We start from the raw sequence: 57671 nt of genomic DNA, 5'->3' as shown, positions 1-57671 counted from the left end.
CGAGGTCGTCGGCGAGGCCGCCGACGGGAACGAGGCGCTCGACCTCGTCCGCGAACTCCGGCCCGACGTCGTGCTCATGGACATCCGGATGCCGGGGCTCGACGGCATCGAGGCGACGCGGCGGATCGGCGCGGACCCGGAGCTCGCCGACGTGCGGGTGCTGATCCTGACCACGTTCGAGGAGGACGAGAACGTCGTGCGCGCGCTGCACGCCGGCGCTTCGGGCTTCATCGGCAAGGGCACCGACCCCGACGCGCTCGTCGAGGCGGTGCACACGGTGCACGCGGGGGAGTAGCTGCTGTCGCCATCCGCCACCCGCGTGCTCATCGAGCGCTACGTGCGACCCGGCCCGGTGCCCGCGCCGACCGCGACCTCAGCGCTCGGCACGGCGCTCGCGTCGCTCACCGAACGCGAACGCGAGGTGCTCGTGCTGGTCGCCGGCGGCCTGTCGAACGACGACCTCGCCGAGCGGCTGGTCATCTCGCGCCACACCGCGAAGACGCACGTGAATCGCGTGATGGCCAAGCTCGGAGCGCACGATCGCGCGCAGCTCGTGATCGCGGCCTACGAAGCGGGGCTCGTCCGGCCCGGCGGCGGATCGGACGGGGGCGCGAGTGGCGCCTGACGAGCGGGCGGCTCAGTCGCTCGCGGCCGCGCGCTGCGCGACGATCGCCGCGGCGATGCGGCCGATGAGGTCGATCGGGAGTTCGGCGCGGTGCGGGAGGTTCACCGTGTCCGTGGCGCTCCGGAGCGGCGCGACCTCGGACTCGAGCGGCCCGGGCAGCGTCGGCACGGGGTAGAGGCCGATGTGGTGCTTCCATCCGGCGAAGTGGATGGCGTAGCGGCCGCCGAGCATGACGGCGGCGATGCCGTAGCGGATCCTCTCCTCCACCGGCGGCGGGACCTCGGCGACGATCGCAGCCCGCACCTGCCGGAGGCGATCCGCGACGTCGTCGGGGAACGACGCGATGTACTCGTCCACCGTCTGGGCTGTCATGCGGTCATGCTCGCACCGCTCGGCGTGATGCGCCAGAGCGACGAATCCACGGTGCCGAGGTGGCGCTCGCCGACCCGGACGAGCGGGCCGTGCGGCACCGGACCGGGGTGCGCCAACCTGCGAATTCGCGCCCACCCCTGCCGTTTCCGGCCGACGTGGCGTAGATTGCGATATATCGCGTCGAGTCACGCTATATCGCGTGTTCCTCGGCACGGGTCCGCAGCGACGACGCGACGGGGAGGGGCGGCGCATGAACTCGGATGGGCGCGGAGGAGTCCGCGCGAGCCGACGGGGGAGTCGGACATGAGCGGCCTCGAGGTCGTGCTCGCGGCGCTCGGCATCATCGTGCTGCTCGGGATCGCGAGCTTCGTCGCGCTCGTGCTCATCGTGCGGCACGTCTACCGGCGCATCCGCTACAGCCGTCGGGTCGACGGCGCACTCATGCGCGGTCGGGCCAAGGTGAGTCGCGGCCCGCAGCGCACCATCCTCGACCTCAGGGTGCGGCTCGACGACGCGCTCGCGAGCGGTCAGGCGGCCGTCGACCTCGCGGCGAAGGGGCCCGGGCCACGCGGCGAGTTCCCCGGCATCTTCCGGCGCATCTGCGAGGAGGGCGCCTCGCTCGACGCGCAGCTGCGCCTGATGGAGAGCGAGATCGACCGCGGCGTCCTGACCGCCGAGCTCCCCGCCGCCGAGGAGCGGGTCGGCCAGGTCGAGGCGCTCGTCCGACGCATCCGGTCGGCCGTGGCATCCGCCCTCGCCGGAGCGAGCGACGACGGCCTCACGGGCCTCCGCGCCGACGTCGACCGCGAGGTCGCCGCGCTGCGCGCGGGCGTCGAGGAACTCCATGCGCTCAGCCTGCGCGACACTGCCGCCGACCCGATCCGGCAGCCCACGACCTCCACGGTCCGCGACCCCGCGGCCGTGCACGACAGCTCACCCGTTCGAGACAAGGGGAACCGACCATGAGCGACAACACCTCCCGGATGCGCACGATCTTCCGGAGCAAGACCACCAAGGCCCTCGACCGGATCGAGGACCCGCGCGACACGCTCGACGACAGCTACGACCAGCAGGTCAAGCTGCTGCACGAGGTGCGGCGCGCCGTCGCCGAGGTGGCGACCGCGAAGAAGCGCATCGAGCTGCAGGGGCAGGAGATGGGCGGGCGCTACCAGCGCCTCGGCGTGCAGGCGCGGGACGCGCTGACGCAGGGCCACGAGGACCTCGCGCGTGCCGCGCTCGAGCGACGGGCGCTCCTTGAAGGTGAGGTGGCGAAGCTGCAGGCGCAGTACACGTCGCTCGACAAGCAGGCGTCGCAGCTCCAGGAGCGCGAGCGGCGGCTGACCGACCAGATCGCCGCGTTCCGCGTCGAGAAGGAGACCATCAAGGCCACCTACACCGCGTCGGCCGCGCAGGTGCGCGCGAACGAGGCGGTCGCCGGGCTCAGCGCGAACATCGACGACATCGGCACGAGCCTCGACCGGGCGCGCGACCGCGTGGCGCAGATGCAGGCGCGTGCGGCGGCCACCGACGAGCTGCTCTCGAGCGGCGTGCTGAAGGACCTCACCGCGGCGCCCGACGCCGACATCGAGCGGCAGCTGGCCGCGATCACGGCGCAGGCCGAGGTCGAGCGGCGCCTGCAGTCGATGCGGGATGCCACGGGCTCGGAGCCGGCCGGCGCGGGCGACCGCGTGGACCAGGGCCCCGACGGGTGGTTGAGCATCGGGCAGGGGCCGACGACCTGAGCGGACCCCGCTCACGGCCCCGATCTCAGGATGACCCGGCCGCGCGGCCGTTCGCTTCGGCCGCCGCTCGAGCCGCCTCCGCGGCCCGCTCAACCCACTTCGGCGTCGCCCCGTACTGCTGGAACGGCACGAGCTGCCCGGCCGCACTGTGCTCGACGAGCTGCGACATCCGTCGCTCGCGCGTGGCCTCCTGCTTCGCCGACATGATCCAGTACGCGACCAGCTTGCGGTAGCTCGGCGTCGCGACCTCCCAGAACGCGGATGCCGCGGCATCCGCCTCGAGCATGCGCGTGAACTCCGGCGGGAGCGCCTCCTCGGGGTTCTCGAACGAGTAGATCGCCGAGCGGTCGTCGCTGCGGCGCTCGTACGCGGCGATGCCCGCGGGGCGCATGCGGCCCTCGGCGGTGAGGCGCTCGACGTGCGCGATGTTCACGGCGGACCAGTTGCTCTTCGGCTTGCGCGGGGTCCAGCGCTGGCGTCGCGCGACGTCGTCGATGCGCTGCGACACGGAGTCGATCCAGCCGAAGCAGAGTGCCTCGGGCACGGCCTCCTCCCACGTCAGCCCGCGCTCGGGCGCGCCCTTCTTGTAGAGGCCCATCCACAGCTCGGTCTCGGTCTCGTGGTTGGCCTCGAGCCACGCGCGGAACTCCTCGGGGCCGGAGAAGAACAGGGCCGGCCGCTCGGGCGTGCCGCCCGGTGTGCCGATGGAGCCGCTCATGCGTCGAGTCTGGCAGGGGCCACCGACGTCGCGGAGTACGAGGGCGACCTGGCCGACCGAACGCGCTGGGACGTCGTGGCGCGCGCCGATCGTCCGCCGAGGCATCCGCTCAACGGGCAATTCGTCCCGACTACTTTTGACATCGTTGACGCGAAAGTTGCCCGGCCGGTAGACAGAGCGCACGCTCGACCCGGTCCGCGCCCGCAGGCCGGGTCGGGCGGTCGGAGTGGGGGCGACGGCGATCCGTGCACCCCTGCCGGCGACGGCTCCATCTCAGGGTCACCGCAACGAGGGGGAAGACATCGATGTCCACGATCAGACGCAGGGTGCTCGGGGGGTCGGCGGCGTTCGCCGCGCTCGCCGGGCTCGTCCTCACCAGCATGACGCCCATCAGTCCGGCGAGCGGCACCGAGCCGCTGCCGGAGCTCGTCCGAGACGCCGGTGACGAGGTCGCCGTCGTCGAGGTGATCGTCGCCGACTCCGCCGAGCTCGACCGCCTGGTCGGCACCGGCGTCGACCTCGACCACGCCGCGCACGCCAACCCCGACGGCACGATCACGGCGCACGCCGTGATCAGCGACGGTGAAGCGGACGCACTGCGCGCCCGCGGATTCGCGGTCGGGAAGTCCGTGCACGACGAGGACGACACCGAGGCCGTGCTCGCCGAGCGCGACGCGACCATCGCCGAGGCCGTCGCCGCGAACGAGGAGTTCGCCGAGGCGGCCGAGGCGGCGGAGGTCTCCGACGTGAGGATCATCCGCGCCGACTACTACACGTCGTTCGGCGTCGGCTACCTCTCCGTCGAGGCCAAGTGGGCCGACGGCCAGACGAACTCGTCGCAGCTCACGGTCGCCCGTGACAGCGGCCCCGGCACCGAGATCGGCTCGGGCGGCACGCAGAACATCAGCCGCTTCGTCGACGCGGGCGTCTACCTGTACCACCGCGGTGCCGCGGTCGTCGAGACGCGACCCGACACCATCCGCATCACGAGCCCGAGCGGCGACACCGCGACGGCGAAGGTCGAGGACTGGCTCCCGCTCGACGGCGACGACGCGTACGGGCCGAACTACCAGAGCGACTTCATCACGTCGTACCTCACGCCGACCGAGCTCTACGACCGGGTCAAGGCGCTCGCGGCGGAGTTCCCGCAGCTCGCCGAGATCGTCCAGCTGCCGTACGAGACGAACGGCTACCGCCGTCTCGCGCAGGCGCTGCTCGGAACCTCGACGGCGAACCGGGTCGGCATCGACTCCGTCGCGTGGGGCCACGAGGGCGGCAACGACCTGAGCGTCGCGTTCGTCGACCCCGGGGCCGCGGACTCCCCGCTCTCGGTGTCCGTCACGGGTGACGACATCACGGTGTCGCTCGCGACCGATGCGTCCGGCGCGATCACGAGCACCGCGGCGCAGGTCGTCGCGGCGATCAACGCCGCGCCCGCGGCATCCGCCCTGGTCACCGCCTACACCTACCGCGGCAACAGCGGTTCGGGCGTCGTCTCGGCGGCCTCGGCCGACCTCACCGACGGGCTCTCGGCGCCCGAGACCGTCTCGCGCGACCCGCACCCGGTGTACGCGATCCGCGTCGGCAAGACCCGCGACGGGTCGAAGCCGGGCGTGCTCGCCTACGCGCAGGAGCACGCGCGCGAGTGGGTGCCGCCGCTCGTCACGATCGAGACGGCGGAGCGACTGCTGCGCAACTACGCGCAGGACGCCGAGACGAAGAAGCTCGTGAACGCGCTCGACATCTGGATCGTCCCGTCGGTCAACCCCGACGGCGGCCACTACTCGTTCTACGACTTCAACTCGCAGCGCAAGAACATGACGAACCACTGCCCGCTGACCGGCAGCGCCGACTTCAACGCGCGGAACAGCTGGGGCGTCGACAACAACCGCAACTACGACACCTACAGCCTCTTCGACGGGTACGACGGCGCGTCGACCTCGTGCACGAGCGGCACCTACGCCGGTCCGAGCGAGCTCAGCGAGCCCGAGAGCTCGAACATCGACTGGATCGCGGGGGAGAACCCGAACATCAGGTTCGCGATGAACCTGCACAGCTCGGGCAACTACTTCATGTGGTCGCCCGGCGCGTACGCGCTGCCCGGTCGGGTGTCGGCCCCGCGGCCGACCCTCGAGGAGGAGTCGTACTTCTGGGGCGCCTCGGCGCGGATCCTCTCCGAGATCAAGCGGTACCGCGGGCTGTCCGTGACGCCGGCCCGCACGGGCCCGATCGCCGACGTGCTGTACTCCGCGGCCGGCAACTCGGGTGACCTGCTCTGGTACAAGCACGGGATCTACGCGTGGAACTTCGAGGTCGGCACGCAGTTCCAGCCGCCGTTCGAGAACGAGAACCCGACGGGCGCCTCGGCGCACGCCGAGTCGCAGGAGTTCGCGAACGGACTCGTCGAACTCATGCGGGTCGCCCGCGACTTCGAGACCGACGACAAGCGTCCGTCGAGCAAGGTCGTCGTCTCGGCGAGCGCCGAGCCCGGCATGGTCGACGTGATGTTCGACACCTCGGAGCCGGCGGCCGTGTTCTACACGATCGACGGGTCGAAGCCCACCTACGCGTCGACGCTGTACGCCTCGGCCGGCGTGCGCGAGGGCGCCGAGACGATCACAGTGCCCGCGGGCACCAGGATCAACTGGTTCTCGGTCGACTCGGCGGGCAACGTCGAGCGGAACTACAAGCCGGACGGCAGCGGGACGAACTTCAGCTCGACGACCGTCAGGGCGTCGAGCTGACCCCAGCCGACCCGAACCGGCCGCGGCCGCGGTGTCCCGAGCGGATGCCGCGGCCGCGGTCGTCCTGCGGCCGATGCCTCGTCAGCCCGACTTCGCGGCCGCCTTGATGCGGCGCTTCGCGCCCTTCTCGACGAGCACCGGCACGAAGTCGCGGACGGGCCGGCCGTCGAACGCGCGATGCTCCTCGTCGACGATGCGTCGGATCTCGTCGCGGTCGAGGTCGGGGAACTTCTTCGACAGCCGGTCGACGACCTCGTCGACGCTGCGCTGCTCGTTGTCGTCGCGCGACCCGTCCTGCGTGGAACCCATGCGCCGAGTCTGGTTCGACGGGCAGGGAAACGCAATCCGGCGACGCCGGTGGCACGGATGTGCGGCGCCCGTGTTCACCGGTGCGTCACCCGCGCCGCCTAGCGTGACATCCTGACGTGGAGTGCACCGGCGGCGGCCGGGGAGGGCGAGGCACGGTGACGGACACCCCCGGTCGGATCAGCAGGTCGGCGCTCGCGCCGGAGCCGCGGACGCTGCTCGACGTGCTGCGCGAGACCACGGCGCGCTCGCCCGAGGCATCCGCCATCGAGGACGACCGCGGGGCGCTCAGTTACCGCGAGCTCGTGGCCCGGGTCGACGTCATCGCCGCCCGGCTGCACGAGGTCGGCGTGCGCGGGGGCGACCGCGTGGGCGTGCGCATGTCCTCGGGCTCCCGCGAGCTCTACCTCGCGATCCTCGGCGTGCTCGCCGCGGGGGCCGCCTACGTCCCCGTCGACGCCGACGATCCGGACGAACGTGCAGCCCTGGTGTTCTCCGAGGCGCTGGTCAGCGGCATCCTCACCGATTCGGGCTACGTCACGTCGACCGGTGTCGAGGCGCCGCGCGAGGTCGTGACGGATGCCGCGACCCACCCGAGCACGGCCGCGACGCCGGTGATCCCGCCGCCCGCGCCCGCCGACGACGCGTGGATCATCTTCACGTCGGGCTCGACCGGCACGCCCAAGGGCGTCGCCGTGTCGCACCGCTCGGCCGCCGCGTTCGTCGACGCCGAGGCGCGGCTCTTCCTGCAGGACGAGCCGATCACCGTCGACGACCGCGTGCTCGCGGGCCTCTCGGTCGCGTTCGACGCGTCGTGCGAGGAGATGTGGCTCGCCTGGCGGCACGGCGCGTGCCTCGTTCCCGCCCCGCGGTCGCTCGTGCGCAGCGGCATGGACCTCGGGCCGTGGCTCGCGGCCCGACGCATCACCGTCGTCTCGACCGTGCCGACGCTCGCGGCGCTGTGGCCGGCGGACGCGCTCGACAGCGTGCGGATGCTCATCTTCGGCGGCGAGGCGTGCCCGCCCGAGCTCATCGCACGGCTCGCGGTCGAGGGCCGCGAGGTCTGGAACACGTACGGGCCCACCGAGGCGACGGTCGTGGCCACCGCGGCGATGCTGGGGCCCGGCGACCCGGTGCGCATCGGCGTGCCGCTCGACGGCTGGGACGTCGCGGTCGTCGACGCCGAGGGGGCGCCCGTGGCCGACGGCGAGGTCGGCGAGCTGGTCATCGGCGGCGTCGGGCTGGCCCGCTACCTCGATCCCGCGAAGGACGCCGAGAAGTACGCCCCGATGCCCTCGCTCGGCTGGGACCGCGCGTACCGCAGCGGCGACCTCGTCCGCTTCGACCGGGCGGGGCTCTTCTACCAGGGACGCGCAGACGACCAGGTCAAGGTGGGCGGACGCCGCATCGAGCTCGGCGAGATCGAGGCCGCGCTGCAGGATCTCCCGGGCGTCTCGGGCGCTGCCGCGGCCGTGCGTCGCAGCGCCGCCGGGAACGACGTGCTGGTCGGGTACCTCGCCGTCGCCGAGGGCGCCGGGTTCGACCGGCGCGCCGCCGTGGCGCGCCTCCGCGAGGAGCTGCCCGCGGCGCTCGTGCCGCTTCTCGCCGTCGTCGACGAGCTGCCCGTCCGCACGTCGGGCAAGGTCGACCGCGCCGCGCTGCCGTGGCCGGTCGAGGAGGCGTCGGCCGATGACGCCGACGCGCGCACCGAGGCCGAGCTCGACCCGGTGGCGCACCAGCTCGCCGGCGACTGGCGGTCGGTGCTGGGCCTGACCGTCGAGGAGGCCGACGACGACTTCTTCGACCTCGGCGGCGGGTCGCTCGCGGCCGCGCAGCTCGTGTCGCTCGTTCGCGCCCGGCACCCCGACTTCACGGTCGCCGACGTCTACGCGCACCCGCGGTTCGGGTCGATGGCGGCCGCGCTCGCCGAACGCGCGGACACCGCCTCCGCGGCATCCACGCACACCGTCCCGCGCACGCCGCGTCGGATGCAGCTCCTGCAGACCCTGCTCGGCGTGCCGCTGTTCGTGCTGGGCGGCATCCGCTGGCTGCTCTACGCGCTGACGGCGAGCGCGATCCTGCGGCCGCTCGGCGGGTACGACGTGCTGCCCGAGGTCTCGGTGCCCTGGCTCGTCGTCGGGCTCGTGCTGTTCGTGACCCCGTGGGGGCGGATGGCGATCGCCGTCGTCGTCGCGCGGATCACGCTCGCCGGACTGCGGCCCGGGGACTACCCGCGCGGCGGCTCGGTGCACCTGAGGCTCTGGCTCGCGGAGCAGGTCGCCCACCAGGTCGGCGCCGCGAGCCTCGCGGGAGCGCCGTGGATCAGCTACTACGCCCGCGCGCTCGGCGCGCGCATCGGTCCCGGCGTCGACCTGCACGCGCTGCCGCCGGTGACCGGCATGCTGCGCATCGGCACCGGCGCGTCGGTGGAGCCCGAGGTCGACCTCGCCGGCTACTGGATCGACGGCGACCTCGTGCGGATCGGCGAGATCCGGGTCGGCGCGGGCAGCTCGATCGGAGCGCGCAGCTCGCTCATGCCGGGCGCGCGGATCGGCAAGCGCGCCACCGTCGCACCGGGCTCCGCGGTGTTCGGGCGAGTGCCGGCCGGTCAGGACTGGGCGGGATCGCCCGCCGTGCGGGTCGGCAAGTCCGACGCGTGGTGGCCGGAGGAGCGCCCGCCGCAGCGCACGCGATGGGTGTTCGCGTACGCCCTCTCGTCGCTCCTCGTCTCGTTGCTGCCCATCGCGGCGTTCGTCGCGGCGGGATGGGTCGTGGCCGTCGCGATCCGCGGCGCCGAGACGTTCGCCGACCTCGCGCTCCGGAGCGCCGCGGCGCTCGTTCCCGCGACGCTCGTCGCCGGCGTGGTGCTCGTGCTCCTCGTCGTCGTGTCGGTGCGGCTGCTCGGCGTCGGCCTCGCCGAGGGCGTCTTCCCCGTGCGCAGCCGCGTCGGGTGGCAGGCGTGGTCGATCGAGCGGCTGCTCGACCTCGCGCGCGTGATCCTCTTCCCGATCTACTCGAGCCTGTTCACGCCGATCTGGCTGCGCATGCTCGGCGCCGACGTCGGGCGCGACGTCGAGGCATCCACGGTGCTCTTGCTGCCCGGCATGACGCGCATCGCCGACGGTGCGTTCCTCGCCGACGACACGCTCGTCGCGCCCTACGAGCTCGGCGGCGGCTACGTGCGCATCGCGCACGTCGAGATCGGCGCGCGCGCGTTCCTCGGCAACTCGGGCATGGCGGGCGGCGGCAAGCGCGTGCCGAAGGACGGGCTCGTCGCCGTGCTCTCGGTCGCGCCGCGCAAGGCGAAGGCGGGCACCTCGTGGCTCGGCTCGCCTCCGGTGAAGCTCCGACGGCACGCACAGGAGGTCGAGGCCCGGCGCACGTTCTCTCCGCCGTACGCGCTGCGCTGGGCACGTGCGCTCTGGGAGTTCCTGCGCATCGTGCCCGTGATCGCGACGTGCGGCATCGGGCTCGGCGTGCTCGTGGGCCTCGCCTGGCTCGTCGACGCGCTCGGCGTCGGCTGGGCCATCCTGCTCAGCGGGCCGCTCATGCTCGTCGCGGGCGCCGTCGCCGCCGCGCTCAGCACCGCCGCGAAGTGGGTGCTGCTCGGTCGCATCCGCTCGGGGGAGCATCCGCTCTGGTCGTCGTTCATCTGGCGGAGCGAGGTGTCGGACACGTTCACCGAGATGGTCGCCGCGCCCTGGTTCGCCTCCGCGGCGGCGGGCACGCCCGCGCTCGTGGTCTGGCTGCGAAGCATCGGCGCCCGGATCGGCTCGGGCGTGTGGATCGACAGCTACTGGCTCCCGGAGGCCGACCTCGTGACGCTGGGCGACGCGTCCACCGTGAATCGCGGATGCGTCGTGCAGACGCACCTCTTCCATGATCGAATCATGAGCATGGACGAGGTCGAGATCGAACGGGGCGGCACGCTCGGGCCGCACAGCGTCATCCTGCCCGCGGCGGGGATCGGCGAGGACGCGACCGTCGGCCCGGCCTCACTCGTCATGCGCGGCGAGACGGTCCCCGCGGGCAGCCGCTGGAGCGGCAACCCGATCGGGCCGTGGCGCGCCGTGGTCGTCGGCGACTACCGGCGCGAGAACGCCTGATGGGCTCCGACCGCGCTCCCGGCGCCGCGGCGCCGCACGTCTACCTGCCCCGCTCGGGCTCGACCGACTTCTCGGTCCTGCACTACGACCTCGACCTGCGCTACCGGGTCGCCACGAACCGCCTCGACGCCCGCGCGACGCTGCGGGTGAGGGCGGATGTCGCGCTCCGCTCGATCCACCTCGACCTCGTGCACCTCAGGGCCAAGCGGGTCAAGGTCGACGGTGCCCGGCCGAACCGGTGGACGCAGTCGCAGACCCACCTCACGGTGACACCGTCCGGGCCGGTCGCCGCGGGCGACGAGTTCGAGGTCGAGGTCCAGTACGACGGCATGCCGCGGCCGCGCCGCTCGCGCTGGGGCGCCATCGGCTGGGAGGAACTCGACGACGGGGTGCTCGTCGCCGCCCAGCCGTCCGGCGCGCCGACGTGGTTCCCGTGCAACGACCGGCCCGCCGACAAGGCGACCTACCGGATCCGGATCACGACCGAGGAGGCGTACACGGTGCTCGCCACGGGCGAGCTCGTCGACCACGTCGTCGGCCGCGGCACGGGCACCTGGACGTACGAGGAGCAGGCGCCGACCTCGACGTACCTCGCGACCGTCCAGATCGGGCGCTACACGATGGAACCGCGCCGATCCGCGGGAATCGACTGGACACTCGCGTACCCCGTGGCGATCGCGCGCCGCGTGCTGCACGACTTCGCCCCGGTCGGCCGCATGCTCGAGGTCTTCCAGGAGCTGTTCGGACCGTACCCGTTCCCGACGTACACCGTCGTCGTCACCGAGGACCCGCTCGAGATCCCGCTCGAGTCGCAGGGCATGGCGACGTTCGGCTCGAGCCACGCCGACGGGCGGAGCGGATCGGAGCGGCTGATCGCGCACGAGCTCGCGCACCAGTGGTTCGGCAACAGCGTCGGCGTCGCGCACTGGGGCGACATCTGGCTCAACGAGGGCTTCGCGTGCTACGCGGAGTGGCTGTGGTCGGAGGCGGCGGGGCACGCGAAGGCCGACACGCTCGCGCACCGCGCGCACGCGATGCTCTCACGGCTGCCGCGCGACCTCGTGCTCGGCGATCCCGGGCCCGACCTGATGTTCGACGACCGCGTCTACAAGCGCGGCGCATGCCTGCTGCACGCGCTCCGGCTCGCGATGGGCGACGAGGCGTTCTTCGCGCTGCTGCGCGGCTGGACCTCGGCGCGACGCCACGGCGTGGCGTCCACCGCCGACTTCCGCGAGTTCGCCGCCGGGTTCACGGATGCCGCGCTGGACGACCTGTTCGACGCGTGGCTCCTCGCACCGAGCCTGCCTCGCCTGCCGGCGCGCTGAGTCCCGCGGGCGCGGGACCCTCGGCGGCGGCGGCCCCCTCCGCCCACGCGACGGCGACGACGCAGCCCGAGCGATCGCGCCGCACCCGGAGCCGGTAGCGCGCGTCGCGATCGGCGACCCGGCCCCGACGACGGCCGACGCCGAGCACGACCTCGCTCGGGTCGACCCGCAGCCCCCGGCCGTCCGCCTTGAGGATCGCCTCGACGGCGGTCCAGTCGGCGAGCGGTGCGAGGCTCCGACGGCCGAGCACGTCGCGGACGGCGGCCAGTCTGGCCGGGGCGGTGGAGCGCGGCTCGGCGTCGACGCCGACGGGCACCGCGGCGGCGACCGCGAACGCCACGCCCGCGGCGTGCGCGATCGACACGTGCACGGGTGCGGATGCCCCGACGACGACGGGACGGCCGTGCGGCCCGCCGCAGGCCGGGCACACGGCGTCGACGATGAGGTCGTCGGACGTCGACCCGGTCCAGCGCGCGGCCGCGAGGAGGGCGGCGGCGCGCCCGGCGAGCAACCGTCCGGCGTCGTCCGGCCGCGCGGCGACGAGCCGGGCCCGGTCGCTCGGCCCGAGCCGCTCGCGCGTCGCCACCGGCGCCGCTCCGTGGGCGACGGTCGCGAGCGAATACGCGGTGCCGCTCGCGATGACCCGGCCGATCCCCATGGGCCGAGTCTGAACCGGGCCGCGAGGCCCGTCAAACGCGGCGGGGCGAAGGGCTGCGGCACGCGGCATCCGGTCGTATCGTGGCCCCATGTCCGACACCGCCATGCCCGACGCCATCCGGGCGTTCGTCGACACCACGAACGCCGGCGACTCCGAGGGGTTCGTCGCCGCGTTCACCGACGACGCGTACCTCAACGACTGGGGCCGCGAGTTCCACGGCCGCGACGGCGTCGCGAGCTGGAACGAGACAGACAACATCGGCAAGCGATCGCACTTCGACGTGCACGGCATCAGGGCGGGGCGGATGCCGGAGCAGTACCTGCTCACCCTGACCGTGTCCGGCGACGGCTACAACGGGCCGGGCACCTTCACGTTCGACCTGCGCGACGGGCTGATCGCGCGGTTCCTCATCGCGTAGCGCGTCCGTTAGGCTGCGGCGCGTGCGTCGAGGCACCGCGCAGGGGAGGGCCATGTCGGAGGAAGCGAACGGGTCCGCTCGTCGTCCGGTGCAGGAGCGCGCGGTGCGCACGCAGGCCGCGATCCTGGATGCCGCGGTGCAGGTGCTCGCCGAGGAGGGCTACGCCGCGGCGACGACGGTGCGCGTCCAGGAGCGGGCCGGCGTCTCGCGCGGCCGGCTGCTGCACCACTTCCGTTCGCGCAACGAACTGCTCGTCGCCGCGGTGCACCACCTCGCGGCGGCGCGGCTCGACGAGCTGCTGGTCGAGGTCGATCTGCCAGAGGAGCCCGGCGCGCGCATCGACGCCGCGATCGGGGCGATGTGGTCGTCGAACGGGCAGCCGGTCTACCTCGCCTCGCTCGAGCTCTGGCTCGCGGCCCGCCACGACGAGGGCCTCCGCGAGGCGCTGCTGCCGACCGAGCGGCGGATGGGCGGCATCCTGCTCGAGATCCAGCAGCGGCTCTTCGGGCCGGAGCTGTCGGCCCGGCCGGCGTTCGCCCCGCTGATGGAGCTGCTCGTCACGAGCATGCGCGGCACCGCGATGACGTACGCGATCACGGGCGCCGACCCGGCGAGCGAGCCGAACCTCGCGCTGTGGCGCGCGCTCGCGCGCGAGCAGCTGCTCGGCGGCTGAGCCGGGGCCGGGTGGGCCGGCGCGCGGGCGCGGCGGGCCGGTGGGGCGGGCCGGGCCGGTGGGCACTCCGGCCACCTCGCGCGCGAAAGCAGGATGAGACGCGGCATCCGGCCGGTATCGCGCCTTTCGGGCCGCTCATCCTGCGAACTCGACCCGGTGCTCCGGCCACCTCGCGCGCGAAAACAGGATGAGACGCGGCATCCGGTCGGTGGGGCACCTCTCGGGCCGCTCATCCTGCGAACTCGACCGAACCAAAAAAGTCAGACTTGACTGTTCTGCGATCACTGATCAGAATGTCGTCGTACCGACCCGGCCGCCGCCGGGCTGATCCGCGAAGGAGCGATCGACGATGAGGATCCTCGTCCTGGTGAAGGACGTTCCCGACACCTACGGCGACCGGCGGCTCGACCTCGAGACCGGACTCGCCGACCGCGAGGCGGGCGAGCGCGTCGTCGACGAGATCGGCGAGCGCGCCCTCGAGGTCGCTCTGCGCCACGCCGACGAGCACCCGGACACCGAGGTCGTCGCCGTGACGATGGGCGCCGGGCCCGCGGCATCCGGCCTGCGCAAGGCGCTCGCGATGGGTGCTGCACGCGCCGTGCACGTGGTCGACGAGGCGCTGCTCGGCGCCGACCTCGTGCTCACGGCCGAGGTCCTCGCGGCGGCCGCGCGCCGCACGGGATTCGACCTCGTGATCGCGGGCGACCAGTCGACCGACGGCTCGGGCGGGGTCGTCCCCGCGATGATCGCCGAGTTCCTCGACGTGGCGCAGGCCACGCGCCTCGAGTCCGTCGAGATCGCCGACGGCACGGTCGCCGGCGTTCGCGCGACCGACGGCGGCACTGCGCGCGTGACGGCCGAACTGCCCGCCGTGATCTCGATCACCGAGCGCCTGCCCGACCCGCGCTTCGCGAACTTCAAGGGCATCATGGCGGCGAAGAAGAAGCCGCTCGAGACGCTCTCGCTCGCCGACCTCGACCTCGACCTCGACCGAGCGGATGCCACGACCGCGCGCTCGATCATGATCGCGATCTCGGAGCGCCCGCCCCGGTCGGGCGGCACGAAGATCACCGACGAGGGCGACGCCGGCGAGCAGCTCGCCGCATTCCTCGTCGAGCACCGTCTCGTCGAGGACCGGCTCGCCTGATGGAGACCCCGATGCCCGAACAGCCCGACACCACGATCCTCGTCCTCCTCGACACGACGCTCGACGGCGGCCTCGCGCCGACCGCGACCGGCCTCCTCGGCGCTGCGGCCGGCGTCGGCACGCCGATCGCGCTCGTGATCGCACCGGCCTCCGGCGACGGCGATGCGCTGGCGGTTGCCGCGGCCCGCCTCGGCGCGATGCGCGTACTCGTCGCACGTCCCGACGACCCGTCGCAGCTCGCCGTTCCCGCGGTCGACGCGCTCGCCGCGGCGACGGAGCTGGTCCGCCCCGACGCGGTGCTCGTGTCGCACTCGATCGAGGGTCGTGAGGTCGCCGCCCGCTTCGCGGCGCGCACCCGCTCGGGTCTCGCGGTCGACGCGGTCGCGGTCTCGCGCGACGACGAGGGCGTGGTCGCGCACCACTCGGTCTACGGCGGCGCGTACGACGTGGCGTCGGCCGTCACCTTCGGCGCGCCCGTCATCACGGTCCGCATCGGCGCGATCGACACCCGGGCGGAAGCGCAGCCGCCGCGGTCCGAGCCGCTCGCGGTCGCGGCATCCGGCCGCCGTGCGGCCACCGTCGAGTCGGTCGAGGCGCGCATCGTCGAGACCGGACGCCCCGAGCTGCGCGGCGCCGCGAAGGTCGTCTCGGGCGGGCGCGGCCTCGGCTCCGAGGAGCGGTTCGCGCTCGTCGAGCAGCTCGCCGATGCGCTGGGCGCCGCCGTCGGCGCCTCCCGCGCGGCCGTCGACGCGGGCTTCGTGCCGCAGAGCCAGCAGGTCGGGCAGACCGGCGTCTCGGTCTCGCCGCAGCTCTACGTCGCGCTCGGCATCTCGGGCGCCATCCAGCATCGCGCCGGCATGCAGACGGCGAAGACGATCGTCGCGATCAACACCGACGCCGACGCCCCGATCTTCGAGATCGCGGACTTCGGCATCGTGGGCGACGTCTTCGAGGTCGTGCCGCAGCTCATCACCGCCCTCGAGACGAGGAAGGTGCTCGCGTGACCACGACCCGGACGCCCGTCCGGCGGGGACTGCCCCGTCGCGCAGGCGGAGAGCCGTGGCCGCCGTCGAGCTTCGAGCCCGAGAGCGCGGCGGTGGCAATGGCGGTCGCGGCGGCGAGCGAGGCGATGACGGATGCTGTGGCGGCGGTGATCACGTCCGCCGCACCCGCACTGCCGGTCGGCCCGATCGCCGACGTCGGAGTCGTCCCGGGCGTCCGCGACGCGCAGGACCCGGTCCCCGCTGCGGTCGACGCGGTACCGACGAGCGCACGGGCGCTCCGCCGCGGCCTCCCGCGCCGCGCGGGCGCCGAGCCGTGGCCGCCGGCGGGCTTCGCGCCCGCTGACGCGGTGCCCGAGGCGGTGGCCTCCGCCGAGCCGGATCAGCCGCTGGTCGGTGCCGCGTCCGTCGCGCCCACGGCAGCCGAGCCCGCCGCACCGGCGCCCGCCCCCGCCGCACCGCCCGTCGCCGCGGCATCCGCCACCGCCACGACGACCCCGGCCCCCGCGCCGCCCGCGGCCCCCGACGCATCCGCCCCCGCCCGCCCCTGGGCTCGCTGGGCGCTCGCCGCCGTCGGCCTCGTCCTTCTCGCCGTCGCCGTCGTGCTCGTCGCCCGCTGGATGCGCACGCTCGACGGCGTGCGGGCGTTCCTCGCCGCCTATCCGGGCGAGGCGCCCATGCCCGCGGACGCGCCCGTCGGCTTCCCGGCGTGGCTGGCGTGGCAGCACTTCTTCAACGTGTTCCTCATGCTGCTGATCGTGCGGTCGGGCTGGCAGGTGCGCCGCGAACGGCGGCCCGCCGCGTACTGGACCCCGCGCTGGAACCCGGCGCGCAAGATCAGCCTGAACCTCTGGTTCCACCAGTCGCTCGACCTGCTCTGGCTCGTCAACGGCGTCGCGTTCGTGATCCTGCTCTTCGCGACCGGGCAGTGGATGCGGATCGTGCCGACGAGCTGGGAGGTCATCCCGAACGCGATCTCGGCCGCACTGCAGTACGCCTCGCTCGACTGGCCGACCGAGAACGGCTGGGCGCACTACAACGGCCTGCAGCAGCTCGCCTACTTCGCGACGGTGTTCGTCGCGGCGCCGCTCGCGGCGATCACGGGCGTGCGGATGTCGGGACTCTGGCCCGCACGCGCGACGACGCTGAGCCGCATCTACCCGGTCGAGGTCGCGCGCGCGATCCACTTCCCCGTGATGCTGTACTTCGTCGCGTTCGTCGTCGTGCACGTCGCGCTCGTGCTCGCGACCGGCGCGCTCCGCAACCTCAACCACATGTACGGCGGCCAGGACGCCGTGAACTGGGTCGGCTTCGCCGTGTTCGCGGGGTCGCTCCTCGTCATCGCCGCCGCGTGGGTCGCCGCACGGCCGCTCGTGCTCGCGCCCATCGCGGGCCTGTTCGGACGGGTGAGCAACCGATGAGCGTGCACGAGACCGAGCAGGCGCCCGAGACCGAGCCCGAGGTCGACGCCGGCCCGCACCTGTCGTCGGAGCCCGACGGCCGCGACGTCGTCGCGACGGCGGCCGAGGCATCCGCCCTCGCCTCGCCGCCGCTGCTCGTGCTCGACACCGTCGCCCGCCACCTCGACGAGCACGGCATCGGCGCGGGCCCGATCGAGTGGGCTCGCATCGGCGACGGGCAGTCGAACGTGACGTTCCTGCTCCGCCGAGGCGACGCCGAGGTCGTGCTGCGACGCGGGCCGCGCCCGCCGCTGCCGCCGTCGGCGCACGACATGCTGCGCGAGGCGCGCATCCAGCGACTGCTGCACGCCGAGGGCTACCCGGTCGCCGAGATCCTCTCGACGTGCGAGGACACGGAGCCGCTCGGCGTGCCGTTCTACGTCATGGGCTACCTGCGCGGCGACGTCGTCACCGACTCGCTGCCCGGACGGTTCGACGATCCGGCGCAGCGCGCGCGGTTGGCGGATGCCGCGGTCGAGGCGCTCGCCCGACTGCACGCGATCGACGTCACGACCGGCCCGCTCAGCGGGTTCGGCCGTCCCGACGGCTACCTCGGGCGCCAGGTGTCGCGGTTCCGGGGGTTGTGGGGCACGGTCTCGCGGCGGGAGCTGCCGCTCGTCGACGCGGTCGCCGACCGGCTCGCCGCCGCGCTGCCGGCGACGGCGCGCCCGGCGCTCGTGCACGGAGACTTCCGCCTCGGCAACCTCATGTTCACGGCCGACGCGACGCCGACGGTCGGCGCCGTGCTCGACTGGGAGATGTCGACGCTCGGCGACCCGCTCGCCGACCTCGGCTACCTCGCGGCCACGTGGAGCGAGCCCGGCTCGCCTGCGACCACCATGGAGCTCTCGCCCGTGACCCGGCTCGACGGCTTCCCCGACCGGGCCGGCCTCGTCGAGCGCTACGCGCGGCTCACGGGCGCCGACGCCGGCGCGCTGCCCTGGTACCAGGCACTCGCGCTCTGGAAGTCCGCGATCTTCAGCGAGGCGATCTACACGCGCTGGCGCGCGGGCGAGCGGCCGGACGACACGACGTTCGCGCCGCAGCTCGAGGCGGGCGTGCCGCAGTTGCTCGAGGTGGCATCCGGCTATCTCGATCTTGTGCCGAGGGTCACCTCGGCGTAGTGTGAACCAAGATTCACTTCTTGGTTCGGTTCATTCAACGACGAAGGGACGGCCGTGACACTCATCGCCGACGGGCCCACCGCCACACAACTCACCACCACCGACCCGCGCGACGGCTCGGCCATCGCGACCTACCCGGTCGCCGGGCCCGCCGACGTCGACCGTGCCGTCGCCTCCGCGGCGAACGTCGCCACCTGGTGGCGCGAGCAGGGCTTCGCCGGGCGCAGGAAGCTCCTCCAGGCATGGAAGGCCGAGATCGCCTCGGACGCCCGCGAACTCGCGTCGGTCATTTCGCGCGAGACGGGCAAGACGCCGGATGACGCGCTGCTCGAGGTCGTGCTCACCCTCACGCACCTCGACTGGGCGTCCAAGAACGCCGGAAAGGTGCTCCGCCGCCGCAAGGTCGCCGCGGGCCTCGCCAACTACAACCAGGCCGCGAGCGTCGGCTACGAGCCGTTCGGCGTCGTCGGCGTCATCGGCCCGTGGAACTACCCGTTCTACACGCCCATGGGGTCGATCGGGTACGCGCTCTCGGCCGGCAACGTGGTGGTGTTCAAGCCCAGCGAGCTCACGCCCGCCACCGCCAAGTGGATCGAGGAGGCCTGGAACCGCGTCGCCCCCGACCGGCCCGTGCTCCAGGTCGTGGTCGGCGACGGTGCGACGGGCGAGGCGCTCGCGTCATCCGCCGTCGACAAGGTCGCCTTCACGGGCTCGCCCGGCACGGCCCGCAAGGTCATGGCCGCGGCCGCGCGAAACCTCACCCCGATCGTGGTCGAGGCCGGCGGCAAGGACGCCATGATCGTCACGCGGCAGGCCGACCTCGACGCGGCCGTCGGCTTCGCCGTGTTCGGCGGCATGGGCAACGCCGGCCAGACCTGCGCGGGCGTCGAGCGCGTCTACGTCGAGGCGCCCGTCTACGACGCGTTCATGCAGAAGCTGGTCGCTTCCGCGGCCCGCCTGCAGCCCGGCCCCGAGGCATCCGCCAGCTACGGACCGATGACGCTCGCCCGCCAGTCCGAGGTCATCTCGTCGCAGATCGCCGGCGCGCTCGAGCGAGGCGCGACCGCCGTGCTCGGCGGCGCCGACTCGGTGAAGGACGGCTACGTGGGCCCGGTGATCCTCACCGGCGTGCCGGACGACTGCGCCGTCGTGCAGGAGGAGACGTTCGGTCCTGTGCTCGTGGTCGACCTCGTGAAGGACGTCGACGAGGCGATCGCCAAGTCGAACGCCACCGAGTACGGCCTCTCCGCGTCGGTCTTCACCAAGGATCACCACGCCGGCCTCGAGATCGCCGAGCGCCTGCGGTGCGGCGCCGTGAGCATCAACTCGGTGCTCGGGTTCGGCGGCATCCCCGGGCTGCCGTTCGGCGGCCGCGGCGAGTCGGGCTTCGGCCGCATCCACGGCGCCGACGGGCTGCGCGAATTCAGCGTGGCGAAGTCGATCGCCGTGCAGAAGAGCAAGGCGTTCATCGACCTGCTCACCATGGACCGTTCGGAGCGCGACATGCACCTCGCGGAGCGGATGCTGCACATGCTGCACGCCAAGGGGAAGAAGGGCTGACGAGGTCGCACCCCGCCGACGCGGTCGCCCGACGGGCGGCCGCGTCGGCGTGTTGGCGGGGCCTCAGCCGTGGGTCCAGGGGTACCGGCGGGTCGTGCGGTGGCGATCCGGCGACTACGCCGGCGCGTCGCGCACGCCGAGCGCGGCCCGCACGATCGCCGCGACCCGGGCGCGCGTCGACGGCGCGTTGTCGAAGTGCACGATCCGGCCGATGTCGACCACGACGTTGAGGCCCGCGTGCACGCGCACGCGTGCCGCGCTCGTCGACAGGTCGGGTCGGGCCGTGCGCAGCAGCGACACCCACTCGTCGACGTGCCGGCGCTGGATGCCGCGGAGGCGCTCCTGCTCGGCGTCGGGCAGCGCGCCCACGTCGGAGAAGTAGACGCTCATCAGCTCGCGGTGCGTGAAGCTGTGCGCCACGTAGGCGTCGACCAGGCGGTGCAGGGCCTCGTCGGGGGATGCCGCGCCCTCGAGCGCGTCGGCGGTCGTGGCGTTCAGGCGCTCCGACGCGCGGACGCAGGCCTCGAGCAGCAGTTCGGACTTGCTCTCGAAGTACCGGTAGAACCCTGACGGCGTGAGCCCGACCGCGGCGCTGATGTCCTCGATGCCGGTGTCGTGGTAGCCGTCGCGATGGAACAGCGCGAGCGCCTCGCGCACGATGAGCTCGCGCTTGGACGAGCTCGGGATGCCCGCGGCATCCGTCTCGGCACCGCGGTCGGGTCGGGGGAGGTGACTCGCGGCCACATCGTCGGCGCACTCGAGGAGGAGGTCGGCGAGCGTGCGGCGGGCCAGGCTCACGTGGTGCGAGGTGATGCTCGCGACCACGCTGAGCGCCGCCGCGGCGAGCAGGCGCGCGTCGTCGTCGGGCAGGCCCGGCCGCATGCGCTCGAGCGGTCGCCGCACGCGGCCCGCGAGCTCGGCGAACTCGTCCTGCAACTGCCGGCGGTCGTCGGGCTCGAGGTATCGGCCCTCCCAGCGGTAGAGCCCGCCGGTCAGCCGGTTGTCTATGGTCGTCTCGACGATGGCCGAGACGATCGCGTCGTACTCGGCCCTCGCGGTCCCGGCGTCGCCGGCGTCGTCGGCGTGCTCGGCGACGAGCTCGTCGGTCGCCTCGATCAGGCCGTGCGCGAGCCGGTTCGCCGCGTCGAGGAAGAGCGCGTACTTGTTCGGGAAGTGCCGGTAGAGCGCCGGGGCGGAGATGCCGACGGCCGCGGCGACCTCGCCCAGGCTGACCTGGTGGAACCCGCGCTCGGAGAACAGGGTCGCGGCGGCCATGGCGATCTGCTGGCGCCGGTCCTTCGGCCTGAGCCGGCGAACCCCTGCGTCCGCGGTCGGCGCCCCCATCGTGCCCATCACCACAGGCTATCGCAGGCCCGGCCTCCGGGCGCCGTGAACGAGCGTTCACAAGTCGTGTGAATTGAAATTAACAAAATCCGTGACATCCGGCTCGCGGCGAGGCATACTGGCATCACCTGAGCCATCGGGCCCGAACCCGGCGGCGGTACAGCGAAGTACGGAAGGGATCCCCGAATGAGCACCGAAGCCCCCGTCATCCCGCGGTCGGCACGTCGCAACCACTGGATGAACCAGGTCGCGATCCACGCGTCGAACCAGCCCGACGGCCTCGCCTTCCGCTACCTGGGTCGCGACTGGACCTGGTCGCAGGTCCACGACCGCGTCACGCACCTCGCGGCCGCGCTGCGTCGCCGCGGGGTCGCAGAAGGCGACCGGGTGCTGCTGCTGACGCTGAACAGCCCCGAGGTCGTCGAGACGGTCTTCGCGGTCAACACGCTCGGCGCGATCGCGGTGCCGATCAACATCCGGCTCACGCCGCCCGAGATCGCGTACATCGTCGACGACGCCGACGCCTCGGTGATCGTCGTCGACGCGCCGCTCGCGCCGGTCGTGGGCGTCGTCGGGCAGTTCACCTCGCGCATCGAACGCGTCATCGTGCTCGGCACCCAGGCCGGCGAGGGGCAGGAAGCCCTGGAGGACCTGATCGCGGAGGACCTCGACGGGTTCCAGGCGCCCGACATCCCCGAGGATGCCACGGCGCTCATCATGTACACCTCGGGCACGACCGGTCGCCCGAAGGGCGCGATGCTCGACCACATCAACCTCTACGCCCAGGCGATCACCTGCATCCGGGCGAACGGCGTCGTCGACGAGTCCGACATCGCGTTCATGACCGCGCCGCTGTTCCACATCGCCGGCCTCGGCTCGATCGCGCCGAACTTCATCATCGGCATCCCGACGATCATCCACCCGCTCGGGGCGTTCGATCCCGCCGCGATCGTCGACGCGTGGGAGAAGGAGCGCGCGACCATCGTCTTCAACGTGCCGCAGCAGTGGCAGGCGATCTGCGCCCTGCCGGGCATCAAGGACCGCGACCTCGCGCTCCGCATCATCAGCTGGGGCGCCGCGCCCGCAAGCGACACGCTGCTCCGGCAGATGGAGGAGACGTTCCCGGACGCCCTGAACACCGCAGTCTTCGGCCAGACCGAGATGTCGCCGATCACGTGCGTGCTCCGCGGGCCCGACTCGCTGCGGAAGCTCGGCTCCGTCGGCAAGCCGATCCCGACCATCCAGACGCGCGTCGTCGACGACGACATGAACGACGTCGCTCCGGGCCAGGTCGGCGAGATCATCTACCGCGGCCCGACCATGATGAAGGGCTACTGGCGCAAGCCGGCCGAGACGGCCGAGGCCTTCGAGGGCGGCTGGTTCCACTCGGGCGACCTCGTCCGCCAGGACGAGGAGGGCTTCGTCTGGGTCGTCGACCGCAAGAAGGACATGATCATCTCGGGCGGCGAGAACGTCTACTGCGCCGAGGTCGAGAACGTGCTCGCGTCGCACCCGCACGTGGCCGACGTCGCCGTCTACGGACGCGCGGACGAGCGCTGGGGCGAGGTGCCCGTCGCGGCGGTCGTGCTCGTGCCCGGGACCGAGCTCACCGTCGAGGGGCTCGGCGTGTTCCTCGCCGACAAGCTCGCGCGGTTCAAGCAGCCCAAGCACGTCGTGGTCATGGAGGTCCTGCCGCGGAACGCGGGCGGCAAGGTGAACAAGGTCGCGTTGCGCGCCGCGGACCGAGAGCCCGCGCAGGTCTAGGGCCATGACCGCGGCAGTGGCCGCGCTCGTCCGCGAGCGCGGCGGATCCGTCACGCTCTCGGACGTGACCCTCCGAGCGCCCGGCGACGAGGAGATCACCGTACGGGTGATGGCCTCGGGCGTGTGCCCGACCGACATGTTCGGCATCGACGGCGGCGCCGGCGACCGGTTCCCCGCGGTGTTCGGGCACGAGGGCGCCGGGGTCGTGGAGGCGGTCGGCGCGGGCGTGGAGACACTCCGGCCCGGCGACCGCGTCGCGCTCGGCTTCGCGTCGTGCCGCGAGTGCGCCGCCTGCCTCGACGGGCACCCCGCGTACTGCGCGCTCTTCGCGGCCCTGAACCAGGCTGCGCCCGTCGACGTCGTCGAGGCGGGGGAGCCGGTGACGACGGGCTGGATGGGCCAGTCGGCCTGGTCGACCCACGTCGTCGTCCTCGCGTCGAGCGCGGTCGCGATCGGCGAGGACGTGCCGTGGGCCGTGGCCGCGACGCTCGGCTGCGGCGTGCTGACGGGCGCCGGCGCCATCCTGAACGTGCTGCGCCCCGGGCCCGCGGACTCGCTCCTCGTCATCGGAGCCGGAACCACCGGCCTCGCGGCGGTCATGGCGGCGCGGCACCGCGGGCTCGCCCGGATCGTCGTGAGCGACCCGATCCCGGCGCGTCGAGAGCTCGCGCTCGAGCTCGGGGCGACCGAGGCCCACTCGCCCGACGCGCTCGACGCGGCGCTCCGGGGTCGCCCGCAGTTCGAGGCGGTGCTCGACACCGTCGGCTCGCAGGACGCCGTCGACGTCGCGCTCGGCGCGCTCGCGGCACGCGGCACGTGCGCGACGGTGGCCCTCAAGCCCGGATCGAACCGGGTCACGGTCGCGCAGTCGAAGCTGCTCCGGGGTCGCACGATCACTGGCGTCATCGAGGGCGACGCCGACATCGCGCGCGACCTGACGATGCTCGAGGCGATGTGGCGGGCCGGGCGCCTGCCCGTCGAGCAGCTGATCTCGCCCTACGAGTTCGCCGACGTCGACGCCGCGGTCGGCGCCGCGCGCAGCGGGCGTTCGATCAAGCCGGTGCTGCGGATGTCGCGTGCCGACGCCGACGGCGAGGTGGATCGGCGGACGACCCCGCCGCGCTCACCGTGCGACCTGCTCGTCCGGCTGCTGTCGGGTCGGGTCCCGGAGGGCGACCTCCCCGCCCTGTGGCGGTCGCTCCCCGCCGTCGAGCCGGCAGACCTGCGCGGGCTCTGGCGCGGCACTGGCCTCAGCACGGGTCACGCCGCCCACCGCCTGCTCACGCGCAGCCGGTGGTACGGCAAGCTGTTCCGCTCCGACGACGACGTCGCCCCCATCGTCTGCGAGACGGATGCCGGCAGCCTGGCGGCCGACCCCGCCATGGCGAAGGGCGGAGCGAGCCTTCGCCGGATGTCCCACGACGGCCTCGTCACGGCCGCGATGGCCTACGACGGGCAGCCGATCATCGACTGCTTCGTGCGGCTCTCACCCGACGCCGTGCTCGGCGTCATGACCGGTCGCGGCACCGCCGACGCGGGCCGCAGCTACTACTTCGTGCTCGAACGGGACGATGACCGCGACGTCGCGATCGCCGAACCCGCCTGAGCCGATCCGGGCCGGGTGGACGCACCGACCACCCGACCCGTACCACCCGCGCACCCTGCACCGCGCACCCGCGCGGCCATCGTGCAGATCGGAGGAGATTCGGTGCGACACGCCTGCGCCAGGCCCGAGTGGGCGGCGTGTCGGGGCGAAACTCCTCCGCAGTGAACGCCCTGCGCGCGGCTCAGGCGCCGCGGAGCCCGCCGCCCGCGCGATGCACGGCCAGGACCGGCACGGCGGCGTTGCGCGACAGGCGCGTGAGCGAGACGGCGAGCTCGGCGACATCCGCGGCCCGGATCATCTCGGACGCCGGGATCTCGTCGTGCTTCCACGCGGCCATGTCGGTGTCGACGTAGCCGGGGCAGATCGCGGTGGCGCTGACGCCGTTCGCGCCCTCCTCGGCGCACAGCGCCTCGCACAGCGAGACGACCGCGGCCTTGGTGGCGCTGTACGCGGCGAGCCCGGGCTCGGCCATGAGGCCCGCGAGCGAGGCAATGGCGATGACGCGTGCGCCGCGCGGGTCGGATGCCGCGGTCTCGCGCAGCAGCGGCAGCGCCGACGAGAGCAGCGCGAACGTGCCGCGGACGTTCAGCGTGTAGTGCTTGTCGACGCGGCGGAGCGGCGTCTCGGCGATGCGGCTGCCGTGCCCCATTCCGGCGTTCATGACGAGCGCGTCGAGGCGCCCCCACCGCTGCTCGTGCGCGGCGAGCAGCCGGTCGAGGTCGTCGGGCTCCGAGGCGTCGGCGGCGACCGCGATCACGTGCGCGCCCGAGGCGGCGAGCTCGGCGGCCGCGGCCTCGAGCGGTTCGGGCGAGCGCGCGGAGAGCGTGAGGGCGAAGCCGTCGGCCGCGAGCGCGCGGGCGATCTCGAGGCCGATGCCGCGCGAGCCGCCCGTGATGAGGGCCGCGCGGGGTGCGGCGGTGCCGGCGTCGGCGCGAGCCGGGGCGTCATCGTGCGAGGTCATGGCGAAGTCCCTTCCCGTGCGCGCTCACGGCGCGCTTGGCGATCGACCAGCGATGCGTCTCGCTCGATCCGTCGTAGATGCGGAACGGGCGCACCTCGCGCCAGTACCGCGAGAGCAGCAGTTCGTCGGAGACGCCCTGGCCGCCCGCGAGCTGCACCGCGCGGTCGACGATGCGCCCGACGGCCTCGGCCACGAAGGTCTTCGCGATCGACGAGGCCGTGCCGGCGTCGGCTCCGGCGGCATCGCCGGCGTCGAGCACGCGCGCGGTCTCGCGCACGACCGCGCGTGACGCCGCGAGGTCGATCTCGTTGTCGGCGAGATGCTGCTGCGTGAGGCCGAGATCGGCCAGGCGCGCACCGAATCCCCGCCGGTCCGACACGTGGGCGAGTGCGAGGTCCTGTGCGCGGCCGGCGAGTCCGAGCCAGCGCATGCAGTGCGTCAAGCGGGCGGGCGCGAGGCGAACCTGCGCCGCCGCGAACCCGCCGTCGACCTCGCCCAGGACGGCGTCGTCGGGGACGAGGCATCCGTCGAACCGCAGCAGGCTGTGCCCGCCGTAGAGGCCGGCGTCGATCGTGTGCACGTCGCGCACGAGCTCCATGCCCGCGGCGCCGCCCTCGACGAGGAACATCGTCGCGCCGCCCGCCTCACCGGGTTCGCCCGAGGTGCGCGCGAGCACGATCACGACGCCCGCATCGCGCGCGCCGGTGATGAACCACTTCTCGCCCGAGATGCGCCACCCGCCCGGCACCTTCTCGGCCGTCGTCGCGAGCGCGCGGGGGTCGCTGCCCGCCCCGGGGGGCGGCTCGGTCATCGCGAACGCGGAGTGGATCTCGCCGGCGGCGAGCGGGCGGAGCCAGCGTTCCTGCTGATCGGGCGATGCGGCGTGGAGCAGCAGGTGCATGTTGCCCTCGTCGGGCGCCTGGATGTTCAGGGCGAGCGGGCCGAACAGCGAGTACCCGGCGGCCTCGAACACGGCGGCCTGGTCGAGCGCGGTGAGCCCGTGCCCGCCCCACTCGGCGGGGAGGTGGGGGACCAGGAGGCCCGCCGCGCGGGCGGCGGCGCGCAGCCCGTCGCGGAGTTCGCGGTCACGGGCGTCGACGCCCCCGCCGTGGCCGGAGCCCTCGACGTGGTGGTGGGCGACGCCGCGTGCGGCCTCCTCGACGGGGATCACCTCGTCGCGGACGAAGTCGCGCACGCGGTGCACGAGTCGGTCGATGCTGGGCGGCTCGTGGTCCATTCGCTTCCTCGCGACTCCGGGGTGCCGGCGGCGCGGCATCCGTCTTCTCATCGGGATTAGAAAATCCGTCGCCCCGATTCTGCGGCAGATTCGAGCGCCGGGCAAGCGTCTCCGACCACATTTTCTAATCCAGTGTAGAAAATGAGGGCGGATGGACGTACACTCGACCTGCACGGGGAACACCCACGAGATCGAGGGAGATCGAGACATGCCCCAGACGTCTCTCCAGGCGGCGGACCGCGTCCGCACCGTCTACGAGGAGGAGCACGAGCAGTTCCGCGAGATGGTGCGCGACTTCGTCGAGCGCTACGCCCGCCCGAACGCCGAGCGGTGGGAGGCGGAGGGCAAGGTCGACCGCTGGCTGTTCGAGAAGGCCGCCGAGACCGGCATCCTGGGCTTCACCGTCCCCGAGGAGTTCGGCGGCGGCGGCACCGACGACTTCCGCTTCAACGCGGTCATGGGGGAGGAACTCGCCCGCAATCCGGTCTCCGACGGCATGGCCGGCATCGCGCTCTCGAACGACATCGTGATCCCGTACTTCCTCGAGCTCACCGACGACGAGCAGAAGCGCCGCTGGCTGCCCGGCATCGCCGCCGGCACCCTCATCACGGCCGTCGCGATGACCGAGCCCGGCACGGGCAGCGACCTCGCCGGCATCCGCACCAGCGCGGTGCGCGACGGCGACCACTACGTCGTCAACGGCAGCAAGATCTTCATCTCGAACGGGCAGAACGCCGACCTCGTGGTCACCGCGGTCCGCACCGGGTCCGACCCGCACAAGGGCCTCAGCCTCCTCGTCATCGAGGCCGACACCCCGGGCTTCTCGCGCGGCCGCAACCTCGACAAGGTCGGCCTGCACGCGCAGGACACCAGCGAGCTCGTCTTCGAGAACGTCCGGGTGCCCGCCGCGAACCTCCTCGGCGCCGAGGGCCAGGGCTTCCTGGGCCTCATGCGCAACCTCCCGCAGGAGCGCCTCTCGATCGCGGCCGCCGCGGCCGCCTCGAGCGAGGGCGTCATCGAGCGCGCGATGACCTACGTGAAGGAGCGGCAGGCGTTCGGCCGTCCGGTCGCCACGTTCCAGAACACCCGGTTCGAGCTCGCCGACATGTTCACGGCGACGCAGGTGAGCCGGGCCTACATCGACCAGTGCATCGCGCGCCACTCGCGCGGCGAGCTCTCGGCAGAGGATGCCGCGGCCGCGAAGTACTGGACGACCGAGCAGTACGTGCAGATCGTCAATCGCTGCCTGCAGCTGTACGGCGGCTACGGCTACATGCGCGAGTACCGGATCGCGCGCGACTACGAGGACGCGCGGATCACGACCATCTACGGCGGCACGACCGAGATCATGAAGGAGATCGTCGGTCGGAGCCTGGGCCTGTGAACGGAAGGAACGACGTGGGCGAGGCATACATCTACGACGCCGTGCGCACCCCCCGCGGGAAGAACCGCGGCGGGGCGCTGCACGGGACCAAGCCGGTCGACCTCGTGGTCGGCCTGATCGACGCGCTCCTCGAGCGCAACCCCGGGCTCGACCCGGCGGCGGTCGACGACATCGTGCTCGGCGTCGTCTCGCCGATCGGCGAGCAGGGCGGCGACATCGCGCGCACCGCGGCGCTCGTCGCAGGGCTGCCCGAATCGGTCGCGGGCGTGCAGCTCAACCGCTTCTGCGCGTCCGGCCTCGAGGCCGTGAACACCGCGGCGCAGAAGGTCGCATCAGGGTTCGAGGACCTGATCCTCGCCGGCGGCGTCGAGTCGATGTCGCGTGTGCCGATCGGTTCCGACGGCGGCGCGTACGTGCAGGACCCGACGACGAACTACGACCTCTACTTCGTGCCGCAGGGCATCGGCGCCGACCTCATCGCGACGATCGAGGGCTTCAGCCGCGAGGAGGTCGACGCGTTCGCGACCGAGTCGCAGCGACGGGCCGAGGCGGCGTGGGAGCAGGGCTTCTTCTCCGGCTCGGTCGTCCCCGTGACGGACCAGAACGGCGTGACGCTTCTCGACACCGACGAGCACCGCCGCCCGGGTTCGACCGTCGAGTCGCTCGGCGCGCTCCAGCCGGCCTTCGCCGGCGTCGGTGACCAGGCCGGCTACGACGCGGTCGCGCTGCAGAAGTACCACGCGGTCGAGCGCGTCTCGCACGTGCACACCGCGGGCAACTCGTCGGGCATCGTCGACGGCGCCGCGCTCCTCGTCATCGGATCGAAGGAGGTGGGCGAGCGCTTCGGCCTCACGCCGCGCGCCCGCATCGTGGCGACCGCGGTCACCGGCTCGGAGCCCACCATCATGCTCACCGGCCCGACCCCCGCCACGCGCAAGGCGCTCGATAAGGCGGGGCTGGATGTCTCCGACATCGACCTCTTCGAACTGAACGAGGCGTTCGCGTCGGTCGTCATGAAATGGATGAAGGACCTCGACATCCCGCACGAGAAGGTCAACGTCAACGGCGGCGCGATCGCGATGGGCCACCCGCTCGGCGCGACGGGCGCGATGATCCTCGGCACGCTCCTCGACGAGCTGGAGCGCCGGGACCGGCGGCGCGGGCTCGCGACGCTCTGCGTCGGCGCGGGCATGGGCATCGCCACGATCATCGAGCGGGTGTGAGGAAGAGGGACATGAGCAGCATCGCACTGGACACCGAGACCGCCGAGACCGAGGTCTACACCGGCTACGCGTGGGAGCGCGACGAGGACGGCATCGTCACCGTGACGATGGACGACCCCGACAGCAGCGTGAACACGATGAACGCCCACTTCACCGCGGCGCTCGAGGCGACCGTCGACCGGCTCGAGGCCGAGCGCGACGACATCACGGGCGTGATCCTCGCCTCGGCGAAGAGGAGCTGGTTCGCCGGCGGCGACCTCAACCTCCTCCGCGCCGCCGACCCGGCGAAGTCGGCCGAGGAGACCGCGCACATCGACCGGGTCAAGCACCTCATGCGCCGGCTCGAGGTCGTCGGCAAGCCGGTCGTAGCGGCCCTCAACGGCACCGCCCTCGGCGGCGGCTACGAGGTCGCACTGCTCGCCCACCACCGCATCGCGGTCGACGCGAAGGGCGTGCAGTTCGGCGTGCCCGAGGTCTCGCTCGGACTGCTGCCCGGCGGCGGCGGCATCACGCGCCTCGTCCGCATGCTCGGTCTGCAGCGCGCGCTCTCCGAGGTGATCCTGCCGGCGACGAAGTTCTCGCCGTCCGACGCGCTCGCCGTGGGCCTCGTCGACGAGCTCGTCTCGTCGCCCGACGAGCTCGACGCGGCCGCGCGCGCCTGGATCGCCGCGAACCCCGCCCCGGCGAAGCCGTGGGACGAGAAGGGCTTCAAACTCCCCGGCGGTGCGCCGACCTCGCCCGGCGTCGCCGGGATGCTCGCCGCGATGCCCGCCATGCTGCGCAAGCAGCTGAAGGGCGCGCCGCTGCCCGCGCCCCGCGCGGCGATGGCCGCCGCCGTCGAGGGCGCCTACGTCGACTTCGAGACCGCCTCGAAGGTCGAGACCCGCTACCTCGTCGAGCTCACGCACGGGCAGGTCGCGAAGAACATGATCAAGGCGTTCTTCTTCGACCTGCAGCACATCAACGCGGGCGGCAGCCGCCCCGACGGGTACCCGAAGTTCGCCGCGCGCAAGGTCGGCGTCATCGGCGCGGGCATGATGGGCGCCGCGATCGCGTACGTGTCGGCGAAGGCCGGCATCGAGGTCGTGCTGAAGGATGTCTCGCTCGAGGCCGCCGAGAAGGGCAAGGACTACTCCCGGGCCCTCGAGGAGAAGGCGCTCGCGCGCGGGAAGACCACGGCCGAGCGCAGCGCCGAGCTGCTGTCGCGGATCACCGCGACCGCCGACCCGGCCGACTTCGCGGGCGTCGACTTCGTCATCGAGGCGGTCTTCGAGTCCGTGGCCGTGAAGCAGGGCGTGTTCCAGGAGATCCAGGACATCGTCGAACCCGACGCCGTCCTCGGCTCCAACACCTCGACGCTGCCGATCACGCTGCTCTCCGAGGGCGTGACGCGCACCGACGACTTCATCGGCATCCACTTCTTCTCACCGGTCGACAAGATGCCGCTCGTCGAGATCGTCCGAGGGAGGAACACGAGCGACGAGGTGCTCGCGAAGACCTTCGACTACGTCCAGCAGATCCGGAAGACCCCGATCGTCGTCAACGACCAGCGCGGGTTCTTCACCTCGCGCGTGATCGGCGAGGTCATGGCCGAGGCGGTCGCTGCCGTCGGCGAGGGCGTCGAGCCGGCGTCCGTCGAGCAGGCGGCGCTCCAGGCGGGCTACCCGGCCGGCGCGCTGCAGCTCTTCGACGAGCTCACGCTGTCGCTCACGCAGAAGATCCGCCACGAGACCGAGGCGGCGGTGCTCGCCGAGGGCGGCGAGGTCCGCACTCACCCGTCGCACGCCGTGATCGACTGGATGGTCGACGACGTGCAGCGGCCGGGTCGTCGGGCCGGGCAGGGCTTCTACGACTACGACGAGAACGGCAGGCGCGTCGGCATCTGGCCGGGCCTGCGGGAGAAGTACGAGTCGGGCTCGACGGTGCTCCCGCTGAAGGACCTGCAGGAGCGCATGCTCTTCGCCGAGGCGATCGACACGGTCCGCTGCCTCGACTCCGGAGTGCTCACGAGCGTGCCCGACGCGAACATCGGCTCGATCTACGGCATCGGCTTCCCGGCCTGGACGGGCGGCGTGCTGCAGTACGTGAACCAGTACGAGGGCGGGCTGCCCGGCTTCGTCGCACGCTGCTACGAGCTTGCGGCGGCGTACGGCGACCGGTTCCTGCCGCCGGCCTCGCTCGTCGCGAAGGCCGAATCCGGCGAGACCTACGAGTAGGAGGCGCAACGTGCTCTCGAACAGGTTCACCGAGGCGCTCGGCATCGAGCACCCGATCGTCCAGGGCGGCATGATGTGGGTGGGCCGCGCGGAGCTCGCGGCGGCCGTGTCCGAGGCGGGCGGCCTCGGCATCATCACCGCGCTCACGCAGCCGACCCCGGCCGACCTGGTGAAGGAGGTGGAGCGCGCCCGGCGGCTCACCGACAAGCCGATCGGCGTGAACCTCACGATCCTGCCGTCGATCAACCCGCCGCCGTACGACGAGTACCGCCGGGCGATCGTCGACGCCGGCGTCACGATCGTGGAGACCGCGGGCTCGAGCCCCGAGCCGCACATGGAGATGTTCCAGCAGCACGGCATCCGGGTCATCCACAAGTGCACGAGCGTGCGGCACGCGCTGAAGGCCGAACGGCTCGGCGTGACCGCCGTGTCGATCGACGGCTTCGAGTGCGCCGGCCACCCCGGCGAGGACGACGTCCCCGGACTCGTCCTCATCCCGGCCGCGGCCGACGCGCTGACGATCCCGTTCATCGCCTCGGGCGGGTTCGCCGACGGGCGCGGCCTCGCGGCCGCGCTCGCGCTCGGCGCCGACGGCGTGAACATGGGCTCGCGGTTCATGTGCACGGTCGAGTCGCCCATCTCCGACACCGTGAAGCAACGGATCGTCGACGCCACCGAGCTCGACACCAACCTCATCTTCCGCAGCCTCCGCAACACGGCGCGCGTCGCCAAGAACGCGGTGAGCGACGAGGTCGTCGAGATCCTCGCGAACGGCGGGCGGTTCCCCGACGTGCAGCCGCTCGTCGCCGGTGCCCGCGGCCGGAAGGTCTTCGAGGAGGGAGACCTCGACGCCGGGATCTGGACGGTCGGACTCGTCCAGGGCCTCATCCGCGACATCCCGACGGCGGGCGAGGTGGTGCGCCGCACGGTCGCCGACGCGGAGGAGGTGCTCCGGAGCCGGCTCTCGCTCTTCGGCGAGCCGGTCGGGGCGATGTCCTAGCCGCGGCCCCCGGCGGCAGGGCGACGGCGCCGGCGACCTACGCGGTCGCCGGCGCCATCCCGTACCTGACCATGTCCTGCGTCGCGCGCACGAGGTCGTCGAGCGTACGGTGCCGCGGGTTCCACCACTCCGCCGCCCAGTTCATCGCGCCGAGCAGGAGCATGCGCGTCACCGTGATGTCGAGATCGGAGCGGAGTTGCCCGGCGTCCATCGCGGCCGTGAACAGGTCGCGCCAGAGGCGCGCGTACGCGGCCTCCTCGGCGGCGGCCTTCGCCCGAAGCCCTTCGGGCACCTGGTTGGCGTTGCGGATCGACGCGGTCGTGTAGTCGGAGATGAGCAGCTCGTAGCGCAGGTGCGCCTCCACGGCCGTCAGGATGCGGTCGAGCGGCGACGTCTCGGCGGGGAGCGCCTCGAGCTCGGCGACGACGTGCGCGTGCACGCGGGCCGCGCCGACCCACATGACCTCCTCGATGAGCTCGTCACGCGAGGCGAAGTGGTAGTAGATCGTCGGCGCCTGCAACTGCGCGTGCGCGGCGACGTCGGCGAGCCGTGTTCCGGCATAGCCCTTGCGGCTCAGCACGTGCGCCGCGGCGTCGAGGATGCGCTCGCGCGTGCGCGCCGACTTGCTCGTCGGCGCCTCGGCCGCGCGGCGCTCCGTCGTCTCCGCCATGATTTCGAATTCTAGTTAGATTCCATGCGCTTGCACAGCGCGACGCGACGGCGCACACTGCATCCATGACCACTGAGGCCGATGAACAGCAGGCCGTCGAGCACGTCGTCGCCCGCCTGCTGGAGCGCTTCCCCTCCCTCACCGAGGGCCACATCCACGTCATCGTCGACGAGGAGCACCACCGGTTCGACGGTCGACCGGTCCGCGACTTCGTCCCCGTGCTCGTCGAGCGCGCGGCGCGCAAGCGCCTCTCGACGGAGGCGCCGAGCGTGCACCTCGAGCCGGACGCCGCCGAGCTCGCCGCGGCCGACGAGGTGCGCCGGACGGACGGAGCCGAGGCCGATCCGATGGAGGTGACCCGACGCGGCGATGCGGAAGGGGGCGACTTCCTCTTCGGCGACCTGGGCGGCCGGAGGGCCTGAGCCCGACGGGACCTTCCGCCGGTGGCGCCGGGCCGTCCGACGTACGATGGCGGGACCACGCCCGACCACGAACGGGAGGCGCCATGGTCCAGGTCCGCGTCCTCGGGATCGCGCTCGACGCCGCCCGGCAGCACATCGTCCTGCTGAAACCGCTCGGCGAGGAGTCGGCCGAAGGGCGCGTGCTGCCGATCTGGATCGGCGAGCAGGAGGCGACCTCCATCCTCATCGCGCTGGGCGGGGACCACGCCCCGCGGCCGCTCACGCACGACCTGCTCGTCACCCTCATCGAGGCGGTCGGCGGCAACCTGGAGCGCATCGACGTGACCCGCATCGAGGAGGGCACGTTCTACGCGGAGCTCACGCTGGTCACGCCCACGGGCCCGCTCGTGATCGACTCGCGACCGTCCGACGCCATCGGCATGGCGGTGCGCATCGACGCGCCGCTCTTCGTCGCCGACGCGGTCATGGATGACGCGGGGATCCCTGCCGAGATGGTCGAGCACCACGACAGCGAGGACGAGGAGAAGCTCGAGGAGTTCAAGAAGTTCCTCGACGACGTCGACCCGGAGGACTTCCAGGGCTGATCGGCCCGAGCGCGTGACACGACGCGCCCGCGCACTCCAGACTGTGAGGCACCGTCTTCACGAAGGAGTGATCAATGGGTCCACTGACGACGATCGGCTTGCCGGTCGCCTTGGGCGTCATCATGTTCGGCCTCGGCCTCAGCCTGACCCCGCGCGACTTCGCGCGGGTCGCGACGCAGCCGAAGGCGGTGATCGTCGCCCTCGCCTGCCAGCTGCTCCTGCTGCCGGCCGCCTGCTTCGGGCTCGTGCTCCTCTTCGACCTGCCGCCGGTGCTCGCGGTCGGCATGATGCTGCTCGCCGCGTCGCCGGGCGGGACGACCGCGAACCTGTACTCGCACCTGTTCCGCGGCGACGTCGCCCTGAACATCTCGCTGACGGCGCTCAACTCGGTGATCGCCGTGTTCACGCTGCCCCTCATCGCGAACCTCTCGATCGCGTACTTCCTCCCCGGCGACGACGGGCTCGGCCTCCAGCTCGCGAAGACGATCGAGGTGTTCGCGATCGTGCTGCTCCCCGTCGTCGCGGGCATGCTGGTGCGTCGCTGGAAGCCCGCGTTCGCGGACCGGATGGATCGCCCGGTCCGGATCGCCTCGATCGTGATCCTCGTCGTCGTGATCGCGGGTGCGATCGCCTCGAACCTCGAACTGCTCGTCGACAACTTCGGCCGGCTCGCGGGCATCACGGTGCTCTTCTGCCTGCTGAGCCTCGGGATCGGCTACCTCGTGCCGAGGCTCCTGCGGGTGGAGCGGCGCCAGGCGATCGCGAGCTCGTTCGAGATCGGCATCCACAACGCGACCCTCGCGATCGTCATCGCGCAGACCGTGATCGGCAGCGTCGAGATGAGCCTGCCCGCCGCGGTGTACGGCGTGCTCATGTTCTTCGTCGCGCTCGGCTTCGGCTTCCTGATCCGGGGCAGGGGGGCGGATGCCGCGGCCGCGCCGGCCACGGCGACCGCGACGGCCGACGGGGCGGACGAGCCCGGGCCACGCCGCGCCCGCTCGTAGCATGGGCGGGTGAGCGTGCTGTGGATCGTCGCCGGGGTCGTCCTCATGGTGGTCGGGCTCGATGAGGTCTTCCACACCGTGCTGCATCCGACCGGGCGCGGGCGCCTCTCGCATCTCGCCGCCCGCTCGACGTGGGCGCTGACCTCTCGACTCGGCCGGCGCGGACGCACCGTCGCCGGGCCGGTCGCCGCGGTGGCGGTCGTCACGGTCTGGGCTGCGCTCCAGGTCGTGGGCTGGGCGCTCGTGTACCTGCCGTTCGTCCCGGACGGGTTCGAGTACAACCCGGGCATCGACGTGCAGGCGTACCCGGCGATCGTCGAGGCGTTCTACTTCTCGACCGTGAGCATGTCCACCCTGGGGCTCGGCGACGTCTACCCGACCGATCCGTGGCTGCGGGTGTTCGCTCCGCTGCAGGGGCTGATCGGCTTCGCCCTGCTCACCGCCGCGGTCGCCTGGTTCCTCCAGCTCTACCCGGACCTCGGCCGTCGGCGCACCCTCGCGCTCCGCATCGCGCTCATCCAGCGGGCCGACACCGCCGGTCACCTCCTCAACATGGAGTCGGCCACCTCGAGCGGACTGCTCGACTCGCTCACCGCCGACCTCGCCCAGTCGCGAGTGGACGTGTGGCAGAACTCCGAGTCGCACTACTTCACCGAGGCGGAGGAGACGACCTCGCTCGCCGCGCAACTGCCGTACGCCCTGCACCTGGCCAGGCTCGCCCGGCGCTCGTCGGACCGGACCGTCCGCAACAGCGGGCAGATGCTCGAGGAGGCGATCGACGACTTCGCCGAGGTGCTCCGCGACCGCTTCATGCGGACCGGGGGCGACACCGAGGCGATCCTGCGCGAGTACGCGAAGCAGCACCGCCAGCGCCCGACCTTCGATGAGGCGATGCGGTGATGCTGTGATGCGGTGATGCGTGTAGCATGGATGCATGCGGACGACGCTCGAGCTGGATGACCGGATGCTTCGCGCCGCGCGCGCGCTGGCCGAACGGCAAGGCGTCTCACTGGGTGCCGCGGTCTCCGACCTGGCATTGCGGGGGCTCGAGGTCGGTGGGAGCGCGGCAGGCGCGACTGGGGCGGCACCGGCGGGGTTCCCCCTGATTCCGATCGGTCCCATCGACCACGTCATCACCGACGACATCGTGGCCGAGTTCCGCGACGAGGCATGACCGGGCCCGCGACGTTCCTGCTCGACGCGAACGTGCTGCTCGCGCTCGCCTCGACGCAGCACGTGCACCACGGAGCCGCGCATCGCTGGTTCGGCGAGGTCACCGCCTGGGCGACCACCCCGATCACCGAGACGGCGTTCGTCCGGTTGGTGTCCAACCCCGCGGTGGTCGGGGCCGAGGTCCCTCCGAACCAGGCCGTCGCCCTGCTACAGCGCCTCTGCGAGTGGCCCGGTCATCGCTTCATCGCCGACGATGCGCGGCTGGTCGGCGCGACGATCGACCGCGTCGCGATGATCGGTCATCGTCAGGTCACGGACTTCCATCTCGTCGCCCTCGCGGCACGCAATTCGACGATGCTTGCGACGTTCGACGCGAAGCTGTCCGCCGCACTCTCCGACGACGACCGGCGGCACCTGCACCTCGTCGCCCCATGAACGCCAGGCGCGGCAGAATGGCCGACATGGATGCCGCGTTCCCCACCCTGACCGACATGCCCGCGCCGCAGTTCGTCATGTCGGGGGAGGGGCGCCGCATCGCGACGTACTCGTGGGGCGAGGAGGACGCGCCGACCGTACTGTGCGTGCACGGGTTCGCGTCGAGCTGCCGCGACAACTGGGTGAGCACCGGCTGGGTGCGGGACCTGCTGCGAGCCGGGTATCGCGTGCTCGGCGTCGACCAGCGCGGCCACGGGGCGAGCGACACGCCGCACGAGGCATCCGCCTACGGCATGGACGCGTTCGTCGACGACCTCGTGACGGTCCTCGACACCTACCTCGTCGACACCGTGCGCTACGTCGGGTACTCGCTCGGCGCCCGCGTCGGCTGGCAGGCCGCCGTGCAGGTGCCCCAGCGCATCGAGCGCGCGGTGCTCGGCGGCATCCCCGACGGCCGGCCGCTCGCCCGCATGCAGATCGAGCAGGCGCGCGCGTACGCCGAGCACCGCACGCCCGTCGACGATCCGGTCACCCGGAACTACGTGACGCTCGCCGAGCGTGTCGCCGGCAACGACCTGCTCGCGCTCGTCGCGCTCGCCGAGGGCATGCGGGCGGGCGATGCCGACCCCGACCCGACGAACCCGCCGCCGCAGCCGATCCTCTTCGCGACCGGCACCGAGGACGCGATCATCGAGCAGTCGCGCGCGCTCGCCACGGCGACGCCGAGCGGGTCGTTCGCAGAGATCCCGGGCCGACACCACTTCAACGCGCCGGGCTCGAGGGAGTTCCGGCGCGCGGCGATCAGGTTCCTCGCGGGCTGAGCCCTGGCGGACTGAGCCCTGGCGGGCTGAGCCCTGTCGGACTGAGCCCTGTCGGCCTGAGCCCTCGCGGGCCGAGCCCTCTCGGCCCGACCCCAGCGGTGAGCCGCGGCGCCTCAGCCCTCGGTCTCGAAGTAGAGGTGCGTGTGCAGCCGGCAGCGCGGGTTGAACGCCGCGCGGCACTCGGGGCACGCGTCGACCTCGAGGTAGGTCGCGATCGGCAGTTCGGCACCGCAGGCGCCGCAGAGGATGGCGCGCGCGTCGCGCTCGCCGAGCGGCCACTGCCGGGCCGGATGCCCTGCGGCCTCCTCGTGGCACAGGTGGCACGGGTAGTACTCGCCGCAGCACGCGAAGCGGATCGCGACGATGTCGACGTCGGTGCGGTAGTGCACGCAGCGGGTCTCGTCGTCGACGACCGCGCCGAGCACGCGGGGTCGTGCGGGCGGGCCGTCGTGCGTCATGCCCTCCATCATCGCCGACGACGCGCGTCGAGGTGCCGGAGGGCTCAGCCCCGGAACACCAGGATCGGCAGCAGCACGAACGCCGACCAGAACAGTCCGGCGACGAGCAGGGTGCCCGTGAGCGCCACGAGCGCCAGGCCCCACGGACGCGCGCGCAGGGCGCCTGCGACCAGCACGCCCGCTCCGAGCACGAGTTCGATCCACCACCACACGCCGCTGGTGGTGTCGGCGACGACGGTGAGCCCGTACACGCCCTCGCCGACGAGCACGCCGGCGAGCACCGACGTTCCGAGCACGAGTTGCATGCCGCGCCGCCGCATCGCGTGCGCCGCGCACCCGATCACCGGGCCCGCGAGCGCGCCGATGATCGCCCAGGTCGTGGGGTCGAATGCGATGCCGCGCCACCCGGATGCCACGGCGTAGCCGAGCGTCAGCGCGACGAATCCGCCGGCGCCCGCGACGGCCGCCTCGGGGTAGCCGCGCGCGAGGAGCAGGACGAGGATCGCGGTCGGGACCGTCCAGCCGCCGGCCGAGTTCGCCAGCGACGCCGTCTCCGGGGGGAGCACCAACTGACCCCACGAGGTCAGCCCGCCGAGCACGAACGCGATCGCGGCGACCAGCAGGATGCGTCGGGCGGCGGCGAACCACGGATGGCGGGGCGCACGGGCCGTGGCCGGGGGCGCCGCGCCGCCGGGCGCCATGCCGCCGGGCGCGACGGCGTGGGGTGCGCCCGCACCGGGGATCGGGACGGGAGTCGGACCCGCGCGTCGTGCCATGACAGGCACGGTAGACGCGATCGGCCGGCCCCGCGTCATCCGCTCGGGTGACTCGCAGGAGGTCGTGACCGCACCGTGACCGTGCCCGCGGCGCCCCGGCGCCCGGTGCAGGAACCCGCCCCGGCACCCGCGCCCCGCCCCGCCGCGTTCAGGCCCGGAACAGGAGCAGCGTCGTCAGGTACGCGAGGTAGGCGACGACGAACACCGCGCCCTCGATCCGCTGCATCCGCCGACCGGTGAGGAAGACCGGGATGCACGCGACGGTCGCCGCCACCATGACCGGCAGGTCGATCGTGAGGATCCCCCGGTCGACGCCGATGCCGTCGGCCGGGATCAGGCTCGTGATGCCGAAGATGAACAGGATGTTGAACACGCTGCTGCCGAGGAGGTTGCCCACGGCGATGTCGCGCTCGCGTCGGATGGTCGCGACGATCGCGGTCACGAGCTCGGGCGACGAGGTGCCGATCGCGACGATCGTCAGGCCGATGATCGAGACCGGCACGCCGAAGCCCGCGGCGAGCGCGACCGCACCGTCGACGAGCCAGTCGGCGCCGACGACGACGATGGCGATGCCGGCGACGAGCAGGACCGCGTCGCGCACGGTGCGGGTGCGGGCCGCGGCCGCGGCCACGCGAGCCCGCTGCTCGCCGAACTCCCGTGCGAACTCGGTGCGGGCGGCGAGGCCCTCCCGGCGCGCCGCGCGCACGATGACGGTCGTGTAGACCACCCCGAGCACCACGAGCAGGGCGCCGTCGAAGCGCGTGACGACGCCGTCGGCGCAGAGCAGCAGCAGCGTCACCGCGGCGACCACCATCGCCGGGAGGTCGAGCCGGATCGCGTGCGACCGCAGGGTGAGCGGGCGGATGAGCGCGGCGATCCCGAGGATGAGCAGCAGGTTCAGCGTGTTCGTCCCGACGATGTTGCCGAGGGCGAGCGAGCCGCTGCCCTGCGCGGCCGCGTCGATGCCGATCGCGAGTTCCGGTGCGCTCGTGCCGATCGAGACCACGGTGACGCCGATGACCATCGGCGAGACGCCGAGCCGTGCAGCGAGGCGCGTGCCGCTGCGCACGAGCAGTTCGGCGCCGCCGACGAGCGCGAGCAGGCCCGCGACGAGCAGCACGGAGTCGCCCATCCCGCTCCCTCCGCCGCTCGTCGGTTCGCCGGTCCGTCCGTTCGACAGTAGGGCCTTTCGCAGCGAATCCGCAGGTGCGCGGGCGGTGCCGGCGCCTACCGTCGGAAGCATGGACGGGAGCGGGCGCGACGACGCCGACGCTCGCGCGGGGCACGCGCGGTGGAGTCCGCTGCGTCGTCGCCGCGACGAGCCGCCGGCCTGGACGCGCGCGCTCGCCGAGGGCGAGGACGCCGGGCTGTTCGGCCCGGGAAGCGCCGTGTGGGCGGTCAACGGCGCGCTGCCGACTCTGGTCGCCGGCATCCGCGCACTGCTCCTCCAGACCCTCCACCCGGGCGCGATGGCGGGCGTGCACGACCACTCGCGCTACCGCGAGGACCCGCTCGGACGCCTCGACGGCACCGTGCGGTGGGTCGCGACGACGACGTTCGGCGACCGGCGCGCGGCGGCGGCCGCGTGCGCCGCGGTGTCGCGACTGCACGAGCGGGTCACGGGCACCTACGTCGACGCTCGCGGGGCGGTCCGCGAGTACGCGGCCAACGACGAGGACCTCCTGCGGTGGGTGCACGACGCGTTCACCGAGGCGTTCATCGGCGCGCACGAGCGGTGGGGCGGGCCGATCCCGGGCGGCGCCGACGCGTACGTCCGCGAGTGGGCGGAGGTGGGCCGGCTCATGGGCGTGCGCGAACCGCCGACCTCGCTCGCCGGGCTCCGCGCGGAGCTCGACGGCTTCCTCGCCGACGCCCGGCCGGACGAGCGCGTCGCCGAGGCGGTGCGCTTCCTCCGCCGACCGGGCCTGCCCGGCGTCGTCGGCCGGATCTACCCGATCCTGTTCGGCGGCGCCGTCGCCTCCCTCGGCGCGCGCGAGCGCGACCTGCTCGGGCTGAGGCGGCCGTGGTGGCCGGCGGTCACGCTCACGCGCGTCGTGCTCGCGATCGGCGTGCGCCGGTTCGGGCGGATGTCGCCGAGCGAGCGCAACGCGCGGGCGCGCCTCGCACGGCTCGCGGGCGCGTCGGAGCCGGCGTCGCGCGCCTGAGCCCGCCGGGTCAGGGTCATCCCTGTTGCCGGGGCGGTCGCGGATCGCTAGTTTCGGCCTTAGCACGGCAGCATCATGCGATCCAGCCTTGTCGAGGAGGCCTGCGATGCTCTCCACCCACAACGTGCCCGCCGTCCAGGCACCCGATCGCCGCCTCCTGCGCGCGTTCGCGTTCGATCCCATGAGCTCGCGGCTGAGCGGCCAGTTCCTCACGGTCGACATCCCGTTCGAGGTCGGCCTCAGGCCCGGCCCCGACGGCGAACTCGTCCAGGTCGTCGACTACGACGCGACGCGGCGCCGCTGGTACCACCCGGTCGACCTCGATGATCCGCCGGTGCTCGCCCAGGACGGCCTCCGGCCGTCCGAGAGCGACCCGCGTTCGCACCAGCAGATCGTCTACGCGATCACGATGAGCGTCATCGAGCGCTTCCAGCGCTTCACGGGGCGGCGGTTCCGGTGGCGCGGCGACGACCGGCTCCGGCTCGTGCCGCACGCGTTCTACGGGCGCAACGCCTACTTCGACCCCGATCGCCGCGCGGTGCTGTTCGGCTACTACCGCGCCGACGAGACCGACACGCAGGCGAGCCTGCCGCACCAGCTCATGTTCACGTGCCTCTCGGTCGACATCATCGCCCACGAGGTCACGCACGCGATCGTGCACCGGATGCGGCCGCTCTTCACGATCGCGACGAACTCCGACGTGTTCGCGTTCCACGAGGCGTTCGCCGACCTCGTCGCGCTGTTCCACCACTTCCTCTTCACCGACATCGTCGAGGACTTCGTGGCCGGTTCGCGCAGCGAGCTGTCGGATGCCACGGCCCTGCTCTCGCTCGCCGACGAGTTCGGCCGGTCCACCGGGCGCGGCGGCCCGTTGCGATCGGCGGTCGGCTCGGCGCCCGACCCGGCGGACTTCCACGCCGCGCGCGAGCCGCACCGCCGGGGCGCGATCTTCGTGGCGGCCGTGTTCGACGCGTACCTCGCCACGTACCGGTCGCAGATCGCCGATCTCCGGCGGCTCGCTACCGGCGGCTCGGGCGTGCTGGGCGACGGCGAGCTCTCGCCCGACCTCGTCCACCGCATCGCCGCGGAGGCCGTGAAGAACGCCGACCGGATCCTCGGCATGGTGGTCCGGGGCTTCGACTACCTGCCGGCGGTCGACGTCACGTTCGGCGACGTCGTGCGCGCCGTGATCACGGCCGATCGCGACCTGTTCCCCGACGACCGGATCAACCTCCGCGGCCACCTCGTCGAGGCGCTCCGCCGCCGCGGGATCTTCCCGCCGGGGGTCGTCTCGCTCGCCGACCAGGCGCTGCTCTGGCGCCGGCCGACCGTGCCGCTCAGCCTCACCGCGGGCGAGGCGACGGTCGACCTCGGGCAGCTGATCCTCGACTCGACGATCAAGCTCGACCCGGGGGCGTCCTCGGTCACCGCGGCCGGCAACGCGGCCCGCGAGCGATCCAAGGCCGTGTACGCGCAGACCGTGGGCTGGGCCAAGGCGCATGCCGTCGAGCTCGGCCTCGACCCGGATGCCGGGCGGATCCGGGTGCTCGGCATGCACGTCGGGTTCCAGAGCGCCGCCGACGGGCAGCCCCACCCGAGGATCTTCATCCAGATCGTGCAGCGACGCGAGGACCTCGAGTCCGGCGCCGACCGGGACACGCGCACCCAGCTGCACGCGGCCTGCACGGTCATCGCGAACGTCGACGGCAGCGTCGCCTGGCTGGTGCCGAAGCCGCTGCCGTACACGCGCCCGTCCTCGTTCTCGAAGCTGCCGGAGACCCTGCGCGTGCACGGGCGCGAGCAGCACGCGGCGGGCGTCGCCCGCCTCGAGGCGATCCACGACTGGTTCGACGAGGTCGAGGACGGCGACCCGCTCGCGATCTGGCTCGACGAGCCCGCGGTCGGGCGGCTGACGTTCGCGAGCCTGCACGCACCCGAGGAGGACTGAGCCATGTCCGAGGCGACCGTCACGATCCGGATGTACAACCCCGGCTTCGGCGACTGCTTCCTGGTGACCGTGGCCGACGACGACGCCAGGTGGCGCATGCTCGTCGACTGCGGCGTGCACAGCCACGGCCGGGCCCGCGTCGGCGACGTGCCGCGTCGCATCGGCGACGTGGTCGGCGCCGTGATCTCGCAGCTGACGGACGAGAGCGACGACGGGATGCCGCGCCTCGACGTCGTCGCCGCGTCCCACCGCCACTCCGACCACGTGTCGGGGTTCGCCGACGACGCGTGGTCCGCGGTCGACGTCGGCGAGGTGTGGGTGCCGTTCGTCGAGGACGAGCAGGACTCCGACGCGATCGGCCTGCGCCACGGGCTCACGGCCGCCGCGACGGCGCTCCAGGGCCTCGTCGAGCAGGCCGCCGACGGGCGTCCCGTCGACTCGCTCGGACGGTCGATGGCGCTCGCGCTCGACTTCGCCGTGAACTCCGGGCCGAACCTCGCCGCGGCGACGCGGCTCGTCGACGGCGGGTTCAAGGGCGGCGCCGACCACCACGAGGTGCGATTCCTCCCGAGGCCCGACGCGGCGGAGAACCGCGTCGAGCTGCCGGTCGAGGGCGCGGTCGTCCATGTCCTCGGTCCGAGCCGCGATCCGGAGTACCTCAAGCGGATGGACCCGCCCGCCGCCGTGCACTGGCTCGAGGAGGCGGCCGCCGAGCTCGGCCGCGACGAGGAGTACGACATCTTCGACCGCATGTACGAGGTCCCGCGCGACGAGGTCTCGGCCCGGATCCCCGTCCAGCTCGTCCGGGCGCGGAACGCGATGCGGCTCGCCCAGCTCGCGCTCGACCAGGGGGCGCTGCTGCGCGCGGCGTCCGTGCTCGAACGCTCGGTGAACAACACGAGCCTCTTCTTCGTGCTCGACGTGCGGGGCACCCGGTTCGTCTTCGTCGGCGACTCGCAGCAGGGCGCCTGGGAGCACGTGCTCGACGACCCGGCCTCGCGGGCCCTCGTGACTGGCGCAGCGTTCTACAAGGTCGGCCACCACGGCTCGCACAACGCGACGCCCAAGCCGGTGGCGCGCGAGCTCATCCGCACCGGCGGCGTCGCGATGGTCCCGGTCGGCACCGTGAAGGCGTGGCAGGACAGCATCCCGAAGACGGAGATCCTCGAAGCGCTGCACGAGAGCGGGGCGCACGTGATCCGCGCGGACGACCCGGAGGCGGGCGCGGGCGACGACGACCTCGACCTCCACGTGGGCCCCGACGGGCTCTGGAGCGAGGTGCGCTTCCGCGTCGCCTGACGCGGCCGGACGCGGGTCAGGTCGGCCGCAGGGTCGCCCAGTCGTCGTCGACCCACGTCGCGTCGGCCGGCAGCCGCGGCCGGTAGTCGGTCGCCGCCATGCGGTCGCGCACGCTCGCGTGCACGCGGACACCGGCCGGGATCGGGCGGCGACGTGGGACGAGCAGGCTCCAGGCCGCGCTGTTGCGGTGCGCCGCGCCGGCGGCGTGGGCGTCCGAGAACCCCTCGAACGCCTTCGCCGTGCGCTTCGCGTCGACCTTCAGGCCGTGGTCGATCGCACCGTCGAGCACCCACTTCAGCGCGATGGTCGAGAGCTTCGGGTCGTCGGCGAAGGTGCCGCCGACATCCGAGTGGATGCCGGCGAACCACGCCTCCTCGAGCGTCTCGGGGGCCTTGGTGCGCACCTCGTACTCGCGGAACGGGCGTCGCCGCTCATCGATCGAGATCGCGTGGCGGATGTGCCGGGCGTTCGGCAGCTGCCGCGTGTAGGGCCAGTCGGGTGCGACGCGCACGACGCCGAGGGCCTTCACGGTGTCCCACAGCCCGAGGTACTCGATCGGGATCGTGCTGCGCCCGTCGACCTGCTGGGCGAAGAGCCGCGAGAACCGGTGGATCTCGTCCCACGGGATCCGCCCCTCGCCGCCGCGCCGGGCGTACTTCGCGACCGCGTACTGGAGCTGGTTCTCCGAGCCCGGCCGCATGAGCCCGATGAGCCGGAGCATCCCGGTCAGCGCACGGGCCGTGAACGCGCCGCGGCTGAACCCGAACACGAAGATCCGGTCGCCGGGCTGCCAGGTCCGCATGAGCCACGCGTACGCCTCGCCGAGGTTCTCGCGCATGCCGGCGCCGTAGATCAGTCCGCCGAGTCGGGACAGCCCGCGCGCGAGCGGCGTCCACGCGCCGGGCGAGGCGAACGTGCCGACGCCGGGGTCGTAGTACGCCACCTGGACGGCCTCGTCCGAGAGGTCGAGCAGGTCGTAGACCCGCACGCAGTTCGAGTCGGCCTCGCCCTTCACCTGGCCGGCGGTCCCGTCCAGGCAGAGCACCAGATTCCGCGCCATGTTCGCGTCCCCCCGGACGACCGGCCCCCGCCGCTGCGCCCGATCGTCACGGTACTCCCCGCCGCGGCAGCGGCGGAAGCACCGATCGGCGAGCCCGTTAGGCCGAGGCGGGCCGAGCGGATGCCGCGTCCGCGCCGAGGCCCCAGAACGCGCCCGACAGGCCGACCTCGGCGAAGTACGCGCGCGCCTCGGACGGCTCGCGCCGCACGTAGGGCGAGCCGAGGCGTCCGTCGTACCAGTGGGCCGCCAGCCGCCAGAGCGTGGCGAGGTCGAAGACCGACCCGCGAGGGTTCCCGGTCGAGCGGAGCCAGTCCTCGACGCAGCGCTCGTCGCAGAATATCCGCTGGTGGCCGCACGTGTGCACGACGTCGTCCCAGATGTGCGAGGTCGGCACGAGGAAGTGCGCGACCTGGTCGCCGGCGGGCGGTCCCTCGGCGTCCACGACCCACGCGTGCGGCGTGCCGCAGGCGGGGCAGGTCGTCGCGACGAGCACCTCGTCGACGTCGGGGAGGAGGTTCGGGATCGCGAACGAGTCCCACGCGCAGCCGCCCCACCAGAGCGTGCGGTCGCCCATGACGGAGAACCCCAGGTTGATGCTCGCGAACGGGTGGGCCATCACGATCCGCCCCGCGTCGTCGAGCACGACGTGCCGCTCCGCGGCGAGCGTCGCGAGCGCGCGGTCGACGCCCGCGGCATCCGTCTTCGCGATCTCGGCGAGCGCATCGCGCGAGGGGACGATGCCGTCGGCGGCGAAGCCGTGGTACACGGCGAGCCGCACCCGCTCGGCCTCGTCGGCGTGCCCGTCGTCGTCGATCCCGTGCGCGTGCATGCGTGCAGGGTACGCCGCGCCGCTGCGCGCATGCGGCCCCCGAACGGGGTCGCGGGACCGATGGCCCGGCTTCCGCGCGAGGGGCCGCCTAGCATCGGGCGCGACGGCCGGCCCGGGCCGCGGGCACCGCACGAACGGAGGGGCGCACCATGAAGATCGTCGTCGTCGGAGGGGTCGCGGGCGGGGCGTCGGTCGCGGCACGCGCACGCCGCCTCGACGAGTTCGCCGAGATCGTCGTGCTCGAGCGCGGCGACTACGTCTCGTTCGCGAACTGCGGCCTGCCGTACCACATCGGCGAGGTCATCACCGATCGCAGCCGCCTCCTGCTGCAGACGCCGGAGAGCCTGCACGAGTCGCTCGCGATCGACGTGCGCGTCGGCGCCGAGGTCACCGCGCTCGACCGCACCGCGAAGACCGTCACCGTGCGCGAGACCGCGACCGAGCGCGAGTACGTCGAGTCCTACGACCGGCTCGCGCTCTGCCCGGGCGCCGACCCGCTCCGGCCGCCGCTGCCGGGCATCGACCTGCCCGGCGTGCACGTGCTGCGGAACGTCACGGACATGGACGAGATCAAGGCCCAGCTCGACGAGGCGCTCGCGGCCGCGGCATCCGCCCCCGGACGAAGCGGTGCGGGCCGGACCGGCGCACCGGTGAAGGCCGTCGTCATCGGCGCCGGCTACATCGGCGTGGAGATGGCCGAGAACCTCCAGCACCGCGGCGCGTCGGTCACGATCGTCGAGCTCGCCGACCAGATCCTGCCGCCGCTCGACAAGGAGGTCTCGGTGCCCGTCGAGCAGCACCTGCGCAGCCGCGGGGTCGAGCTCTTCCTCTCGACCGGTGCGGCGGCGTTCTCGGAACGCGCCGGCGGCGGGCTCACCGTCGAGCTCACGAACACCCGGTTCGTCGACGCCGACCTCGTGATCCTGTCGGCCGGCGTGCGGCCGAACGTGGGCCTGGCGGCGGATGCCGGCCTCGAGCTCGGGCCGCGCGGCGGCATCCGCGTCGACACGCACATGCGCACGTCGGACCCGTCGATCTGGGCGGCGGGCGACGCCGTCGAGACGCCGCACACGGTGCTCCCCGGCTCGTGGATCACGCCGCTCGCCGGCCCGGCGAACCGCGAGGCGCGCGTCGCGGCGGAGAACATCTGCGGCCACGACACCGAGTACCGCTCGACGCAGGGCACGTCGATCGTCAAGGTGTTCGACATGGTGGCGGGCGGCACGGGGGCGACCGAGCGCCAGCTGGTCGCGGAGGGCATCGAGCACCGCGCGATCCACATCCACCCGTCGGGCCACGCTGGCTACTACCCGGGCACGGCGCAGATGCACCTGAAGCTGCTGTTCTCGCCGGTCGACGGTCGCATCCTCGGCGCGCAGGTCGCCGGGTTCGACGGCGTCGACAAGCGGCTCGACGTGCTCGCCACGGTGATCCGACTCGGGGGCACCGTGCACGACCTCGAGGAGCTCGAGCTCGCGTACGCGCCGCCGTTCGGATCGGCGAAGGACCCGGTCAACATGGCGGGGTTCGTCGCGGGCAACGTGCTGCGGGGCGACCTCGTGCTCTGGTACGCGAGCGACTGGCCGGCGGCGGTCGAGGGCGCGCGGCTCGTCGACGTGCGGACGCCGGAGGAGTTCGGGATCTGGCACATCCCGGGCGCCGAGAACGTGCCGCTCGCGACGCTGCGCGCCGCGAGCGGGGAGTGGGACCGGTCGGTGCCGGTCCGCCTGTACTGCGCGGTCGGGTTCCGCAGCTACCTCGCGTACCGGCTGCTCGTGCAGCGCGGCTTCGCGGATGTCGCGACGCTGTCGGGCGGCTCGAACACCTTCCGCTTCCGGCACGAGGTCGAGCCCGCGTCGACCGTCGCGCCGCCGCCCGAGATCGCGTACGCGGAGGCCGTCGACCTCATCGCCGCGACGAAGGGGACCGGCAGGTCGGTCGACCTCGACTGCACGGGTCTCGCGTGCCCGGGTCCGATCATGCGGCTCTCGGCGACCATGGGCGACCTGGCCGCGGGCGACGAGGTCGTCGTGCGCGTCTCCGACCCGGGGTTCGTCAGCGACGGCCCGGCCTGGGCGGCGAGTCACGGGCACGAGGTGCTGTCGATGACGCCCGACGGGCCGGGCTTCGTCGCGGCCTTCCGCAAGGGCGGCGCCGTGGCATCCGGAACCACCGCGGTCGTCGAACGGAGGAACCAGACCTCGTTCGTCGTCTTCTCGGGCGACCTCGACAAGATGCTCGCCGCGTTCATCATCGCGAACGGCGCCCTCGCGATGGGGCAGCGGGTCTCGATGTTCTTCACGTTCTGGGGCCTGAACGCGCTGCGACGCGAGCACGCGCCGAAGCGCGACCACGGCGCGCTTGAGCGGATGATGGGCATGATGATGCCCTCCGGGCCCGACCGGCTGCCGCTCTCGCAGATGAACATGGCCGGCGCCGGACCGGCGATGATCAAGCACGTGATGAAGGAGCACGACGTGCAGTCGGTGCCCGAGCTGATGACCGCGGCGCGCGAGGGCGGGGCGCGGCTCATCGCGTGCACGATGACGATGGACCTCCTCGGCATCGCCGAGACCGACCTGATGGAGGACATCGAGTTCGGGGGCGTCGCGACCTTCCTCGGCGAGGCGGAGAAGTCCGGGACGACGCTCTTCATCTGACGGGCGGCGGCGGCGTACCCGGCGGCGACCGGTCGGCGAACCCGGCGGCGACCCCCGAACGGGGTCCGGAGAGCATTCCCCGTGTTCTCCCGCGTTCGGGGCATCCGCCCCTAGCATTGGCGCATGAGTGCGCCAGCCTCCGCACCCGACACCACGACGAGCGCCGCCCGTCGCAAGGTGCGCCTGCGCCGCGGCTCGAGCGACCGGTCGGCGGCCGCGCTGCTGCTCGCGGGCACGGTCCTGGCGATCGTCTGGGCGAACTCGCCCTGGGGCTGGACGTACGAGGCGTTCTGGGAGACGGAGCTCGAGGTCGGACTGGGCGGATGGCAGTTGCACGCCACGCTCCACGACGTCGTGAACGACGGGCTCATGACCCTGTTCTTCTTCGTCGTGGGCCTCGAGGTCAAGCGGGAGTTCACGATCGGCGAGCTCACCGATCGGTCGCGTGCGATCGTGCCGATCGTCGCCGCCGTCGCCGGCCTCGTGATCCCCGCCCTGCTCTTCGTGGTCATCGCGCTCCCCTCCGGCGAGGTCGGCGCGTGGGGCGTCGTGATCTCGACCGACACGGCGTTCCTGCTCGGGGCGCTCGCGATCATCGGCCCGCCCTTCCCCGCCCGGCTCCGCACGTTCCTCCTGACGCTCGCCGTGGTCGATGATGTCGGCGCGCTGCTCGCGATCGGCATCTTCTACAACTCCGGGCTCGACCTCGTGCCGCTCGCGGTCGCCGCCGTGCTCATGGTGGCGATCGCGCTCGTCCGCTACCTGCGCGCCGGGCGCGGCCTCGCCTACGGGGTGCTCGGCATCGGGCTCTGGATCGCGATCGCCATGGCCGGCATCCACCCGACGCTCGCCGGGGTCGCGGTCGCACTGCTCATCCCGGTGTTCCCGCCGCGCCGCACCGAGGTCGAGCGGACCGAGGAGCTCACGCGCGCGTTCCGCGAGTCGCCGAGCGCCCAGTACGCGGCGGCCGTCAACCGGAGCCTCCGCGAGTCGCTGTCGATCAACGACCGGCTGCAGGCCGAGTGGGGGCCGTACATCGCGTTCCTCGTGCTGCCGATCTTCGCGCTCGCGAACGCGGGCGTGCACCTCGACGGCGAGACGCTCGCGGCGGCGTTCACCTCGCCGCTCACGTGGGCGATCATCGCGGGCCTCGTCGTCGGCAAGTTCGTCGGCATCACGGCCGCGACCGCGATCGTGCGCGCGACCGGCATGGGCAGGCTCGCGCCGGGGCTCGGGATGCCGCGCGTCGCCGGCGGTGCCGCGCTGTCGGGCATCGGGTTCACGATCTCGCTGTTCATCGTGGGGATCGCGCTCGCCGACGGGGAGTCGCAGGACCACGGGCGCGTGGGCGTCCTCACGGCCTCGCTCATCGCCTTCGGCCTCGGCTGGGCGATCTTCGCCATCGCCGACCGCCTCGACCCGCCGAAGGCGGTGGGCAAGGTGCTCGCGAGGCCGTTCGACCCCGCGCGCGACCACTACCGCGGCCGCCCCGACGCCCCCTACCAGATCGTCGAGTACGGCGACTTCGAGTGCCCGTTCTGCTCTCGCGCGACGGGCTCGATCGACCAGGTCCTCCGCCGGTTCGGCGACGAGGTGTGCTGGGTGTGGCGTCACCTGCCGCTCGAGGGCGTGCATCCGCACGCCAAGCTCGCGGCCCAGGCGTACGAGGCGGCGGCGCTGCAGGGCCGCTTCCTCGACATGTCGCGCACGCTCTTCCAGCACCAGGACGCGCTCGAGAGCGACGACCTCGTCCGGTACGCGGAGGAGCTCGGCCTCGACGTCCCGAGGTTCCTCGCGGACCTGCGATCGCCGGCGGTCGTGCGCCGCGTCGAGGACGACCAGATCGACGCCGAGATGATGGACCTGCACTCGACGCCGACCTTCTTCGTCAACGGGCGCCGCCACATCGGGCCGTGGGACTCGCGCAGCCTGATCCGGTCGCTCGAGGCGTCGGTCGCGTCGCCCCCGGAGACCGCGGACGAGCGCTGACGGGCGACGAGTGCTGACGGCCGACGAGCGCTGCCCGGCTCAGCCTGCGGCCGTGCGGTGCCGGGAGACGCCGACGACCACGAGCGCGGCGCCGATCGCGGCGTAGACGAGGAGGGCGACGAGGTCGCCCCAGCCGGCGCCCACGCCGAGGCCCGCGAGGAGCAGGCTGTGGCCGGGACCGGTCGGGACGAGGTTCGCGGCGCTCGAGATCGCGGCGGGCACCGTCGAGGAGACCCCGGCCGCGAGGCCGATCACCCCGGCGACGACGGCCGCCGTCCGGCCGGGGCCGCCGAAGCCGGCCGCGAGGCCGTGGTTCACGAGCGCGAACACCGTGCCGATGACGACCGCGGCCGCGGCGAATCCCGTGCGGGCGAGGGGGTCGGCGTCGAGCGCGGGCTGCAGCGCGAGGCCGACGATGAGGCCCTGTGCGGCGCCGAGCGCCGCGCCGGGCCAGATCGAGCGGCCCGCGATCGAGACGGTCGACGCGGACGTGAGCAGGCGGCGTCGCGGCACCGCGCGGCGCGCGAGGGCGAGCACGATCGCACCGACCCAGAGCGCGAACGTCGCGAACAGCGGCACCGACTGCGTCCCGCTCGCGGGCACCGAGACGTCGGTGCGGGTCGGCTGCGCGACCACCGAGGACAGGGTCGTGATGTCGGAGTCCGAGTACGTCGGGATCTGCTCGACCGCCTCGGCGAGGCCGTCGGCGAGCTGGGAGGCTCCGGACGAGGTCTCCTCGGCTCCGGAGGCGACCTCCTGCGCGCCCGAGTTCACCTGCTCGCCGCCCGCCGCGCTCTCGGCCGCGCCCGCCGCCACCTCGTTCGCACCCGCCGCCGACGCGTCGGCCCCCGCCACGAGGCCGGGCATGCCGGCCGCGAGCTCGGCGTTGCCCGCCGCGACCTGGTCGGCGCCGGCGGCCAGCGCGTCGGCGTCGCCGTCGACCGCCTGGACGCGCCCGAGCACGCTCCGGCCGCGCTCGCACACGGGCCCCGGGCGCACGGCGCACAGGTCGTCGACGACCCGGGCGACGTCCGCCGTCACCCCGTCGAGCGCCGCGGCGATGGCGTCGAGCGCCGCCGCGACCTGCGCCGAGCCGGCCGCGAGCTGCGCGGTGTCGGACGGCAGGGACTGCACCGAGGCGTCGAGCTGGGCGAGGCCCGCGGCGAGCGAGGCCGCCCCGGCGTCGAGCGAGTCGAGCCCGGACGCGAGCTGCGACGTGCCGTCGGCGAGCGAGCCGGCGCCGCTCGCGAGCGACGACGCGCCCGACGCCAGTTCGGCGGCGCCGTCGGCCGCCTGGCCGATCTGCTCGTTGATCGTGTTGAAGCCCTGGTAGACGTTGCCGAGGTAGCGCTCCGTGAGCTGGGAGTTGAACGTCGCGACGGCGGCCTGCGTGATGACCTCGGTGAGCGCCGGGTCGAGGTACGCCGACGCCGGCGTCGTCTGCACGTGCAGCGTCGCGTGGACGGCATCGGCCGCCGGGCCGGAGATGGACGTCGCGTTCGCGGAGAACGACGGCGGGATCGTGAGCACGGCGGCGTAGCGCCCGTCGCGGAGGCCCGCCGCGGCATCCTGGTCGTTCGTCAGGATCCACGTGAAGTTCGGGCCGCTCGGTGCCGGCGTCGCGGTCGCGTCAGGCCCGGGGTCGTCGGGTGCGCCCTCGCCCGCGATCCCGCCGATGAGCCCGGCGGCGAACTCGCGACCGAGCGGCACGGTCTGCCCGTTCAGCTGCACCGGCTGGTCGTCGTTGACCACGGCCGCGGTGACCCGGTCGAAGTCGCTCACGGGCGCGGCGAGCCCCCAGGCGAGGAGCCCGGCGACCGCGAGCGGCAGGAGCAGCACCCCGACGATCCCGAGGACCCCCAGTCGCTCGGCGCCCTCCGCCGACGAGAACGTCGGGTCGGTCACGTCGTCGTCCCCGTCGTCGCCGCCTCCCGGGCGGGTCGAGCGGATGCCGCGGGCTCGAGCACCGTCCGGCCGAGCCCGTGCGGCAGCACCGCGTCGGCCGTCGACGCGAGCTCGCACGAGACGAGCACGGTGAGCGGGCGGCCCGTCCGGCGTTCCGCGCCGCGCGCGGCGCCGGTGAGCACCTCGGCGAGCTCGTCGCGCGCGGCCGGGTCGGCGAGGAGGTCGATGCCGTCGATCGCGAGCAGCTCGGGGCCGTCGGCCGCGGCATCCACCACGGCGGCGATCGGGTCGGGCACGCTTGCGACCTCGACGACCGCGCTCCTCGCCCGCACGCTGCGCGCGCGCACGGGCAGGACCAGCCCGACGCACTTGAGGCGTCCGTCGACGACCGGGCGCCGGCCCGTGAGCGCGAGCAGCACCGCGCGGCGCTCCTCGGGGGTCGCGCCGGCGACGACGAGCGCCTCGCCCGCGGGCACGCGCACGTCGAGCCCGACGAGGCGCGGCTCGCGCCGGACCGCGACGCCCTCGCCGACGATCGCGTGCGTGTCGCCCGGCTCGGGCCAGTCGGCCAGCTCGTCCTCGCGCGCGAGCCCCTCGCCCTCGACATCGAAGTGGGGGAGCACCCGGTCGAGGCCCGCGGGGAACCACCACGCGTGCCGCCCGAACCAGGCGAGGACGGCCGGCGTCAGCGTCATCCGCACGATGAACGCGTCGATCGCGACGCCGGTCGCGAGCCCGAACGCGATGGGCTGCATCGACGCCTCGCCGTTCAGGATGAAGCCGCCGAAGACCGTGAACATGATGATGCCGGCGGCCGTGACGACGCGGGCCGATGCGTGGAAGCCGCGCTCGATGGCCGGGCGCGGTTCGCCGTGCTTCAGGAAGTCCTCGCGCATGCGGCTGACGAGGAAGACCTCGTAGTCCATCGCGAGCCCGAAGAGCACGCCCATCACGATGATCGGCATGAAGCTCGTGACGGACCCGACCGATTCGACGTTCAGCGGGCCGGCGAGGACCCCGTCGACGAAGACGAGGCTCGTGAGGCCGAACGCGGCCCCGATCGAGAGCACGTACCCGAGCGCGGCCGTGACGGGCACCACGATCGAGCGGAACACCATCGCGAGGAGCACGAGCGAGAGCCCGACGACGAGCAGCCCGAACGGCAGCAGCGCGCCGCCGAGCCGCTCCGAGATGTCGACGCCGAGCGCCGTGTAGCCGGTCACCGAGAGGTCGACGGCGTAGTCCGCGAGGAATGCGTCGTGCATCCCGCGGAGCCGGTGCACGAGCTGCTCCGTCTGCTCGGAGTCCGGTGCGCCGTCGGGGATCACCTGGATCACCGCGGTGTCGCCCGTCTCGTTCGGCGTCGCGAGGGGCACGGCCGCGACGCCCTGCACGTCGGCGACCTCGGCGGCGATGTCGTCGACGAGGTCGACCGGGTCGGTGCTCTGGATCACGGAACCCGTGAGGATGAGCGGCCCGTTCGCGCCCGCGCCGAAGTGCTCGGCGATGAGGTCGTAGGTGACCCGCCCCGGGGCGCCCTCGGGGAGTGATCCCGAGTCGGGCAGGGCGAGCCGCAGGTTCGCGGCGGGCATCGCCGCGAGCGCGAGCAGCGCGGTGATGAGCACCACCGTGACCGGGGGCCAGCGGATGGCGGCCCGCACCCAGTGCCCGAAGAATCCGCCGGGCCTGGCCTGGCGTTCCGGTTCGTCGGGTGCCGGTTCGTCGGATACCGGTTCGTCGGGGGCCGGCGCGTCGGATGTCCCGGACGCGGCGTCCGCGGACGCGGCATCCGTGCCGTCGGTCGCCGCCGGTTCGTCCTCCTCGTCGTCCGGTCCCGTCTCGCGCGCCTCGTGCCCCGGTCGGTATCGCTTCGGGACGACGTGCCAGCCCGCGAACGACAGCAGGGCCGGCGTGAGCGTGAGCGCGACGAGTGCGGCCGTCGCGACGGCGAGCGCCGCCGAGAGCCCCGTGATCGTGAGGAACGGGATGCGGGCGACGGAGAGCCCCAGCAGCGCGATGATCACGGTCGTCGCCGCGAACATGACCGCCGAGCCCGCGGTCGCGACCGCACGCGGCGCCGACTCGTCGGGCGGCATCCCGCGCTTCACCTGGTCCTGGTGGCGGGAGACGATGAAGAGCGAGTAGTCGACCCCGACCGCGAGCCCGAGCATCACGGCGAGCAGCGGTGCGGTCGAGGTGATCGTGAGCCAGCGCGTCGCGGTGAGCACGACGGCGACCGCGGCGCCGACGCCGACGAGGGCGGTCGTGATCGGCATGCCCGCGGCGACGAGGGAGCCGAACGTCACGATCAGGACGACGAGCGCGATGAGGATGCTCGTGAGCTCGCTGATGCCGATGCCGGGGTTCACCTGCGAGTAGAGCGAGCCGCCCACGGCCACCTGCGACCCGTCAGGGAGCGCGCCCTGGAGCGTCGTGCCCTCGGCCTGCAGCGCGTCCGACGTCGAGGGCAGCACGTCGACGGTGCCGACCGAGAGCTGGATCGTGACGAGGACCGCGGACGAGTCGGAGGCGATGTCGGCCGACGACCCGCCGTCGTACGGCGAGCTCACCCCCGAGACCTGGGGGATCGCCTCGATCGCCGTGATCGCGTCCTCGACCGCCGACTCGAAGTCGTCGTCGGTGACGTCGCCGCCCTCGGGTGCGACCGCGATGAGCTGCGCCGAGGTGCCCGAGAACTGCGGGAAAGTGCGGGCGAGGGCGTCGAGGGCGTCCTGCGACTCGGTGCCCGGGAACGCGTAGGTGTTGTTCGTGCCGGTGCCGACGAGCCCGGCGATCGTGAACAGCACGGCGAGCACGCCGACCCACACGAGCACGACGAGGATGCGGGCGCGATAGGCCCAACGTCCGAGCGCGTGCAGTGCCGAGGACATGTCTCACACTCCCCCCGAAGTGGAGTTGATCACCCCTCAACATATGGCGGGCCGCCCGATGGCCGCAACGGACCCGGGGCGGCCCGGATCGGCCGGGGGCCCGCGGAGCGGGTAGGGTGGCACGTCGGCCCGCGGCATCCCGGGCCGGATCCCGGCCCTCCCGGCCGTGCGCGACGGGGCGCTCCCACGACACCCACCGGCTCGAACCGAGCCATGCCGATCGGAGACCCATGTCATCGCCCCAGCGACCCGCCGCCGCCCGCGACCGCGTGCGCGACCAGCCGTCGGTGCTCACCGCGCTCCGCACGCCCCGCCTGCTCACCCGGGAGGTGCTCGCGGGGCTCGTCGTCGCCCTCGCGCTGATCCCCGAGGCGATCTCGTTCTCGATCATCGCGGGCGTCGACCCGCGGGTCGGGCTCTTCTCGTCGTTCGTGATGGCCGTCTCGATCGCGTTCCTCGGCGGTCGCCCGGCGATGATCAGCGCGGCGACGGGCGCCGTGGCGCTCGTCATCGCACCGGTCGCGCGCGACTACGGCATGGACTACTTCATCGCGACGGTGATCCTCGCGGGGGTGTTCCAGCTCGTGCTCGGCGCCCTCGGGGTCGCGAAGCTCATGCGCTTCATCCCGCGGAGCGTCATGGTCGGGTTCGTCAACTCCCTCGCCATCCTCATCTTCGCCGCGCAGCTGCCGCACCTCGTCGGGGTGCCGTGGCTCGTCTACCCGCTCGTGGTCGCCGGACTCGTCATCATGGTCGGCGTCCCGAGGCTCACGAAGGCGGTGCCCGCGCCGCTCATCGCGATCGTCGTGCTCACGGTGGTCGTGGTGGCGGCCGGCTGGCAGGTGCCGACCGTCGGCGACGAGGGCGAACTGCCCGAGAGCCTGCCCGAGCTCTTCATCCCGAACGTGCCGCTCACGTGGGAGACCTTCGCGACGATCGCGCCGTTCGCGCTGGCGATGGCGCTCGTCGGACTCCTCGAGTCGCTCATGACGGCGAAGCTCGTCGACGACATCACCGACACCCGCTCGGGCAAGACGCGCGAGGCGCTGGGCCAGGGCGTCGCCAACATGCTCTCCGGCCTCTTCGGCGGCATGGGCGGCTGCGCGATGATCGGCCAGACCATGATCAACGTGAAGGTGTCGGGCGCGCGCACGCGCATCTCGACGTTCCTCGCCGGCGTGTTCCTGCTGATCCTCGTGGTCGGGCTCGGCGACCTCGTCGCGATCATCCCGATGGCGGCGCTCGTCGCGGTCATGGTCATGGTCTCGGTCGCGACCTTCGACTGGCACTCGGTCCGCTGGTCGACGCTGAGGCGGATGCCGAAGTCGGAGACGACCGTCATGGTCGCGACCGTCGTCGTGGTCGTCGCCACGCACAACCTCGCGATCGGCGTGATCGTCGGCGTGCTCGTGGCGATGGTCGCGTTCGCCCGCCGTGTCGCGCACTTCGCGACCGTGGCCCGCCGGGTCGCGCTCGACGAGCCCGTGCCGACCGCCTACTACCGGGTCGACGGCGAGCTCTTCTTCGCCTCGTCGAACGACCTCACCACGCAGTTCGAGTACGCCGACGACCCGGAGCGGATCGTGATCGACCTGTCGCGCTCGCACATCTGGGACGCCTCGACCGTGGCGGCGCTCGACGCGATCACGACGAAGTACGACCACCACGGCAAGCGAGTGGTCATCGAGGGGCTGAACGAGGCGAGCTCGGCCATGCACGCCCGCCTGGCCGGGCAGCTCGGCGCCGGGCACTGACGTCCGGCGGCGCCGCCGCCGGGACGCGAAGACGACGAGGGGCGGATGCCACGCGGTGCCCCTTCTAACGATCGCTGCAACACCTCGGATTTCGGGGAGTTGCAGCGATCGTGG

Annotated in this window: 46 protein-coding genes and 1 pseudogene (1 of these 47 running past the window's edge); 32 read left to right on the top strand and 15 right to left on the bottom strand. The window is 73.0% G+C overall.

Going from position 1 to position 57671, the window contains the following annotated elements; genetic code table 11:
- Positions 1-625 (top strand): annotated as a pseudogene (locus GLX25_RS03135) (response regulator transcription factor) (it extends 83 nt beyond the left edge of the window).
- A gap of 12 nt (positions 626-637) precedes the next feature.
- Here GLX25_RS03135 and GLX25_RS03130 read toward each other — a convergent pair.
- Positions 638-997 (bottom strand): iron chaperone, encoded by a 360-nt coding sequence (locus tag GLX25_RS03130; protein ID WP_155840760.1) that lies wholly within the window; start codon positions 995-997, stop codon positions 638-640.
- 303 nt (positions 998-1300) lie between these two features.
- Between GLX25_RS03130 and GLX25_RS03125 the strand changes: the two genes are divergently transcribed.
- Positions 1301-1963, top strand: coding sequence for a hypothetical protein (locus GLX25_RS03125; RefSeq protein WP_155840759.1), 663 nt, complete (start codon positions 1301-1303; stop codon positions 1961-1963).
- A complete protein-coding gene (locus GLX25_RS03120; RefSeq protein WP_155840758.1) occupies positions 1960-2739 on the top strand; it encodes a PspA/IM30 family protein in 780 nt (259 codons plus the stop codon). The genes GLX25_RS03125 and GLX25_RS03120 overlap by 4 nt, the downstream gene beginning before the upstream one ends.
- 25 nt (positions 2740-2764) lie before the next feature.
- Here GLX25_RS03120 and GLX25_RS03115 read toward each other — a convergent pair whose 3' ends face one another.
- Entirely contained in the window at positions 2765-3457 is a 693-nt protein-coding gene (locus GLX25_RS03115) for a YdeI/OmpD-associated family protein (RefSeq protein WP_155840757.1), read from the bottom strand.
- Positions 3458-3762: 305 nt separating this feature from the next.
- On the opposite strand from GLX25_RS03115, the gene GLX25_RS03110 reads away from it, so the two are divergent.
- Positions 3763-6201, top strand: a complete 2439-nt coding sequence (locus tag GLX25_RS03110; RefSeq protein WP_155840756.1) for a M14 family metallopeptidase — start codon at positions 3763-3765, stop codon at positions 6199-6201.
- 81 nt (positions 6202-6282) lie between these two features.
- Here GLX25_RS03110 and GLX25_RS03105 read toward each other — a convergent pair whose 3' ends face one another.
- Positions 6283-6510, bottom strand: a complete 228-nt coding sequence (locus GLX25_RS03105) for a three-helix bundle dimerization domain-containing protein (protein ID WP_155840755.1) — start codon at positions 6508-6510, stop codon at positions 6283-6285.
- Positions 6511-6665: 155 nt separating this feature from the next.
- On the opposite strand from GLX25_RS03105, the gene GLX25_RS03100 reads away from it, so the two are divergent.
- Together GLX25_RS03100 and GLX25_RS03095 are read left to right on the top strand one after the other, a co-directional pair.
- On the top strand, positions 6666-10613 hold the full coding sequence (locus tag GLX25_RS03100) for a Pls/PosA family non-ribosomal peptide synthetase (RefSeq protein WP_271192556.1): 3948 nt from the start codon (positions 6666-6668) through the stop codon (positions 10611-10613).
- Complete coding sequence (locus GLX25_RS03095; protein ID WP_155840754.1) at positions 10613-11938, top strand: M1 family metallopeptidase; 1326 nt, start codon at positions 10613-10615, stop codon at positions 11936-11938. Before GLX25_RS03100 ends, GLX25_RS03095 begins: the two co-directional genes overlap by 1 nt.
- Here the strand turns inward: GLX25_RS03095 and GLX25_RS03090 are convergent.
- Complete coding sequence (locus GLX25_RS03090) at positions 11862-12596, bottom strand: hypothetical protein (RefSeq protein ID WP_155840753.1); 735 nt, start codon at positions 12594-12596, stop codon at positions 11862-11864. The genes GLX25_RS03095 and GLX25_RS03090 overlap by 77 nt on opposite strands.
- An 88-nt stretch (positions 12597-12684) precedes the next feature.
- On the opposite strand from GLX25_RS03090, the gene GLX25_RS03085 reads away from it, so the two are divergent.
- From GLX25_RS03085 to GLX25_RS03055, 7 genes are all read left to right on the top strand, one after another.
- The gene (locus tag GLX25_RS03085; protein ID WP_155840752.1) at positions 12685-13014 is read left to right on the top strand and encodes a nuclear transport factor 2 family protein; all 330 of its coding nucleotides are present in this window, start codon (positions 12685-12687) and stop codon (positions 13012-13014) included.
- Between the two features lie 52 nt (positions 13015-13066).
- The gene (locus GLX25_RS03080) at positions 13067-13687 is read left to right on the top strand and encodes a TetR/AcrR family transcriptional regulator (protein ID WP_155840751.1); all 621 of its coding nucleotides are present in this window, start codon (positions 13067-13069) and stop codon (positions 13685-13687) included.
- A gap of 349 nt (positions 13688-14036) precedes the next feature.
- On the top strand, positions 14037-14834 hold the full coding sequence (locus GLX25_RS03075) for an electron transfer flavoprotein subunit beta/FixA family protein (protein WP_155840750.1): 798 nt from the start codon (positions 14037-14039) through the stop codon (positions 14832-14834).
- Between the two features lie 11 nt (positions 14835-14845).
- A complete protein-coding gene (locus GLX25_RS03070; protein WP_155840749.1) occupies positions 14846-15838 on the top strand; it encodes an electron transfer flavoprotein subunit alpha/FixB family protein in 993 nt (330 codons plus the stop codon).
- On the top strand, positions 15835-17256 hold the full coding sequence (locus GLX25_RS03065) for a cytochrome b/b6 domain-containing protein (RefSeq protein WP_166548398.1): 1422 nt from the start codon (positions 15835-15837) through the stop codon (positions 17254-17256). Before GLX25_RS03070 ends, GLX25_RS03065 begins: the two co-directional genes overlap by 4 nt.
- Positions 17253-18419: a phosphotransferase family protein gene (locus tag GLX25_RS03060; protein WP_155840748.1), complete on the top strand. Its 1167-nt coding sequence runs from the start codon at positions 17253-17255 to the stop codon at positions 18417-18419. Before GLX25_RS03065 ends, GLX25_RS03060 begins: the two co-directional genes overlap by 4 nt.
- A gap of 54 nt (positions 18420-18473) precedes the next feature.
- A complete protein-coding gene (locus tag GLX25_RS03055) occupies positions 18474-19979 on the top strand; it encodes an aldehyde dehydrogenase family protein (RefSeq protein ID WP_166548397.1) in 1506 nt (501 codons plus the stop codon).
- Positions 19980-20093: 114 nt separating this feature from the next.
- Here the strand turns inward: GLX25_RS03055 and GLX25_RS03050 are convergent, their stop codons facing one another.
- The gene (locus GLX25_RS03050) at positions 20094-21332 is read right to left on the bottom strand and encodes a TetR/AcrR family transcriptional regulator (RefSeq protein WP_155840747.1); all 1239 of its coding nucleotides are present in this window, start codon (positions 21330-21332) and stop codon (positions 20094-20096) included.
- Between the two features lie 177 nt (positions 21333-21509).
- Between GLX25_RS03050 and fadD5 the strand changes: the two genes are divergently transcribed.
- Together fadD5 and GLX25_RS03040 are read left to right on the top strand one after the other, a co-directional pair.
- Positions 21510-23087 carry a fatty-acid--CoA ligase FadD5 gene (gene fadD5 / locus GLX25_RS03045; RefSeq protein ID WP_155840746.1) on the top strand — a complete coding sequence of 526 codons (1578 nt, stop codon included), beginning with the start codon at positions 21510-21512 and terminating at the stop codon, positions 23085-23087.
- A 4-nt stretch (positions 23088-23091) separates the two neighbouring features.
- Entirely contained in the window at positions 23092-24693 is a 1602-nt protein-coding gene (locus tag GLX25_RS03040) for a GXWXG domain-containing protein (RefSeq protein WP_155840745.1), read from the top strand.
- Between the two features lie 181 nt (positions 24694-24874).
- Here GLX25_RS03040 and GLX25_RS03035 read toward each other — a convergent pair whose 3' ends face one another.
- Together GLX25_RS03035 and GLX25_RS03030 are read right to left on the bottom strand one after the other, a co-directional pair.
- Entirely contained in the window at positions 24875-25654 is a 780-nt protein-coding gene (locus tag GLX25_RS03035) for an SDR family oxidoreductase (RefSeq protein ID WP_155840744.1), read from the bottom strand.
- Positions 25638-26891 carry an acyl-CoA dehydrogenase family protein gene (locus GLX25_RS03030; protein ID WP_155840743.1) on the bottom strand — a complete coding sequence of 418 codons (1254 nt, stop codon included), beginning with the start codon at positions 26889-26891 and terminating at the stop codon, positions 25638-25640. Before GLX25_RS03030 ends, GLX25_RS03035 begins: the two co-directional genes overlap by 17 nt.
- Positions 26892-27099: 208 nt before the next feature.
- On the opposite strand from GLX25_RS03030, the gene GLX25_RS03025 reads away from it, so the two are divergent.
- Genes GLX25_RS03025 through GLX25_RS03010 form a run of 4 tightly spaced genes read left to right on the top strand, consistent with a single transcriptional unit; the run spans position 27100 to position 32714 of the window.
- The gene (locus tag GLX25_RS03025; RefSeq protein WP_166548396.1) at positions 27100-28275 is read left to right on the top strand and encodes an acyl-CoA dehydrogenase family protein; all 1176 of its coding nucleotides are present in this window, start codon (positions 27100-27102) and stop codon (positions 28273-28275) included.
- Positions 28276-28289: 14 nt separating this feature from the next.
- The gene (locus GLX25_RS03020; RefSeq protein WP_166548395.1) at positions 28290-29498 is read left to right on the top strand and encodes an acetyl-CoA C-acetyltransferase; all 1209 of its coding nucleotides are present in this window, start codon (positions 28290-28292) and stop codon (positions 29496-29498) included.
- 11 nt (positions 29499-29509) lie between these two features.
- Positions 29510-31714, top strand: a complete 2205-nt coding sequence (locus tag GLX25_RS03015; protein ID WP_155840741.1) for a 3-hydroxyacyl-CoA dehydrogenase NAD-binding domain-containing protein — start codon at positions 29510-29512, stop codon at positions 31712-31714.
- A 10-nt stretch (positions 31715-31724) separates the two neighbouring features.
- Positions 31725-32714, top strand: coding sequence for an NAD(P)H-dependent flavin oxidoreductase (locus tag GLX25_RS03010; protein WP_166548394.1), 990 nt, complete (start codon positions 31725-31727; stop codon positions 32712-32714).
- A 37-nt stretch (positions 32715-32751) separates the two neighbouring features.
- Here the strand turns inward: GLX25_RS03010 and GLX25_RS03005 are convergent, their stop codons facing one another.
- Positions 32752-33384: a TetR/AcrR family transcriptional regulator gene (locus tag GLX25_RS03005; protein ID WP_155840739.1), complete on the bottom strand. Its 633-nt coding sequence runs from the start codon at positions 33382-33384 to the stop codon at positions 32752-32754.
- Positions 33385-33449: 65 nt separating this feature from the next.
- On the opposite strand from GLX25_RS03005, the gene GLX25_RS18445 reads away from it, so the two are divergent.
- From GLX25_RS18445 to GLX25_RS02970, 7 genes are all read left to right on the top strand, one after another.
- A complete protein-coding gene (locus GLX25_RS18445; RefSeq protein WP_205719812.1) occupies positions 33450-33806 on the top strand; it encodes a three-helix bundle dimerization domain-containing protein in 357 nt (118 codons plus the stop codon).
- An 83-nt stretch (positions 33807-33889) separates the two neighbouring features.
- Positions 33890-34390, top strand: a complete 501-nt coding sequence (locus GLX25_RS02995; protein WP_155840738.1) for a bifunctional nuclease family protein — start codon at positions 33890-33892, stop codon at positions 34388-34390.
- Between the two features lie 74 nt (positions 34391-34464).
- The gene (locus GLX25_RS02990; RefSeq protein WP_155840737.1) at positions 34465-35394 is read left to right on the top strand and encodes a bile acid:sodium symporter family protein; all 930 of its coding nucleotides are present in this window, start codon (positions 34465-34467) and stop codon (positions 35392-35394) included.
- Positions 35395-35403: 9 nt separating this feature from the next.
- Positions 35404-36294 (top strand): potassium channel family protein, encoded by an 891-nt coding sequence (locus GLX25_RS02985; protein WP_155840736.1) that lies wholly within the window; start codon positions 35404-35406, stop codon positions 36292-36294.
- 34 nt (positions 36295-36328) lie between these two features.
- Positions 36329-36568, top strand: a complete 240-nt coding sequence (locus GLX25_RS02980; protein WP_155840735.1) for a DUF2191 domain-containing protein — start codon at positions 36329-36331, stop codon at positions 36566-36568.
- Complete coding sequence (locus GLX25_RS02975; RefSeq protein ID WP_155840734.1) at positions 36565-37002, top strand: TA system VapC family ribonuclease toxin; 438 nt, start codon at positions 36565-36567, stop codon at positions 37000-37002. The genes GLX25_RS02980 and GLX25_RS02975 overlap by 4 nt, the downstream gene beginning before the upstream one ends.
- A gap of 26 nt (positions 37003-37028) precedes the next feature.
- The gene (locus tag GLX25_RS02970) at positions 37029-37823 is read left to right on the top strand and encodes an alpha/beta fold hydrolase (protein WP_155840733.1); all 795 of its coding nucleotides are present in this window, start codon (positions 37029-37031) and stop codon (positions 37821-37823) included.
- A gap of 113 nt (positions 37824-37936) precedes the next feature.
- Here GLX25_RS02970 and GLX25_RS02965 read toward each other — a convergent pair whose 3' ends face one another.
- From GLX25_RS02965 to GLX25_RS02955, 3 genes are all read right to left on the bottom strand, one after another.
- Entirely contained in the window at positions 37937-38281 is a 345-nt protein-coding gene (locus GLX25_RS02965; RefSeq protein WP_155840732.1) for a CHY zinc finger protein, read from the bottom strand.
- A 44-nt stretch (positions 38282-38325) separates the two neighbouring features.
- Positions 38326-39057 (bottom strand): DUF6518 family protein, encoded by a 732-nt coding sequence (locus tag GLX25_RS02960; protein ID WP_155840731.1) that lies wholly within the window; start codon positions 39055-39057, stop codon positions 38326-38328.
- 148 nt (positions 39058-39205) lie between these two features.
- A complete protein-coding gene (locus tag GLX25_RS02955) occupies positions 39206-40189 on the bottom strand; it encodes a calcium/sodium antiporter (protein ID WP_155840730.1) in 984 nt (327 codons plus the stop codon).
- A gap of 109 nt (positions 40190-40298) precedes the next feature.
- On the opposite strand from GLX25_RS02955, the gene GLX25_RS02950 reads away from it, so the two are divergent.
- The 3 genes from GLX25_RS02950 to GLX25_RS02940 all read left to right on the top strand — a co-directional run bounded on the left by GLX25_RS02950 (position 40299) and on the right by GLX25_RS02940 (position 44469).
- A complete protein-coding gene (locus GLX25_RS02950) occupies positions 40299-41222 on the top strand; it encodes an oxygenase MpaB family protein (RefSeq protein WP_155840729.1) in 924 nt (307 codons plus the stop codon).
- A 106-nt stretch (positions 41223-41328) separates the two neighbouring features.
- The gene (locus tag GLX25_RS02945) at positions 41329-43170 is read left to right on the top strand and encodes a gluzincin family metallopeptidase (RefSeq protein WP_155840728.1); all 1842 of its coding nucleotides are present in this window, start codon (positions 41329-41331) and stop codon (positions 43168-43170) included.
- Positions 43171-43173: 3 nt separating this feature from the next.
- Positions 43174-44469 (top strand): ComEC/Rec2 family competence protein, encoded by a 1296-nt coding sequence (locus GLX25_RS02940; RefSeq protein ID WP_155840727.1) that lies wholly within the window; start codon positions 43174-43176, stop codon positions 44467-44469.
- 16 nt (positions 44470-44485) lie between these two features.
- Here the strand turns inward: GLX25_RS02940 and GLX25_RS02935 are convergent, their stop codons facing one another.
- The gene (locus GLX25_RS02935) at positions 44486-45529 is read right to left on the bottom strand and encodes a DUF2235 domain-containing protein (RefSeq protein ID WP_155840726.1); all 1044 of its coding nucleotides are present in this window, start codon (positions 45527-45529) and stop codon (positions 44486-44488) included.
- A 97-nt stretch (positions 45530-45626) separates the two neighbouring features.
- On the bottom strand, positions 45627-46358 hold the full coding sequence (merB, locus tag GLX25_RS02930; RefSeq protein ID WP_155840725.1) for an organomercurial lyase: 732 nt from the start codon (positions 46356-46358) through the stop codon (positions 45627-45629).
- A gap of 149 nt (positions 46359-46507) precedes the next feature.
- Between merB and GLX25_RS02925 the strand changes: the two genes are divergently transcribed.
- Positions 46508-49018 carry an FAD-dependent oxidoreductase gene (locus tag GLX25_RS02925; protein ID WP_155840724.1) on the top strand — a complete coding sequence of 837 codons (2511 nt, stop codon included), beginning with the start codon at positions 46508-46510 and terminating at the stop codon, positions 49016-49018.
- Positions 49019-49141: 123 nt separating this feature from the next.
- Positions 49142-51007: a Na+/H+ antiporter NhaA gene (gene nhaA / locus GLX25_RS02920; protein ID WP_155840723.1), complete on the top strand. Its 1866-nt coding sequence runs from the start codon at positions 49142-49144 to the stop codon at positions 51005-51007.
- Between the two features lie 39 nt (positions 51008-51046).
- Here nhaA and GLX25_RS02915 read toward each other — a convergent pair whose 3' ends face one another.
- Positions 51047-52912 (bottom strand): hypothetical protein, encoded by a 1866-nt coding sequence (locus GLX25_RS02915; protein WP_155840722.1) that lies wholly within the window; start codon positions 52910-52912, stop codon positions 51047-51049.
- A complete protein-coding gene (locus GLX25_RS02910; RefSeq protein ID WP_155840721.1) occupies positions 52909-55803 on the bottom strand; it encodes an MMPL family transporter in 2895 nt (964 codons plus the stop codon). Before GLX25_RS02910 ends, GLX25_RS02915 begins: the two co-directional genes overlap by 4 nt.
- Positions 55804-56033: 230 nt before the next feature.
- Here GLX25_RS02910 and GLX25_RS02905 point away from each other — a divergent pair, with 230 nt between their 5' ends.
- Positions 56034-57557, top strand: coding sequence for a SulP family inorganic anion transporter (locus GLX25_RS02905; protein WP_155840720.1), 1524 nt, complete (start codon positions 56034-56036; stop codon positions 57555-57557).
- Positions 57558-57671 lie beyond the last annotated feature (114 nt).

It is taken from the genome of Agromyces luteolus (genome assembly GCF_009729855.1).
Classification (GTDB): Bacteria; Actinomycetota; Actinomycetes; order Actinomycetales; family Microbacteriaceae; genus Agromyces; species Agromyces luteolus.
This window is presented reverse-complemented; position numbering and strand designations above follow the sequence as displayed.

What these genes read in the sequence shown, in the direction of transcription:
- GLX25_RS03130 (WP_155840760.1), bottom strand. Translation starts at nt 997, where the DNA reads ATGACAGCCCAGACGGTGGACGAGTACATCGCGTCGTTCCCCGACGAC.
- GLX25_RS03125 (WP_155840759.1), top strand. Translation starts at nt 1,301, where the DNA reads ATGAGCGGCCTCGAGGTCGTGCTCGCGGCGCTCGGCATCATCGTGCTG.
- GLX25_RS03120 (WP_155840758.1), top strand. Translation starts at nt 1,960, where the DNA reads ATGAGCGACAACACCTCCCGGATGCGCACGATCTTCCGGAGCAAGACC.
- GLX25_RS03115 (WP_155840757.1), bottom strand. Translation starts at nt 3,457, where the DNA reads ATGAGCGGCTCCATCGGCACACCGGGCGGCACGCCCGAGCGGCCGGCC.
- GLX25_RS03110 (WP_155840756.1), top strand. Translation starts at nt 3,763, where the DNA reads ATGTCCACGATCAGACGCAGGGTGCTCGGGGGGTCGGCGGCGTTCGCC.
- GLX25_RS03105 (WP_155840755.1), bottom strand. Translation starts at nt 6,510, where the DNA reads ATGGGTTCCACGCAGGACGGGTCGCGCGACGACAACGAGCAGCGCAGC.
- GLX25_RS03095 (WP_155840754.1), top strand. Translation starts at nt 10,613, where the DNA reads ATGGGCTCCGACCGCGCTCCCGGCGCCGCGGCGCCGCACGTCTACCTG.
- GLX25_RS03090 (WP_155840753.1), bottom strand. Translation starts at nt 12,596, where the DNA reads ATGGGGATCGGCCGGGTCATCGCGAGCGGCACCGCGTATTCGCTCGCG.
- GLX25_RS03085 (WP_155840752.1), top strand. Translation starts at nt 12,685, where the DNA reads ATGTCCGACACCGCCATGCCCGACGCCATCCGGGCGTTCGTCGACACC.
- GLX25_RS03080 (WP_155840751.1), top strand. Translation starts at nt 13,067, where the DNA reads ATGTCGGAGGAAGCGAACGGGTCCGCTCGTCGTCCGGTGCAGGAGCGC.
- GLX25_RS03075 (WP_155840750.1), top strand. Translation starts at nt 14,037, where the DNA reads ATGAGGATCCTCGTCCTGGTGAAGGACGTTCCCGACACCTACGGCGAC.
- GLX25_RS03070 (WP_155840749.1), top strand. Translation starts at nt 14,846, where the DNA reads ATGCCCGAACAGCCCGACACCACGATCCTCGTCCTCCTCGACACGACG.
- GLX25_RS03060 (WP_155840748.1), top strand. Translation starts at nt 17,253, where the DNA reads ATGAGCGTGCACGAGACCGAGCAGGCGCCCGAGACCGAGCCCGAGGTC.
- GLX25_RS03050 (WP_155840747.1), bottom strand. Translation starts at nt 21,332, where the DNA reads ATGGGCACGATGGGGGCGCCGACCGCGGACGCAGGGGTTCGCCGGCTC.
- fadD5 (WP_155840746.1), top strand. Translation starts at nt 21,510, where the DNA reads ATGAGCACCGAAGCCCCCGTCATCCCGCGGTCGGCACGTCGCAACCAC.
- GLX25_RS03040 (WP_155840745.1), top strand. Translation starts at nt 23,092, where the DNA reads ATGACCGCGGCAGTGGCCGCGCTCGTCCGCGAGCGCGGCGGATCCGTC.
- GLX25_RS03035 (WP_155840744.1), bottom strand. Translation starts at nt 25,654, where the DNA reads ATGACCTCGCACGATGACGCCCCGGCTCGCGCCGACGCCGGCACCGCC.
- GLX25_RS03030 (WP_155840743.1), bottom strand. Translation starts at nt 26,891, where the DNA reads ATGGACCACGAGCCGCCCAGCATCGACCGACTCGTGCACCGCGTGCGC.
- GLX25_RS03025 (WP_166548396.1), top strand. Translation starts at nt 27,100, where the DNA reads ATGCCCCAGACGTCTCTCCAGGCGGCGGACCGCGTCCGCACCGTCTAC.
- GLX25_RS03015 (WP_155840741.1), top strand. Translation starts at nt 29,510, where the DNA reads ATGAGCAGCATCGCACTGGACACCGAGACCGCCGAGACCGAGGTCTAC.
- GLX25_RS03005 (WP_155840739.1), bottom strand. Translation starts at nt 33,384, where the DNA reads ATGGCGGAGACGACGGAGCGCCGCGCGGCCGAGGCGCCGACGAGCAAG.
- GLX25_RS18445 (WP_205719812.1), top strand. Translation starts at nt 33,450, where the DNA reads ATGACCACTGAGGCCGATGAACAGCAGGCCGTCGAGCACGTCGTCGCC.
- GLX25_RS02995 (WP_155840738.1), top strand. Translation starts at nt 33,890, where the DNA reads ATGGTCCAGGTCCGCGTCCTCGGGATCGCGCTCGACGCCGCCCGGCAG.
- GLX25_RS02990 (WP_155840737.1), top strand. Translation starts at nt 34,465, where the DNA reads ATGGGTCCACTGACGACGATCGGCTTGCCGGTCGCCTTGGGCGTCATC.
- GLX25_RS02980 (WP_155840735.1), top strand. Translation starts at nt 36,329, where the DNA reads ATGCGGACGACGCTCGAGCTGGATGACCGGATGCTTCGCGCCGCGCGC.
- GLX25_RS02975 (WP_155840734.1), top strand. Translation starts at nt 36,565, where the DNA reads ATGACCGGGCCCGCGACGTTCCTGCTCGACGCGAACGTGCTGCTCGCG.
- GLX25_RS02970 (WP_155840733.1), top strand. Translation starts at nt 37,029, where the DNA reads ATGGATGCCGCGTTCCCCACCCTGACCGACATGCCCGCGCCGCAGTTC.
- GLX25_RS02965 (WP_155840732.1), bottom strand. Translation starts at nt 38,281, where the DNA reads ATGACGCACGACGGCCCGCCCGCACGACCCCGCGTGCTCGGCGCGGTC.
- GLX25_RS02960 (WP_155840731.1), bottom strand. Translation starts at nt 39,057, where the DNA reads ATGGCACGACGCGCGGGTCCGACTCCCGTCCCGATCCCCGGTGCGGGC.
- GLX25_RS02955 (WP_155840730.1), bottom strand. Translation starts at nt 40,189, where the DNA reads ATGGGCGACTCCGTGCTGCTCGTCGCGGGCCTGCTCGCGCTCGTCGGC.
- GLX25_RS02950 (WP_155840729.1), top strand. Translation starts at nt 40,299, where the DNA reads ATGGACGGGAGCGGGCGCGACGACGCCGACGCTCGCGCGGGGCACGCG.
- GLX25_RS02945 (WP_155840728.1), top strand. Translation starts at nt 41,329, where the DNA reads ATGCTCTCCACCCACAACGTGCCCGCCGTCCAGGCACCCGATCGCCGC.
- GLX25_RS02940 (WP_155840727.1), top strand. Translation starts at nt 43,174, where the DNA reads ATGTCCGAGGCGACCGTCACGATCCGGATGTACAACCCCGGCTTCGGC.
- GLX25_RS02935 (WP_155840726.1), bottom strand. Translation starts at nt 45,529, where the DNA reads ATGGCGCGGAATCTGGTGCTCTGCCTGGACGGGACCGCCGGCCAGGTG.
- merB (WP_155840725.1), bottom strand. Translation starts at nt 46,358, where the DNA reads ATGCACGCGCACGGGATCGACGACGACGGGCACGCCGACGAGGCCGAG.
- GLX25_RS02925 (WP_155840724.1), top strand. Translation starts at nt 46,508, where the DNA reads ATGAAGATCGTCGTCGTCGGAGGGGTCGCGGGCGGGGCGTCGGTCGCG.
- nhaA (WP_155840723.1), top strand. Translation starts at nt 49,142, where the DNA reads ATGAGTGCGCCAGCCTCCGCACCCGACACCACGACGAGCGCCGCCCGT.
- GLX25_RS02910 (WP_155840721.1), bottom strand. Translation starts at nt 55,803, where the DNA reads ATGTCCTCGGCACTGCACGCGCTCGGACGTTGGGCCTATCGCGCCCGC.
- GLX25_RS02905 (WP_155840720.1), top strand. Translation starts at nt 56,034, where the DNA reads ATGTCATCGCCCCAGCGACCCGCCGCCGCCCGCGACCGCGTGCGCGAC.